Origin of the sequence: Faecalibacterium prausnitzii (assembly GCF_049532945.1) — a bacterium.
GTDB lineage: Bacteria > Bacillota > Clostridia > Oscillospirales > Ruminococcaceae > Faecalibacterium > Faecalibacterium prausnitzii_N.
The window spans coordinates 2,111,771-2,164,584 of the sequence record NZ_CP186691.1 but is presented as its reverse complement, the minus strand read 5'-3'; the positions used below and the strand labels follow the sequence as shown (position 1 = coordinate 2,164,584).

General features: G+C 55.8%; 70 protein-coding genes, 2 tRNA genes, 1 pseudogene and 1 other annotated feature (1 of these 74 cut by a window edge). Of the genes and pseudogenes, 7 read left to right on the top strand and 66 right to left on the bottom strand.

Annotated elements, in window-relative coordinates:
• The 28 genes from ACNQFG_RS10785 to ACNQFG_RS10650 all read right to left on the bottom strand — a co-directional run.
• On the bottom strand, positions 1 to 658 hold the 5' portion of the coding sequence (locus ACNQFG_RS10785; protein WP_423406585.1) for a DUF5906 domain-containing protein. Its footprint begins 3,326 nt before the window's first position; the window shows 658 of its 3,984 coding nt (coding positions 1-658); its start codon is at positions 656 to 658; its stop codon lies beyond the left edge, outside the window.
• Between the two features lie 35 nt (positions 659 to 693).
• Entirely contained in the window at positions 694 to 984 is a 291-nt protein-coding gene (locus tag ACNQFG_RS10780; protein ID WP_423404901.1) for a hypothetical protein, read from the bottom strand.
• Positions 985 to 1,140: 156 nt separating this feature from the next.
• Positions 1,141 to 1,692 carry a hypothetical protein gene (locus ACNQFG_RS10775; RefSeq protein ID WP_118552948.1) on the bottom strand — a complete coding sequence of 184 codons (552 nt, stop codon included), beginning with the start codon at positions 1,690 to 1,692 and terminating at the stop codon, positions 1,141 to 1,143.
• Positions 1,689 to 2,222 carry a hypothetical protein gene (locus ACNQFG_RS10770; RefSeq protein ID WP_423404900.1) on the bottom strand — a complete coding sequence of 178 codons (534 nt, stop codon included), beginning with the start codon at positions 2,220 to 2,222 and terminating at the stop codon, positions 1,689 to 1,691. The genes ACNQFG_RS10775 and ACNQFG_RS10770 overlap by 4 nt, the downstream gene beginning before the upstream one ends.
• The gene (locus tag ACNQFG_RS10765) at positions 2,203 to 2,370 is read right to left on the bottom strand and encodes a histidine kinase (RefSeq protein ID WP_118552946.1); all 168 of its coding nucleotides are present in this window, start codon (positions 2,368 to 2,370) and stop codon (positions 2,203 to 2,205) included. Before ACNQFG_RS10765 ends, ACNQFG_RS10770 begins: the two co-directional genes overlap by 20 nt.
• Before the next feature lie 122 nt (positions 2,371 to 2,492).
• Entirely contained in the window at positions 2,493 to 3,479 is a 987-nt protein-coding gene (locus tag ACNQFG_RS10760) for a DUF6353 family protein (protein ID WP_423404899.1), read from the bottom strand.
• A gap of 18 nt (positions 3,480 to 3,497) precedes the next feature.
• Positions 3,498 to 4,112 carry a hypothetical protein gene (locus tag ACNQFG_RS10755; protein WP_423404898.1) on the bottom strand — a complete coding sequence of 205 codons (615 nt, stop codon included), beginning with the start codon at positions 4,110 to 4,112 and terminating at the stop codon, positions 3,498 to 3,500.
• A gap of 70 nt (positions 4,113 to 4,182) precedes the next feature.
• Positions 4,183 to 4,515: a hypothetical protein gene (locus tag ACNQFG_RS10750; RefSeq protein WP_423404897.1), complete on the bottom strand. Its 333-nt coding sequence runs from the start codon at positions 4,513 to 4,515 to the stop codon at positions 4,183 to 4,185.
• 98 nt (positions 4,516 to 4,613) lie between these two features.
• On the bottom strand, positions 4,614 to 5,396 hold the full coding sequence (locus ACNQFG_RS10745) for a DUF6353 family protein (protein ID WP_423404896.1): 783 nt from the start codon (positions 5,394 to 5,396) through the stop codon (positions 4,614 to 4,616).
• Positions 5,397 to 5,459: 63 nt separating this feature from the next.
• The gene (locus ACNQFG_RS10740) at positions 5,460 to 5,684 is read right to left on the bottom strand and encodes a hypothetical protein (protein WP_423404895.1); all 225 of its coding nucleotides are present in this window, start codon (positions 5,682 to 5,684) and stop codon (positions 5,460 to 5,462) included.
• Between the two features lie 67 nt (positions 5,685 to 5,751).
• The gene (locus ACNQFG_RS10735; RefSeq protein WP_423404894.1) at positions 5,752 to 5,916 is read right to left on the bottom strand and encodes a hypothetical protein; all 165 of its coding nucleotides are present in this window, start codon (positions 5,914 to 5,916) and stop codon (positions 5,752 to 5,754) included.
• A gap of 2 nt (positions 5,917 to 5,918) precedes the next feature.
• Positions 5,919 to 6,737, bottom strand: a complete 819-nt coding sequence (locus ACNQFG_RS10730; protein WP_423404893.1) for a DUF6353 family protein — start codon at positions 6,735 to 6,737, stop codon at positions 5,919 to 5,921.
• A gap of 14 nt (positions 6,738 to 6,751) precedes the next feature.
• On the bottom strand, positions 6,752 to 6,964 hold the full coding sequence (locus tag ACNQFG_RS10725; protein ID WP_423404892.1) for a hypothetical protein: 213 nt from the start codon (positions 6,962 to 6,964) through the stop codon (positions 6,752 to 6,754).
• A gap of 66 nt (positions 6,965 to 7,030) precedes the next feature.
• Positions 7,031 to 7,258: a hypothetical protein gene (locus ACNQFG_RS10720; RefSeq protein ID WP_423404891.1), complete on the bottom strand. Its 228-nt coding sequence runs from the start codon at positions 7,256 to 7,258 to the stop codon at positions 7,031 to 7,033.
• A 67-nt stretch (positions 7,259 to 7,325) separates the two neighbouring features.
• Positions 7,326 to 7,553: a CTP synthase gene (locus tag ACNQFG_RS10715; protein WP_423404890.1), complete on the bottom strand. Its 228-nt coding sequence runs from the start codon at positions 7,551 to 7,553 to the stop codon at positions 7,326 to 7,328.
• A 30-nt stretch (positions 7,554 to 7,583) separates the two neighbouring features.
• Positions 7,584 to 7,653, bottom strand: a tRNA-OTHER gene (locus ACNQFG_RS10710).
• Between the two features lie 53 nt (positions 7,654 to 7,706).
• Positions 7,707 to 7,892, bottom strand: coding sequence for a hypothetical protein (locus ACNQFG_RS10705; RefSeq protein WP_223381374.1), 186 nt, complete (start codon positions 7,890 to 7,892; stop codon positions 7,707 to 7,709).
• 392 nt (positions 7,893 to 8,284) lie between these two features.
• Entirely contained in the window at positions 8,285 to 8,575 is a 291-nt protein-coding gene (locus ACNQFG_RS10700; RefSeq protein WP_423404889.1) for a hypothetical protein, read from the bottom strand.
• A 119-nt stretch (positions 8,576 to 8,694) separates the two neighbouring features.
• Positions 8,695 to 8,952 (bottom strand): DUF2442 domain-containing protein, encoded by a 258-nt coding sequence (locus tag ACNQFG_RS10695; protein ID WP_423404888.1) that lies wholly within the window; start codon positions 8,950 to 8,952, stop codon positions 8,695 to 8,697.
• Positions 8,953 to 8,967: 15 nt separating this feature from the next.
• Complete coding sequence (locus tag ACNQFG_RS10690) at positions 8,968 to 9,234, bottom strand: DUF4160 domain-containing protein (protein WP_423404887.1); 267 nt, start codon at positions 9,232 to 9,234, stop codon at positions 8,968 to 8,970.
• 74 nt (positions 9,235 to 9,308) lie between these two features.
• Positions 9,309 to 9,551 (bottom strand): hypothetical protein, encoded by a 243-nt coding sequence (locus ACNQFG_RS10685; protein ID WP_423404886.1) that lies wholly within the window; start codon positions 9,549 to 9,551, stop codon positions 9,309 to 9,311.
• Positions 9,552 to 9,724: 173 nt separating this feature from the next.
• Complete coding sequence (locus ACNQFG_RS10680) at positions 9,725 to 10,129, bottom strand: hypothetical protein (RefSeq protein WP_118552934.1); 405 nt, start codon at positions 10,127 to 10,129, stop codon at positions 9,725 to 9,727.
• Positions 10,130 to 10,168: 39 nt separating this feature from the next.
• Positions 10,169 to 10,420 carry a hypothetical protein gene (locus tag ACNQFG_RS10675; protein ID WP_223381366.1) on the bottom strand — a complete coding sequence of 84 codons (252 nt, stop codon included), beginning with the start codon at positions 10,418 to 10,420 and terminating at the stop codon, positions 10,169 to 10,171.
• A gap of 95 nt (positions 10,421 to 10,515) precedes the next feature.
• Complete coding sequence (locus ACNQFG_RS10670; protein WP_423404885.1) at positions 10,516 to 10,746, bottom strand: hypothetical protein; 231 nt, start codon at positions 10,744 to 10,746, stop codon at positions 10,516 to 10,518.
• Positions 10,747 to 10,902: 156 nt separating this feature from the next.
• Positions 10,903 to 11,049, bottom strand: coding sequence for a hypothetical protein (locus ACNQFG_RS10665; protein WP_423404884.1), 147 nt, complete (start codon positions 11,047 to 11,049; stop codon positions 10,903 to 10,905).
• 304 nt (positions 11,050 to 11,353) lie between these two features.
• Positions 11,354 to 11,650, bottom strand: a complete 297-nt coding sequence (locus tag ACNQFG_RS10660) for a hypothetical protein (RefSeq protein WP_423404883.1) — start codon at positions 11,648 to 11,650, stop codon at positions 11,354 to 11,356.
• Between the two features lie 69 nt (positions 11,651 to 11,719).
• The gene (locus ACNQFG_RS10655; protein WP_118552930.1) at positions 11,720 to 12,133 is read right to left on the bottom strand and encodes a hypothetical protein; all 414 of its coding nucleotides are present in this window, start codon (positions 12,131 to 12,133) and stop codon (positions 11,720 to 11,722) included.
• Entirely contained in the window at positions 12,130 to 12,378 is a 249-nt protein-coding gene (locus ACNQFG_RS10650; RefSeq protein ID WP_118552929.1) for a hypothetical protein, read from the bottom strand. The genes ACNQFG_RS10655 and ACNQFG_RS10650 overlap by 4 nt, the downstream gene beginning before the upstream one ends.
• A gap of 238 nt (positions 12,379 to 12,616) precedes the next feature.
• On the opposite strand from ACNQFG_RS10650, the gene ACNQFG_RS10645 reads away from it, so the two are divergent.
• On the top strand, positions 12,617 to 13,834 hold the full coding sequence (locus ACNQFG_RS10645) for a tyrosine-type recombinase/integrase (protein WP_423404882.1): 1,218 nt from the start codon (positions 12,617 to 12,619) through the stop codon (positions 13,832 to 13,834).
• Positions 13,835 to 14,016: 182 nt separating this feature from the next.
• Here the strand turns inward: ACNQFG_RS10645 and recO are convergent, their stop codons facing one another.
• The 10 genes from recO to queA form a co-directional block, all read right to left on the bottom strand.
• Entirely contained in the window at positions 14,017 to 14,763 is a 747-nt protein-coding gene (recO, locus tag ACNQFG_RS10640) for a DNA repair protein RecO (RefSeq protein ID WP_423404881.1), read from the bottom strand.
• A 213-nt stretch (positions 14,764 to 14,976) separates the two neighbouring features.
• A complete protein-coding gene (era, locus tag ACNQFG_RS10635; RefSeq protein WP_423404880.1) occupies positions 14,977 to 15,897 on the bottom strand; it encodes a GTPase Era in 921 nt (306 codons plus the stop codon).
• Positions 15,898 to 15,948: 51 nt separating this feature from the next.
• Positions 15,949 to 16,440: an rRNA maturation RNase YbeY gene (gene ybeY, locus ACNQFG_RS10630; RefSeq protein WP_423404879.1), complete on the bottom strand. Its 492-nt coding sequence runs from the start codon at positions 16,438 to 16,440 to the stop codon at positions 15,949 to 15,951.
• A 53-nt stretch (positions 16,441 to 16,493) separates the two neighbouring features.
• Positions 16,494 to 17,456 carry a PhoH family protein gene (locus ACNQFG_RS10625; RefSeq protein ID WP_423404878.1) on the bottom strand — a complete coding sequence of 321 codons (963 nt, stop codon included), beginning with the start codon at positions 17,454 to 17,456 and terminating at the stop codon, positions 16,494 to 16,496.
• 347 nt (positions 17,457 to 17,803) lie between these two features.
• Positions 17,804 to 17,879: transfer RNA gene (locus ACNQFG_RS10620), tRNA-Thr, on the bottom strand.
• A gap of 83 nt (positions 17,880 to 17,962) precedes the next feature.
• Entirely contained in the window at positions 17,963 to 18,733 is a 771-nt protein-coding gene (locus ACNQFG_RS10615; RefSeq protein WP_423404877.1) for a hypothetical protein, read from the bottom strand.
• 36 nt (positions 18,734 to 18,769) lie between these two features.
• Positions 18,770 to 19,156 carry a TIGR04086 family membrane protein gene (locus tag ACNQFG_RS10610; RefSeq protein WP_097792248.1) on the bottom strand — a complete coding sequence of 129 codons (387 nt, stop codon included), beginning with the start codon at positions 19,154 to 19,156 and terminating at the stop codon, positions 18,770 to 18,772.
• A gap of 64 nt (positions 19,157 to 19,220) precedes the next feature.
• Positions 19,221 to 19,535, bottom strand: a complete 315-nt coding sequence (gene yajC, locus ACNQFG_RS10605; protein ID WP_423404876.1) for a preprotein translocase subunit YajC — start codon at positions 19,533 to 19,535, stop codon at positions 19,221 to 19,223.
• 82 nt (positions 19,536 to 19,617) lie between these two features.
• The gene (tgt, locus tag ACNQFG_RS10600; protein ID WP_423404875.1) at positions 19,618 to 20,769 is read right to left on the bottom strand and encodes a tRNA guanosine(34) transglycosylase Tgt; all 1,152 of its coding nucleotides are present in this window, start codon (positions 20,767 to 20,769) and stop codon (positions 19,618 to 19,620) included.
• A 97-nt stretch (positions 20,770 to 20,866) separates the two neighbouring features.
• Positions 20,867 to 21,895, bottom strand: coding sequence for a tRNA preQ1(34) S-adenosylmethionine ribosyltransferase-isomerase QueA (gene queA, locus ACNQFG_RS10595; protein WP_005942082.1), 1,029 nt, complete (start codon positions 21,893 to 21,895; stop codon positions 20,867 to 20,869).
• A gap of 170 nt (positions 21,896 to 22,065) precedes the next feature.
• Between queA and asd the strand changes: the two genes are divergently transcribed.
• The 4 genes from asd (at position 22,066) to ACNQFG_RS10575 (ending at position 25,438) form a co-directional block, all read left to right on the top strand.
• On the top strand, positions 22,066 to 23,148 hold the full coding sequence (gene asd / locus ACNQFG_RS10590) for an aspartate-semialdehyde dehydrogenase (RefSeq protein ID WP_294647437.1): 1,083 nt from the start codon (positions 22,066 to 22,068) through the stop codon (positions 23,146 to 23,148).
• Between the two features lie 41 nt (positions 23,149 to 23,189).
• Entirely contained in the window at positions 23,190 to 24,080 is an 891-nt protein-coding gene (gene dapA, locus ACNQFG_RS10585) for a 4-hydroxy-tetrahydrodipicolinate synthase (protein ID WP_423404874.1), read from the top strand.
• An 85-nt stretch (positions 24,081 to 24,165) separates the two neighbouring features.
• Positions 24,166 to 24,924: a 4-hydroxy-tetrahydrodipicolinate reductase gene (gene dapB, locus ACNQFG_RS10580; RefSeq protein WP_423404873.1), complete on the top strand. Its 759-nt coding sequence runs from the start codon at positions 24,166 to 24,168 to the stop codon at positions 24,922 to 24,924.
• A gap of 46 nt (positions 24,925 to 24,970) precedes the next feature.
• A complete protein-coding gene (locus tag ACNQFG_RS10575; protein ID WP_423404872.1) occupies positions 24,971 to 25,438 on the top strand; it encodes an ACT domain-containing protein in 468 nt (155 codons plus the stop codon).
• Between the two features lie 118 nt (positions 25,439 to 25,556).
• Here the strand turns inward: ACNQFG_RS10575 and tyrS are convergent, their stop codons facing one another.
• The 14 genes and pseudogenes from tyrS to ACNQFG_RS10505 all read right to left on the bottom strand — a co-directional run bounded on the left by tyrS (position 25,557) and on the right by ACNQFG_RS10505 (position 38,684).
• A complete protein-coding gene (gene tyrS / locus ACNQFG_RS10570) occupies positions 25,557 to 26,777 on the bottom strand; it encodes a tyrosine--tRNA ligase (protein ID WP_423404871.1) in 1,221 nt (406 codons plus the stop codon).
• A gap of 64 nt (positions 26,778 to 26,841) precedes the next feature.
• Positions 26,842 to 27,098: a binding site (T-box leader), on the bottom strand.
• Positions 27,099 to 27,132: 34 nt separating this feature from the next.
• Positions 27,133 to 28,809 (bottom strand): DNA repair protein RecN, encoded by a 1,677-nt coding sequence (gene recN, locus ACNQFG_RS10565; RefSeq protein WP_423404870.1) that lies wholly within the window; start codon positions 28,807 to 28,809, stop codon positions 27,133 to 27,135.
• A gap of 16 nt (positions 28,810 to 28,825) precedes the next feature.
• A complete protein-coding gene (locus tag ACNQFG_RS10560) occupies positions 28,826 to 29,311 on the bottom strand; it encodes an arginine repressor (RefSeq protein ID WP_097792258.1) in 486 nt (161 codons plus the stop codon).
• Positions 29,312 to 29,335: 24 nt separating this feature from the next.
• Positions 29,336 to 30,187, bottom strand: coding sequence for an NAD(+)/NADH kinase (locus tag ACNQFG_RS10555; protein WP_423404869.1), 852 nt, complete (start codon positions 30,185 to 30,187; stop codon positions 29,336 to 29,338).
• 22 nt (positions 30,188 to 30,209) lie between these two features.
• On the bottom strand, positions 30,210 to 31,013 hold the full coding sequence (locus ACNQFG_RS10550; RefSeq protein ID WP_423404868.1) for a TlyA family RNA methyltransferase: 804 nt from the start codon (positions 31,011 to 31,013) through the stop codon (positions 30,210 to 30,212).
• Positions 31,010 to 32,892, bottom strand: a pseudogene (gene dxs / locus ACNQFG_RS10545) (1-deoxy-D-xylulose-5-phosphate synthase). Before dxs ends, ACNQFG_RS10550 begins: the two are co-directional and overlap by 4 nt.
• 56 nt (positions 32,893 to 32,948) lie before the next feature.
• Complete coding sequence (locus ACNQFG_RS10540) at positions 32,949 to 33,419, bottom strand: divergent PAP2 family protein (RefSeq protein WP_423404867.1); 471 nt, start codon at positions 33,417 to 33,419, stop codon at positions 32,949 to 32,951.
• A gap of 26 nt (positions 33,420 to 33,445) precedes the next feature.
• Positions 33,446 to 34,327: a polyprenyl synthetase family protein gene (locus ACNQFG_RS10535; RefSeq protein ID WP_423404866.1), complete on the bottom strand. Its 882-nt coding sequence runs from the start codon at positions 34,325 to 34,327 to the stop codon at positions 33,446 to 33,448.
• 13 nt (positions 34,328 to 34,340) lie between these two features.
• Positions 34,341 to 34,562: an exodeoxyribonuclease VII small subunit gene (gene xseB / locus ACNQFG_RS10530; RefSeq protein WP_223381341.1), complete on the bottom strand. Its 222-nt coding sequence runs from the start codon at positions 34,560 to 34,562 to the stop codon at positions 34,341 to 34,343.
• Positions 34,540 to 35,763, bottom strand: a complete 1,224-nt coding sequence (xseA, locus tag ACNQFG_RS10525) for an exodeoxyribonuclease VII large subunit (protein WP_423404865.1) — start codon at positions 35,761 to 35,763, stop codon at positions 34,540 to 34,542. Before xseA ends, xseB begins: the two co-directional genes overlap by 23 nt.
• Positions 35,751 to 36,692 (bottom strand): glycoprotease, encoded by a 942-nt coding sequence (locus ACNQFG_RS10520; protein WP_423404864.1) that lies wholly within the window; start codon positions 36,690 to 36,692, stop codon positions 35,751 to 35,753. Before ACNQFG_RS10520 ends, xseA begins: the two co-directional genes overlap by 13 nt.
• Positions 36,689 to 37,132, bottom strand: coding sequence for a transcription antitermination factor NusB (gene nusB / locus ACNQFG_RS10515; protein ID WP_097792265.1), 444 nt, complete (start codon positions 37,130 to 37,132; stop codon positions 36,689 to 36,691). Before nusB ends, ACNQFG_RS10520 begins: the two co-directional genes overlap by 4 nt.
• A 15-nt stretch (positions 37,133 to 37,147) precedes the next feature.
• A complete protein-coding gene (locus ACNQFG_RS10510) occupies positions 37,148 to 37,513 on the bottom strand; it encodes an Asp23/Gls24 family envelope stress response protein (RefSeq protein WP_423404863.1) in 366 nt (121 codons plus the stop codon).
• 97 nt (positions 37,514 to 37,610) lie between these two features.
• The gene (locus ACNQFG_RS10505; protein WP_423404862.1) at positions 37,611 to 38,684 is read right to left on the bottom strand and encodes a hypothetical protein; all 1,074 of its coding nucleotides are present in this window, start codon (positions 38,682 to 38,684) and stop codon (positions 37,611 to 37,613) included.
• A 75-nt stretch (positions 38,685 to 38,759) separates the two neighbouring features.
• On the opposite strand from ACNQFG_RS10505, the gene ACNQFG_RS10500 reads away from it, so the two are divergent.
• Positions 38,760 to 39,056, top strand: a complete 297-nt coding sequence (locus tag ACNQFG_RS10500; protein WP_423404861.1) for a YabP/YqfC family sporulation protein — start codon at positions 38,760 to 38,762, stop codon at positions 39,054 to 39,056.
• A 12-nt stretch (positions 39,057 to 39,068) separates the two neighbouring features.
• A complete protein-coding gene (locus ACNQFG_RS10495; protein WP_423404860.1) occupies positions 39,069 to 40,217 on the top strand; it encodes a sporulation protein YqfD in 1,149 nt (382 codons plus the stop codon).
• A 41-nt stretch (positions 40,218 to 40,258) separates the two neighbouring features.
• Here ACNQFG_RS10495 and ACNQFG_RS10490 read toward each other — a convergent pair whose 3' ends face one another.
• From ACNQFG_RS10490 to ACNQFG_RS10425, 14 genes are all read right to left on the bottom strand, one after another.
• Complete coding sequence (locus tag ACNQFG_RS10490; protein ID WP_112143577.1) at positions 40,259 to 40,633, bottom strand: tetratricopeptide repeat protein; 375 nt, start codon at positions 40,631 to 40,633, stop codon at positions 40,259 to 40,261.
• Positions 40,620 to 41,537 (bottom strand): Hsp33 family molecular chaperone HslO, encoded by a 918-nt coding sequence (gene hslO / locus ACNQFG_RS10485; RefSeq protein WP_423404859.1) that lies wholly within the window; start codon positions 41,535 to 41,537, stop codon positions 40,620 to 40,622. The genes ACNQFG_RS10490 and hslO overlap by 14 nt, the downstream gene beginning before the upstream one ends.
• Before the next feature lie 4 nt (positions 41,538 to 41,541).
• On the bottom strand, positions 41,542 to 42,291 hold the full coding sequence (locus tag ACNQFG_RS10480) for a class I SAM-dependent DNA methyltransferase (protein ID WP_005940360.1): 750 nt from the start codon (positions 42,289 to 42,291) through the stop codon (positions 41,542 to 41,544).
• A 3-nt stretch (positions 42,292 to 42,294) separates the two neighbouring features.
• Positions 42,295 to 42,897, bottom strand: a complete 603-nt coding sequence (yihA, locus tag ACNQFG_RS10475) for a ribosome biogenesis GTP-binding protein YihA/YsxC (protein ID WP_423404858.1) — start codon at positions 42,895 to 42,897, stop codon at positions 42,295 to 42,297.
• 15 nt (positions 42,898 to 42,912) lie between these two features.
• The gene (gene lon, locus ACNQFG_RS10470) at positions 42,913 to 45,369 is read right to left on the bottom strand and encodes an endopeptidase La (protein WP_423404857.1); all 2,457 of its coding nucleotides are present in this window, start codon (positions 45,367 to 45,369) and stop codon (positions 42,913 to 42,915) included.
• 12 nt (positions 45,370 to 45,381) lie between these two features.
• Complete coding sequence (locus tag ACNQFG_RS10465) at positions 45,382 to 45,918, bottom strand: Gx transporter family protein (RefSeq protein WP_423404856.1); 537 nt, start codon at positions 45,916 to 45,918, stop codon at positions 45,382 to 45,384.
• 21 nt (positions 45,919 to 45,939) lie between these two features.
• Positions 45,940 to 47,832 (bottom strand): ABC-F family ATP-binding cassette domain-containing protein, encoded by a 1,893-nt coding sequence (locus ACNQFG_RS10460; protein ID WP_423404855.1) that lies wholly within the window; start codon positions 47,830 to 47,832, stop codon positions 45,940 to 45,942.
• A 49-nt stretch (positions 47,833 to 47,881) separates the two neighbouring features.
• A complete protein-coding gene (locus tag ACNQFG_RS10455; RefSeq protein ID WP_423404854.1) occupies positions 47,882 to 48,622 on the bottom strand; it encodes a YjjG family noncanonical pyrimidine nucleotidase in 741 nt (246 codons plus the stop codon).
• Positions 48,623 to 48,762: 140 nt separating this feature from the next.
• Positions 48,763 to 48,984: a hypothetical protein gene (locus ACNQFG_RS10450; RefSeq protein ID WP_423404853.1), complete on the bottom strand. Its 222-nt coding sequence runs from the start codon at positions 48,982 to 48,984 to the stop codon at positions 48,763 to 48,765.
• A gap of 48 nt (positions 48,985 to 49,032) precedes the next feature.
• Complete coding sequence (locus ACNQFG_RS10445; protein ID WP_423404852.1) at positions 49,033 to 49,845, bottom strand: InlB B-repeat-containing protein; 813 nt, start codon at positions 49,843 to 49,845, stop codon at positions 49,033 to 49,035.
• Positions 49,846 to 49,886: 41 nt separating this feature from the next.
• The gene (locus ACNQFG_RS10440; protein ID WP_423404851.1) at positions 49,887 to 50,876 is read right to left on the bottom strand and encodes a GDSL-type esterase/lipase family protein; all 990 of its coding nucleotides are present in this window, start codon (positions 50,874 to 50,876) and stop codon (positions 49,887 to 49,889) included.
• Positions 50,877 to 50,946: 70 nt separating this feature from the next.
• On the bottom strand, positions 50,947 to 51,594 hold the full coding sequence (locus ACNQFG_RS10435) for an HAD-IA family hydrolase (protein WP_423404850.1): 648 nt from the start codon (positions 51,592 to 51,594) through the stop codon (positions 50,947 to 50,949).
• A 171-nt stretch (positions 51,595 to 51,765) separates the two neighbouring features.
• The gene (locus ACNQFG_RS10430) at positions 51,766 to 52,092 is read right to left on the bottom strand and encodes a hypothetical protein (protein WP_423404849.1); all 327 of its coding nucleotides are present in this window, start codon (positions 52,090 to 52,092) and stop codon (positions 51,766 to 51,768) included.
• A 62-nt stretch (positions 52,093 to 52,154) separates the two neighbouring features.
• Entirely contained in the window at positions 52,155 to 52,472 is a 318-nt protein-coding gene (locus ACNQFG_RS10425) for a YerC/YecD family TrpR-related protein (RefSeq protein WP_423404848.1), read from the bottom strand.
• Between the last annotated feature and the right edge of the window lie 342 nt (positions 52,473 to 52,814).

Genomic DNA, 52,814 nt, shown 5'->3' with positions numbered 1-52,814 from the left:
GTGCAAACGCATTTGAAGATGATCCCAGCGCCTTCGAGTCGAAGGTGCCGCAGTACCCCTCGAACAGCTTCTCTACGATGTTCAACACCGTAGATTTGCCGCTGCCGGGCGGACCGTACAGCACAAGGAACTTCTGGATCTTTTTCGAGTCGCCATTGACGATGGCACCAATGGCCCATTCGATCTTTTGGCGCTCTTCCGGAGAATATAACGTGCCCACGAGCTCGTCGTAGGCGCTGATGCTCCCCTTTTCCAACGGATACGGCAGACGCTTGGACGCATAGCTGTCCTTTTTGACCGGGGTGTTTGCAAATATCAATGTGTCGTCGAGGGTGTGATAGTTGTCCCGCATCTGCCGCTGGCAGTATCGGTGCCAGTTGTCGATCATGCCGGACTCCGCATCCCACATATGGAGCACCCGATAGCTGTCGTTGAGCAGCTGCTTGTGCTCCTGCACATAAATATCAAGCTCCCGGTCGATCAGCTGCAGCGCATCCTGCTCCTCCGTGCTCCATAAACCGCGCTCTTCCAACCAGATCGCATAGAAATCAGAACCCCGAATCATCAAATCTTTGGATTTCTTGATGATGAATTTCGGGTAAATTTCGATCGTATTGCGTTTTCCCATCCGCGTTGCGATCATCAGGAAATCAATCATTGGCAACTGACTTCCTCCTTTCTACGAGGTCTGTGTCAGACTTCTTTTTTGTCGATGCTGGCATTACCGTCGCAGCACTCGTCATTCGTCGGCCGCTGCTCTTCAAAGAGACGCGTCTCAGCGTTCCGTGCGCGCTCCTCTGCTTCCTTGCGCTTCTTTTCACTCTCCCCCAGCATCGTGCAGGCCTTCATGCTGAGCCATGCCAGCCCGATGATGACCAGATTCTTGCGCATGCACTTGCCGTTCAGGCGGCGGATGGTGTGGTTGGCCACCTCCAGCGCAGCCTTGCTGTTGCTCAGGTCGATCAAAATATCAGTCAGTTCCATTGTCAATTTTCCTCCAGTAATTCGGGTCAGCCAGAATCAGCCGACCAATGTTATTCTCGTCTCGACACGCCGTGATTCGCAGCATCACATGGGAATCGTCGAGTATCTTCTCAACGAATCCTTCCATAGGGATGCAGATTTTTGATTCATATGTCATCAAAACTCGTTCTCATTCAGATATGCCATCAGCTGATACCAAATATCAATCTGGCGCATATCTTCGGTCGGATGGGAAAGTGTAAAGAGTCCGCCTGCACCGTTCGGCTGGTAGTCTCTACTGTCGAATCGGTCCAGAATAAATTCAGCCCGATCCTCGCTGAAGCGGCTGTCGTCCATCGCAGCAAGGCCCAGGCTGACCACCATGTTCCAGAACCACTGGCCCACGCGGTTGCCAGCCGTCACATCTTCCATGATGTGTTCCTCCACACGGAGCGCGAGGCCCACCATCATTTCCAGCATACTGCATGGCTCACCGCCGAATGCCGCATCGATCTTCGCATACGGAATATCATTCTCCGTTGCAAATCGGTAACGCAGGTTGCTTCCATCCGTTGCCCGGCAGACGTCCATCTCGCATGCCGGGATGAATCTGCGGTTGTAGAGGAACATCAGCAGCCGGTGAAACGACAGGTTTCGCGGCTCCCATTCCCCGCAGACAATCTTATAGAGCCAGTCATAATACTGCTCTGTCAGCTTCGAAAAAGTCATTCATCTTCCTCCGATAAGACGTTTGCCCAGCACTGCTGAGCCTGAAGGATCTCATAGTCCTTGTGATAGTTGTTGTTCCGCACATGGATCATGCTCGGCGCAAACTCACCAATGTGCTTCAGCGCCTCCGTACCGATGAGCGTCGGAATATCATCCTCGTCCACCGATTTCGATTCGCCATCGAAAACCAGTGCGCCGTCCGCGTAATAGGTCAGGAAACTCGTCTCGTAATCATCGTTTTCGCCAAAGTGGTCCGGCTCGATAATCTCGATTGGCTCACAGGTGGCAATGGCTTCCGGGTCCGACTCGGTGCGGTACTTCCCGGCCAGCTGCTCAAAGCTCTTCTGCGTCGCCTTTTCTTCGATCGTCTGGTCCATCTCAGCCTCTTTCTGCTGGTAGTGCTCGCGGACATCCTCGATCTGATGGTCAGCGTACTCCTGATACTTTTTCAGGAGCATCCTGTGCATAAAGTAGGCGCCGCCCACAAAGCCCGCTGCAAATATCAACACGTCACGAATGGTCTTGTTCATCGTCTTCTCCTTTGATGCTCATCATGGTAAAAGCCAAACCGCCAAAGAAAAGGGAGACACTCATCAGAATGCCTCCCACGACATGGCGCTTGCGTTTGGTATCGGTCAGATAGTCCAGAAACAGAAACATATTTTCCAAACTGTCCATAACACCCTCACTCCGAAAGAACCGCCAGACCGGATACGAAACAGACTCCGGCCATGGCAGCAAAAACGTAAGAAAGTCTTTTCACGAATCTGGTCATAGCGTATTCCTCCAAAATATCAGTCTCAGATCTTGTCGATGATCGGGCCGTCGCAGTTGAACCGCAGCATCACCGAGCGTTCACCGCCGCTGATGAAGCTGTTCAGAGCGTCGTCGCCCTCCACGTAGCTGGTGACGCCAAAATCCACATGGTTCTGCCGGGTCGGATCGTTCGGGTCATAGATCCAGCCCACGATCTGGCCTTCGGGCGTCTTCATGGTCACACCGCCGTGGGTGCCGATGCTGCTCAGAACGTCGTTCAAGAACAGATGCCCCTGCGTGCGCAGACGCTTGTTCGCAGCCTGCTCCATCAGGAACAGGTAATTCCGGTTCAGCATATTGTCCGGCTGCCAGGTGTCCACCGTCTCGTCAAAGATGCAGGTGTAGGGGCTGGTGTGTGCCATGGCGACGTCCTTGTACTCCTTGATGGCCTCCTCAACGCCCTGCTCGTTGGTGTTCTTGCTCTCGATCTCCACGGCTTTGATGTTGTGCTCCAGTTCCTCCTGCACACGGCTGCCAAAGCGGTCTCCCACGCGGGTCTTGTATTCGCTGAATGCCTGATCCAGCGCGATATAAGCCGCCGTCAGGCTTGCATTTCGCTTGCTCATAATGTGGTGCGAGCCGAACATGCAGCCCAGCGAAGCTGCACCAAGGCCGACCGCAGGCGCGTAGACCTTGGCCAACTTCAGGCCGGTCTGGATGTATGCCGTGGTGATGTCCTTCTTGAACTCCTTCTCGGTGTAGCTCTCGCCTTCGTCCAGCTGGAGCTCACCGTTTTTGATCTGGTCTTTCGCGGCGTGAATGCTCTCTACCGCTGCATTGTGTTCAGCGAGAATATCCTGCGCCTTGATGGTCGCCTTGCAGGCCAGAACCGTCGCAGTTACGCCGCCGATGGCAGCGCCCGCGATCATGATGGTCGGGCTCGCCTTCTTCAGCTTATAGCCGTACTTGGATGCCGTGCGGGTCACAGTGGCCATGATCTCGTCTTTTTTGATGCTTTTCAGGAACTTCATAAATATCAATCCTTTCTATCAGTGCAGCGGTACGGGCTTCGGCAGAACCAGACGGAAGCCGCCCGGAATCCCCTTGATGTATGCCTGATCCAGCATATACCAGCCGTAGTTGTAGTCTGTCGGTTCGTTGGAAACGCCCATCAGGTCCCACAGGTCGCCCACGGTCACCTGCTTGTAGTCGCGGAGGGCGTTGTACATCTGGTTCAAAAGATCATCCACATCGCCACGGCGTTCGAAGTCGAGGTTCTGCAAACTCCGGCGCATCGGCGGGTTCGGATTCCCCGGCCGTCCGTTCTGACTGCCCGAATAATAGCGGTCATAACTGTTCCGCTGGGATGCAGAGCCGGAATATCCACCCGAACTCCCGCGGGAGCGGTCTTCGCCCCAGAGTGCAATGCTGATCGCCGAGTTGAAGATGCTCCACAGGCCGTTTTTGACCATCGGGACCAGATACTCCATCACGATGCGGTCTTTCACCGTTTTGAGGTCTTCCGCCAGAAAATCATTTGCGATCTTCTGAATGTCGTTCTGTTCCTTGACGGTCACCTTACCCTTGACAACCTTCTCAAACTTTTTCTTCGGCTGCTCCGGCTTCTGGCCAATGCTGGACTTCGGCATATCTACTTGTGCCATAGTCTACCCCTTTCAAAAATAAAAAAAGTAAGAGCCTACGATTTCTCGTAAGCTCTCGCTTCATTAAACATTACTTTTCCTCAGAAGTTTCCTCGATGTCCTCATCAACGGTTTCCTCTTCAGGAACTTCTTCCGTGATCACCAGTGGATTGCGCAGATGGATCTTCTTCTTTGCCTTCTTCGGCTTCTGCTCATCCTTTGCCTCCTTCTTGGCCTTGTGCTTCTTGTGCAGACCGTACAATACGGCTGCGCCAACGCCCACAGCGCCAACAATGAGTCCAAAGTTCGAACCAGAATTCGAAGACTGCTCCGTGTTGATTATCTCAACGCTCTCCTCCGGAACGACCTCAACAGAAGTCTCGTTCTCCATAGTAGTCTCGTTCATGTTCTTCATTTCGTCCATTTTTGTTACCTCTCTTTTATTAAAGTTCATAATGTCGGAGTATTACCTCCATAAAGGAAGATGAATTTTTCGCGTCTGGCCGCGGGATGTCGAAAATATCAATACCCCAGCCACTTCGGCGGCGTCGCATAATCGAGCACCAGACAGGGCATCCCGTCCTCATCCAGCTTCGAAGCATAGAACGTCTCGATCTCCAGCGTCGTTTCGGTATCCCAGCCGAGCAGATCTCCGTTCCGGTTGTGCTCCATGCCCAGATAGTCGAACAGGTCGTTTTCGGTCACCCGGAAGTCACTGAGCAGCTGCTTGTTTGCACCGTTCAGGGCGCGTTCCAGTGCGTTCTTGCTCGTCCAGATATAATTCCCGGACAAGCTCTCCCAGCATTTGACCCGCTGGTCATAGGAAATATCATCCTTTTTCAGCCCTTTGGCCACCGGAATATGCTCCGGCTCCGGGCATTTTGCCATTTTCTCAAGGCTCACTGCTTCTCGGATCTCCTGCTCTTTTTCCTTACCAATGGTCTCCACGACCTTGTCCTGGTAGGTCTTCAGCGCAGATTCCGACAGTGTGCAAGCCGCTGCCAGTGCTGCATTCCGGCGTTCATCCACATGGATGGCCCCAATGGTGCATGCAGCGCTCAGGCCCATGCTCACCGCCGTCGGAATATAAACCGGGCCTGCTGTCTTGATGATGGTCTTTGCATCGAGCTTTTCGACACCCAGTTCCTTCTTTTTCTCATCCAGCAGGATCATGGCCTTCGGGGTGGCCGTCACTGCAAAATAAACGGACGTGATGCCGCCGGTAATGGCCAGTCCGCCCAGGATCTTGGATGCGTTCCGGCTCACGCTTCTCCGCGCAGCCTTTGCAAATGTTTTCAGGTTCATGTTCGTACCTCCGTAAAATATAAAAAGAAAGAGCCTACGATTTCTCGTAAGCTCTCGCCTTTTTCAGATGTGTCCATTCTGCTTCAAATTCTCGAAGCGGATTTCTGTTTCACGCTGATCATCACGCTCCAGTTGAATCCGGTAACGGATATATTCGTACAGTCTGGTCGGCTGCTTCTTCAGATAGTGATACAGCCCTGTAAAGCCGTATCCCACTGAACGTACAACTGCCTTCAGTACGCGTACCATTGCCTTGTCCATCTTTGCATAATAGTCATGATCGTACATAAATATCAATCTCCTTTATTTGTCAGTTTGGATTTCTCTTCCATAAGGGAGACTGTATTTTTCGCGTTTACAAGTTCTTTTTCGCAAGCTGACGGCGCACTTCTTCCTGCACCATGTCTTGCAGTTCCTCTTCGCTGCGCTGGTCCTCGATAAGGTCATGCCCGAAGCCCAGAATAGCACTTGCAGCCATCATTGCCACGGATGCCACCTTCCACCAGTTGATCTTATTCATATTCATTCTCCTTTTTTCTCGCAGTAATCCGCATAGGGATCATAGTTGGTATAATTCTCGATGGGCGGCTGGAATGCATCCACGTAGTAGACTTCAAGGCCGTCGTCTGTTGTCTGCTTGTAATACCGGAAGTCGATCCAGTAATATTCCCATTCATTTGCCAGATAATCCATCGACCAACCAGTTGTGTCCCCTTCCGGCAGATAATCCAGTCCGAGGTAATTATAAAGGCTGTTCATGGATGCCTCGCCATCCAATGCAAAGTCGCGGTTCATATGGTAGAACGCATCTGTCAATTCCACCTCTGTGGCATGGAAATATCTTTTTGAGATAGGCTCGTAGCAGAGCAGTTTTTCCTCTGCCATCTTGTCACGAACTTCAGGCAGCTTTTCTTCGCTGATCTGCTCCTGAATTTCTGCTTCTTTTTCCAGCCCGATGTTCTCAATCACCTTCTGCCGGTAGGTCTGATACGTCCTTCCCAGCGCCATGTAGGCCGCAGTCAGGCTTGCAATCTGCTTTTTGTTCAGCGCATTGGAGCTCAGAATACACGCAATGGTGCCGCCGCCCAGAATTGCAGCCGGGACGTATGCTTTCCAGCATATCAGAGCGATTTGTTTCTTTGTCGGTGGCTCCTCCACAATGCCCTGCTCATCTTCGTTGTATTTTCGCAGCGCTTCATCCACTTCGAGCAGATGCTTTGCCTTCGTGGTTGCCCGCCCGGTCTCGATGGCCGTCGCCACGACGCCCACGGACGCCGCCACTGCCAGAATAGTCCCGCCATGCTTGCGCAAGAATCTCGCGCATGTTTTTGTCAGTTTCATTGTCTGACCTCCCATCACAAAATGATTTCACCGTAGAGAAGTTCATAAAGTCGATTGGATGCGGACAAATAGTTTTCGTAAATATCTGCGTCCGCACACATGCTCATGCAGTCCTCCGCGTTTTCCACCTTGGAATAGATCTGCTCAAGGCGTTCTTTGAGCGCCTGAAGTTCACTTTTCGTTGCCTGGTCCGTGCAGCTTTGAATAATGTCGTCCAGTGTTTTCATGATGTTCAACCTCCATTTTGAAAAAATAAAGAGCCTACGATTTCTCGTAAGCTCCATTTCGATTAGTTACTTTCTCTTCATTTTCTCCAAAAGTGCTTCCCTTGTCGAATCAAATACCTTCAGGTTGCGCTTGCAATACCTTTTGTGAAACGTATCGTCCAGTTCATGTGCCGCCTGCATGTGGCCGTATTCTACCAAATCGCCCCATGCGCACGCCATACTTACTGCGGCGAGTACGTCAATCACATAATAAGCTGCAACGCAACCCGCAATTGCTCCAATCAATTTCTTCATAGTTTTGTACCTCCAAAAATATAATTCTGAGACTAATCATCTCATAAAGCATCGAGAAATTTTCGCGTCACAGTATGTCGATACTCCTCAGAATATCCACAAGATCCTTCTTGCTCATCTCAGCGTCGATATCCAGATGCACGTGAACTTTTTTCTCGTTCTCGCTGTATCCGGCAGAAATATCATTGAGATCGACGTTCACGCCGTCATATCCCTGCTTACGGATCGCATTCCGAACCGCGTCCGAAATAAGCCCACGCAGAAATGCAGACCGGATGTGCATAATGTCCTCCATGATGTAGTACCTCCAAAAATATAAAAATGAAAAAGAGAATGGGCCTCGAACCCATAACCTCCACCCGAAAGTGGCGCTCTACCAATTGAGCTATCTCCTCCATAAAGGCATCTGAAATTTTCGCGTCTGAAAAAGATAAGAGGGCGTGATCTTTCAGATATTGTCCTCTTCCTGATTGCTCTCTTGCATCTCTTTCAATGCCTTCTTCTCGTTCCACTTTGCCCATGCTGCAAATGTGCCCAGGATTGCCAACGACAATCCCATGCCAACTCCGCAGCACTTAAAATAAGTACCCCAAGTCCAAGGTTTGTTCATAAAGTTCTTAATAGCTTTCATCATAGTTTTTCTCCTTTCAATGTAAGCCCTCTTACCTCCATAATAGAAGCTGAAATTTTCGCGTCTGAAAAAAGAAAGAGCCCATGTTTTCGCATCAGCTCTTCTCCGGGACGACCCAACTCAAGTTGTGTATAACCGGTCTATCGTGAAATATCAGTCTTTCGACGGCCGGAATGCCCGACACAACAACCATACAATAAGCGTTACAATTGCCATTGCTATTGCTGTCATGATCATCTGCCCAACCGTAATCGAATAATTCCAAATTTTCTTAAAAATAGATTCTTTCATATTACTTCTCCTTTTTTCTGGGCCTTTGTCCCATAAAGCACGGAGAATTTTTCGCGTTTGGACAAAAGAAAAGAGCCTACGATTTCTCGTAAGCTCTTGCCTTATCAAACGATATCTCTATCTCTCTGTTTTACCTTTACGCTTCCAATTGCGCCTACCAGTTTCAACAGTTCAAAATCACGCACCATACCTGCAAAGTCTATCATGTCAACTTCAGCTTCCCAGTTTGATCGCACTCCGTTAGGTCCTCCACAGGAACCAAGCCAATGCATCTTTCGGTCAATTTCCTCCCGATTCATTTTGCTGTTCCGATGGATTACCTCCTTCAGAATGCTCCCACTGTTGCTTCCGCCAGCAATAGCCTTTACAACGATCGTCATTTTGTGTCTCAGCATAATAGTTTCTCCTTTCATGTAAACACAGAAATTCTCGTTTCCATAATAGGAGCTGAATTTTTCGCGTTATGGCAAAAAGAAAAGAGCCTACGATTTCTCGTAAGCTCTTTCGCAAAATATCAAGCTGTTCTCTTTATTTCGATGCTATTCTCATATAGCTCGTGGGGTGCGACATCCTGACCTTCTGGCCATTCGATACCGCTTCCGTCAGGCAATAGTTCCACTCTGTTGAAATATCCATCATTTTGTAGCATGCTGTACCAAGAACCTGTAGCATAGGGAGCAACATCGAACAGTCTTACTTCTCCGGTTTCATAGTACAGTCGTAATTTCATCTGAGCAATCGGCTCAACTTTTGTCAGTCTTGGTTGCAGCATCTAAAATCACGCTCCTTACTTCAGGGGATCAATGCGGAAAAACTGTTCGCCGTTGCTCAACAGCTTCCAGTTCGCCGCTAGATCGTCTTTATGGATCTCCATCCATGCATCCAAGAGTTTCATCTGACTGCGCGGGATCTTTCCTTCGAGAACAGTTCCGTCCAATGCAACAACAACTTCTTGCCCAGAATACTCAGCGTGGATGTGCGGCATATTATGTTTACCACCCATTTCTCGATACATCCGGACAATAATTCCGTAGAACATACATAATACAGGCATCCTAAAACACCTCCCTATCTTATTATACCAAATGGGACTATAAAAATAAAGAGCCTACGATTCTTTACATGTGCTCAAATCAAACTCCTGTCAAATACAGTCTCCCACCGTTCCCGCTTGATGGGCTTCATTCGCAATGCCCACATGATCTGGCGTACGGTCACGGTCGGATATTCTCCATTTTGATTTCTGCGCCCGGCATGGCTGTCGAAATATTCTCTGAATCCCCGCCGCAGATAGATCTTGTCGGTCAGCCATGGGTCGATGGCACTCCAGTAGGTCGATTTTGTCTTCTCGTTGAATCGCTGCTGGATCACACATAGCCCCCTCGCACCTTCCTTGTAAAGGGTACACACACGATACACCGGATGATTGCACCGGTAAACGCTCCCGTAATAACTCGTCCATTCATTGGGCGGCACTTCATGATATCGCATAAAAAATAAAGAGAGCCTGCGACTTTCGTCACAGACCCTCCTCGGTTCCTCCTTTACCTTCTGTCTGTAAAGCCTCTCTTGATCTCGTGTAAACCTTCACGCATTGCTCCGGAAAGCTGCGTCACACCGCCAGCCTCGCAGATCGACCAGTATACGGTCATCCCAATCGTGCCGACAAACGTCAATGCCTGCATCCCCAACTTTGCGATCTCAAGGTGACGCGCCTTCGCAGCCTTCTCCTGATCATTGATGACTTCCTGCTCTTTTCGCCTCTCGTCATCCGTTTTCAGGTTTTGGTCGCTCTCCTGCGCCTCGCCCTTGAGCTGCATGTCGTACAGCTTCAGTGCCGTGTTTGCCGCCGAATTGTACTCGTCCGTACCCGGTTCCAGGTCTTTGAGTTTCGCCAGCGATTGCTTCGCCGCTTCCATCAGCAATTCTTTGTTTTCGTAAGATTCCATTGATTTTCTCCTTTACAAAGTAAATTAGAGTTTCCTCCATTAAGCAGAATGTTTTTCTCGCGCCGAGATGCTCCGGACGTTCAACAGCACATGGTCCCGTCCCCGGATGTCATCCGGCGTCGTGTCCAGGTCCAGAAACATGTAATTCGGTGCGTCCTCGTCTCCCGGTGCGATCACAAGGTCTCCAACATCGTTCTGGCTCTCGCTCAGCTGGAAACCGATGGCCACGCCGATCAGAAGCCCCATCCCAAAGATCAGGACAGCAAAGATCATACCAAGTTCAGCGTTCATTTTGAAATCTCCTTTGTACCACTATACCTGTGTTTACGGTCGTCTGCGTGATGAAAAAATAAAAGAGCCTACGATTTCTCGTAAGCTCTCACGCCTTAGATGTCTTTGCGAATCATAAAGAGTTCGCCATTCGATACAATTACTCGAACCATTCCACGGCAGCGGATACGGTCGATCGCAACATTGTAAGCTGCTCGTGCTGCCTCACTCGTAGCGTAGTCATGTTCCACAAACATCACTTTGCTCCGGCTTTCGATAAACACGCGCAGTTTGTCCGTCGCATCGACATATCCTCTGTCGTACTTTCTCTTATTCGTCTTGCTCATAATATCAATCTCCTTTCGAATTCCGGAAGACATCTCTTCCATAAAAGAAACCGATTTTTTCGCGTTATTTCGCAACATTCTATGCTAGGTTAGAAAAATTCTATGTAAAAAGAAAAGAGCGTATGTTTCCATACGCCCGTTTTCCGGTAGAATCCATCAGCGGATACCACACCGAACATCATTCAGCATGAGGAGTTCTTCTCCTTCGTTCCAGCCAGCATACGGGTCGCTCATCGACTCGTCAAATGCCTTCAGGATCGAATTCATCATTTCCTCAAAACCATTCACAATATTCTTCAGCATAGTAGTTTCCTCCTATAATTGGTTTATTTCTTCCATAATAGGAGCTGAATTTTTCGCGCCTGCGTAAAAAATAAGAGCCTGTGTTTCCACAAGCTCCAATTTGATCAGTGCTTCTTCTTTGTTCTGCTTTTCACCTCGTTTGTCTTTGCTCCGATCAGCTTTGCCAGCCTGACCAGAATCACAACGATCAAAATCCAGATAATCAAGTTAAACATTTTTCATACCACCTTTCTCATAAAGGCGGCTGTATTTTTCGCGTCCAGATAAAAAGAAAGAGCCGCAGATTTCTCCACGGCTCTCGCCTTTAGCAAACGATGTAGTTCGTCGGTTTGGTTACATGCTCGATGATTCCTGCTTTCTTCAGCAGCTCAAAGTCTCGTGCAATGCCGCGCAGGTCATAGTTTTCGAGCCTGAGCTGATACTCGCATTTCTTATGATCCTTATCACCACAGCTTCCCAGCTTGTTCACCAGCGAATTGATGATTCGCGGATCAACATCGCAGTTTCTGCGGATGATTTCTTCCATAAGTGTGCTACGATCAGTCATATCGTCAACACCCTTCACGTCAATGTACATAACGGTCTTTTTTGCCTCAAACATAATAAAATCTCCTTTACATAATCAAATTTTCGTGAACTTTCGTCCATAAAGGAGCCTGAATTTTTCGCGTCATCCGCGTTCTTTGCTGAGAAGCCAGAAAAAATAACGGTAATATTCGTAGTACAGTTCCCTACAGCAGGGGCACCCATTTGCCCGCAGCGCATCGTAGCCAAGTCCCTCCGTGACCCCTCTTAATAAGTACGGCCCGACCGCTGAATCGAATTGCCGCATGCACCCTTCCAGAATATCAATATGGCTTGAGTAATAGACTCGTGCAAGCGCCTGGCGCTCCGTCTGGCTTTCCGGAGGGTCACCTTTGAGGATTCCCGAAATATCGCTGGGTGAAAGCTGCCATCCGTCGATGTAGTTGAGTGCTTTTTTCCAGTCATCGTACTGGCGGCAGAAGTGCTTGAGCTCGTAGTACCGTTCTGCCGGAATATAATAGGGGTTTTTCTTCGAAAGTTTGGCCCGTTCTCCTTTCATTTCTCGCCCCTCCATTCGTAGCCGGTCTGTTCGTAGAGGAGCTTCGGCGAAATATAATAGCTGATCCGACCATACTTCGAGTCCATCTGCCGGACGTCTGTCACAGTGTGCCCGTTCCGTGTTGCCTGGCCGATCGGCAGCCAGCCTGCAATGATTCCAGCTCGCACCCATGCAGGGTCTCGTCCATAGACCCTCGCAGCCACACGCACCGGCACAGACCCCAATTTTAATTTCGCTTTGTCCATTTTACATTACTCCTTTTTACTTATTCTAAGAGCATTTTTCTGCATCTTAGGTTCAAAAGGATATTACCTGACAAAGTGGTCGTCTGCGTGATGTATTTTTTCCTTTTTGCCCTCAAAGGATTGACAATGAAATATTCATCGTTTAACCTAGAATAGCTTTTCAAAAATAAAAAGCCCGATTTTTTTCGAGCTTTCCATTTTGATTTGCGGTATTCTATAAAATTGTAAGGAGGTACCTATGTTAAAACCATGCCCCGAATGTCACAAGAAGGTGAGCGACCAGGCCGTTGCATGCCCTCACTGTGGATACCCGCTAAAAGCACGACAAAAACCGGTGTATGCAAAAACATCACAAAAGCATATGCGGCTTCCAAATGGATTTGGCCAGATCACAGAGATTCAAAATGCGCGTCTTAGGCGTCCATTTCGTGTAATGGTCACCGTCGGAAAATCGCCAGAAGGCCGTCCAATTGTCAAGCCGCTTCAGCCAGTAGCCTATTTTGCAACTTATAATGAAGCGTATCAAGCACTTGTCGAATATCATAGAAATCCGTTCGATCTTTCCAATCTTGTCACGATGGATGAACTATACGCGCATTGGTATGAGGAACGAACAAGAAACGCTTCTCCACAGGCCCTCCGGCAATATAATTCCGTTTGGGCATACGCCGAAGAACTTCACGCCATGCCAATTCGAAGTGTCCGTGCCTGCGATCTCAAGAAGGTCATCATGACAGCCCATCGAACAATTCATGGAAAAGAACGTGCAGCATCTAACAATACGCGAAGCAAGATGAAATCAACATTCGACCAGCTGTTTGATTATGCAATGGCAAACGAGCTGGTAGATAAAAACTGTGCGCGGACGTTTTCGCTCAATATCGAGGCACCAGTCGTCCACAAAGAACACCTTACCTATACAGATGAAGAAATAGACCTTCTGTGGAAAAATATTGATCTTCCATTTGTCGACATTGTGCTGATTCAATGCTATTCGGGATGGCGGCCACAAGAACTTCTGAATCTGAAAACATGTAATGTTGATCTCGAAAAGAAGAGTTTTCAAGGTGGGATGAAAACAAAGGATGGCAAAAACCGCATTGTTCCGATTCACTCTCGGATTTATCCGCTTGTTGAAAAACGCTATCTTGAATCGGTAAACGACAACAGTGAATATCTCATCACGCAGCACTTTCGCAACACAACAAGGGTAATCCAGATGAACTACGATACCTACCTGACCGGGCTGCAAGCGATTGTGAAAGAACTTGGTTTGAATCCGGAACATCGTCCTCACGATGCACGTGTAAGATTTGTCACCGCTGCCAAGAAAGCTAAAGTAGATGAATACGCAATCAAGATCCTAGTTGGGCATCATATTCAGGATATCACCGAAAAGACATATACAAAACGTGACCTTGATTGGATGCGCGACGAAATCGAAAAAATCAATTAAAAATCCATATTGGGTTCATTCTAGCGACACGACTCCAGAAATAGAATTACTGTACGAATTACTTCATTTTCACGGCCTTTTATTGAGCCTTTTTTCGAAAAATAAAACGTAGTTAAAACGTTTTTGATTTGCATCGACTTCGAGCAGTTTCCATAGTAATGATCCCTTTAGAATTTGTTCGGTCAGGGCAGAACGGATTTCAGAAATGAATAGCTCTTCAGCGGCTTGTCGAGGTGGGTCAGCGCGTATTGCTCTGCCACCGCCGACAGCTTGGCCAGACTGCCGACCGAGATCTTGAATGCAAATATTTTTTTGTCGTCCACAAGGCAGATGTGCCGCAGCGCATACAGCGCACCGGCGTCCAAGTTGCACGGCTTCCCTGCCTTCTGCGCACAATCCGGGCAGAGCAGATAGCCCTCCTGCGGGTCGAGATAAAACGACGCATCGTCATACTTTCCGCACACGTTGCAGCAGGCAAGCTGCGGCATAAAGCCGCACTCGCTCATGGTGCGCAGCTCAAACACGGCCTTGATGACGCGCAGATCCGCTTTCTGGCGGCTGATCATGTACAGGCAGTTGAGCAGCAGCCGAAGCTCCTTGCCCGCTTCGGTGCCGGTCGGCGAGAGCGAGACCGCCATCTCATCCAGATACATGGCAAGCCCCATCCCCTCGATGGAGGAAGAAACTCCGTGGAAAATGGTGTTGACCGAAGCCTCCCGGACCGTGTACATATTCCGCCCCGGAACAAGGACAAATTCCGAGTAGCAAAAAAGCCCGCAGGCGCTGAATAATTTACTCTTCAGCCGCAGGCTGTTCGGCGCCGAAGCCGAGATCACACCAAGCTCCGGTGTCAGGATGGTCAGGATCCGGTCAGCCTCTTTGTACCGGGTCTCCCGCAGGACGAGCCCCATCGTTACGATCGTATCCATCAGTATCTTCTCCTGCCGGAACAGCAGGCTGTTCCGCGTTCTGCTGCCTGTAATCCAGGTAGCGGAGGATGTTTCCGGTGCAGGCAAATGCCTGCCAGCGTGCGTCAGCGTCCATAGGCCTCCCCTTTCTGCGCGGCAGATGCCGCCCATGATAGTGTTGCCTTTATCCTAGCGCACCACCCGTGGAAAATCTGTCCGAATCGCGGCGCAGGCTCAGCGATTGTTCGAGTTCTGCTTGAAGCCAAAGTTGTTCAGCAGGAACTCGTTATCGCGCCAATCGGATTTTACCTTTACCCAGCACTGCAGATTGACGCGGCAGCCCAAAAACTCTTCGCAGTCTGCACGGGCAGCACTGGCAATTTTTTTCAGCATTGCGCCGCCTTTTCCAATGACCATGCCCTTGTGGCTTTCGCGCTCGCAGTAGATATTTACATCAATATCGATCAGGTCGGTGCCCGGGCGCTCTTTGAAGCGCTCCACCACAACAGCAATGCCATGGGGGATCTCGTCGCGCATGAACAGCAGGGCCTTTTCACGGATGACCTCCGCCACAAGCTCCTTTTCCGGCATATCCGTGTAGGCATCATCATCAAAATAATGCGGGCCTTCCACAGCATAGCGGCTCAAAGCATCGAACAGCACTTCGCAGCCGTCGTCGGCGCGGACGCTGACGGTATAGATGGCATCAAAGACACCGAGCGCCTTCAGCTCTTCTTTGCGGGCTTCCAGATCAGCAGGCTCCTTGACAAGGTCGGTCTTGTTGATGACTGCAATTGCCGGGCCGCCGCTGCTGCGCAGCATATCCACCAGCACCATTTCCGATTCATTCAGTGCGCCGTAAGGCTCAAACAGCATCATGGAAACATCCACATCTGCAATGGAATCGCTGGCAGTCTTATCCATCCGTTTACCCAGTTTGTTGCGTGCCTTGTGCACACCGGGTGTATCCAGCAGCACATACTGCAGCGGCCCGCGGGTGATCACGCCGGTAATGCGGGTACGGGTGGTCTGCGGCTTGGAAGTGACGATGGCTACCTTTTCGCCAACCAGAAGGTTGGTCAGACTGGATTTGCCTACATTGGGACGGCCAATGACAGCCACAAAAACGGAAGAAGTATCATAATGCTGCTGCATTGGGGCTGCGTTTTTCAAAATAGAACTCCTATCCCTTCCAAGGCTTCTGTGTTATTCCGTGTAGCTGACCGTGCGGGGCAGACCGAGCTGGGTCAGCACGGCCTCTTCCTTCTCACGCATCCGCATGGCTTCCAGACCGCCATTTTCGTGGTCGTAGCCCAGCAGGTGCAGCATGGAGTGCACCGTCAGGAACGCCACCTCACGCTGCAGCGGATGGCCGTAGAGGTTTGCCTGCTCCTGTGCACGCTCCATACTGATGACGATGTCACCCAGCATTTTGCAGCCGTTGTTTTCATCGACATCGTACACGCCGTTTTCGCCCAGAGGGAAGCTCAGCACGTCGGTGGGCATGGGCTTATTGCGGTACTGGTTGTTCAGCTCAGCAATGGCGGCGTTATCCACAAAGGTCACGCTGATCTCTGCAGGAGCTTCAAAATGCTCATACTCCAGCACGGCATTACAGGCACGGCGGATGAGAATGCGCAGACCAGAAGGAACCTTGACGGCCTTCTGTGAATTGGTGATCAAAACTTTATTGGACATAAATCAGTCCACTCCTTTCTTTTTATGCTGCCTTTTTGAAAGCGTTATGGCTCTCAGCGCTTGGCGGGGTGCGCGGCGGCTTCGTATGCTTTGATGATCTCCTGAACCAGACGATGACGCACAACATCCTTTTCGGTAAAGTAGCATTGTGCGATGCCGTCCACATTTTTCAGGATCTGCAGCGCGTCCACAAGACCGCTGCGGGTGCGTTCCGGCAGATCGATCTGGGTCACATCACCGGTAACCACCACCTTGGAGCCGACACCCATACGTGTGAGGAACATTTTCATCTGCTCCGGTGTGGTGTTCTGTGCCTCGTCCAGAATGATAAAGGAATCATCCAGCGTGCGTCCGCGCATATAGGCAAGCGGTGCAACCTCAATGATCTGCTTTTCCACAAGGCGCTCGTAAGTTTCGGCACCCAGCATATCAAACAGGCCGTCATACAGCGGGCGCAGATAAGGGTCTACCTTCTGCTGCAGATCACCGGGCAGAAAGCCCAGTTTTTCACCTGCTTCCACTGCCGGGCGGGTGAGCACGATGCGCGAGACGTCTTTTGCCTTAAAAGCTTTGACGGCCATTGCGACAGCCAGATACGTTTTCCCCGTACCCGCCGGGCCAACGCCAAAGGTGATGGCATTGGTGCGGATGGCATTGAGATATTCCTTCTGGCCCAGTGTTTTGGGCCGGATCGGACGCCCCTTTACGGTGACAGTCACGAAATCCTCCGTCAGCTCTTTGACGCGCTTTTCCTCGCCGTCATGCGCAAGGCTCAAGCAATAGCGCACGGTCTGGTCTTCCAGCGGTGTATGATTCTCGATCAGAAGCAGCATTCCCTCAATGGCACGTGCCGCAGCGGCAACATTGGCGCTTTCACCCGACAGGCGAAGCATTGTGCCCCGGCAGACCGCCGTAACAGAAAATTCGTTCTCCAGCAGACGGATGTTCCGGTCGCAGTTGCCAAAAACAGCTGCGGCGACCTCTACACTATCCAGTTCGATGCTCTTTTCAGCCATACGGCTCCTCCCGAAATCTCAATAGAATTCCATGCTTATTGTACCACCAAAATCTCGAGAAGAAAACTGTGAAAATTGCACAAAATTTTAGCGAAGGAATCTATCGGGCAAAAACTGCCCTCAAATTAGTAAAAGCAGAGCAGCTTTTGCCACTCTGCTTCTTTGGACAGGAAAGTTTCTAACATGCAACAGTTTTACCGCATCCAGTAGCAATACTTCAGAACAATTTTGGAGAAACTCCAAAGACCATGTTGCAAAAAGTGTTACAAAAATTTTTTTCGGGCACTTTGTAAATAAGAAAAAGTCCTACGAATTTCGCAAAATCTAGCGATAATTCGTAGGATTTTTGGAGCTACTGACCTGATTCGAACAGGCGACCTGCTCATTACGAGTGAGCTGCTCTACCAGCTGAGCCACAGTAGCAGACCAATGTTCTGCAACGTGATGTATTCTATCATAAAAGCCGGTGAGTGTCAAGATGGGAATTTATTTTTTGCGCGAACTTCTTAAAATCCCTTCATCTGCCCGCACAGATACAGCATCCCCGTTGCGGCACCGCAGATGGGAAGCAGGAGAAACAATGTGCGGACGAACTGGCCGACCAGACTCCAGGCTCCGGCGGAGTAAAGCGACGTTCCGAAGGAGCAGCGCTGGATCTTTCCACTGACCTGCAGCGCCAGCGCGCCGAACAGACACAGACAGCCGGCGGCAAGCGCGGTCGGAAGCCCGGATGCGGCGGAATAGACCAACAGTGCCTTCCAGTTCAGGTTGGTCAGCAGCTGAAAGGACAGCATCCCTGCCCCGGCCCCATAGAGGATCAGAAAACAGAAAATGGGCAGCGAACCAATTGCGGACAGACCCAGCAGAAGCAAAACGGTCAGCGCCCCGGAGGCGGTCAGAAGTTCCGTCCGGAAAAGGCCCATTGCCTGAGCCGCCGTTTCCGCTACAAAGGAAGTCCGCCAGCAGCTGAGATAATAGTCGAGCGTTTCCAGCTCGCCGGCACTGCACAGAGCAGATAGAACACCCGCAAGAAAGGTCCCGAACAAATACGCACCCGCCAGCAGGATGCAGCTGTGATCGGCTCGCAGAGAGCGTTTCCGGGGCGTTTCCATCGGCTCCTGAACGGCCGGGACCGCTTGCGATGGTACTTCCGCCGGGAGCGGCTCGTTTGGTTCTGGAAGCGTAACGTTGGTCTTGAGCGGTGCGCTATCCGGCACAGACGATGCAGACAGCGGTTCCAAGGGTTCGGACGATTCCGGCTTCTGATAGACCCACATCTTTGAACTCCTCCTGTTTTGCGCTCTCGAATCGTTTCAGTGATGCCGCCGTTCGGTGCGCAGCATCCCGAAGATGCCGCCCAGACAGCCAAATAAAAACACCAGTGCAAACCGCACAAGCTGCATTTCTGCGGGTGCAAACCCGGCATAGAGACCAAACCCGGTCAGGAGCAGTACGAACATCGCCCCCTGGATGGCTCCACAGACCAGCCCACGGCTGCGCTGAAAAAATGCAGCCAGCCACCCGCTGAGCAGGCTGCCCGCGCAGACCGCAGCGCTTGCCATCGGCCAGGCCGCAGCCTGCGAAAGCCCATGCCGGACCATAAGATACGCCAGCCCTGCCATGCAGGCACCGGCAAACGCGCCGCCGATGCCGAACGCCAGCAGCGCCGCTCCTACGGAGATCTTCTTTTGTTCAGACATAAAAACGCGCCTCCCTGCACTACTGTATGCAGGAAGGCGCGTGAAAAAGTACCGGGTCTTGAAATTACTTTTTAGCGGGAGCGTTGTCCATGTTCAGCTTTTCAACAGCGGAAATTGCAGTCTTGGTGAAGCGGATCTTCACACGGTCAGCACCGGTCTCCAGAACAAAGGTGTCGTCCTTGATTGCAACAACACGGCCAATGACACCGCCAATGGTGGTGACCTGATCGCCGATCTCCAGGCTGCAGCGCATTGCGGCATCCTTCTTCTCCTGCTTCTTCTGGGGACGATAGATCATGAAGTACAGCAGAACCAGCATCAGAGCCAGTGTGAAGAACAGGCTGATGTAGCCTTCGGAAGTGGTAGTCAGAAATTGCATGGGGCAAAATCTCCTCTCAAAATTCAGATAAGCTTATTATAAACCCTTCTTCGGGCGGTTGCAAGGCCAAAGTGCGAAAAACTCAGATTCTTGTATCCAGGAGCTTCACATAGCGGTCATGGAAGGCGGTGAAGGTGCCTGCATCCAGCTCATCCCGGATGCGCTCCATCAGATGGTTATAGAACCACAGGTTGTGCATGACGGCAAGGCGCATTCCCAAAATCTCCTCCGCTTTGAACAGGTGGCGGATATAGGCGCGGGAATAGCTGCGGCAGACCGGACAGCCACAGGCAGGATCAATAGGGCGTTCATCGCGCTCATACTTTGCATTCTTGATGTTGATGATACCGCCCCAGGTGTTCAAGTGGCCGTGGCGTGCATTACGGCTGGGCATCACGCAGTCAAACAGATCCACGCCGCGGGAAACTGCCTCAATGATATTGCCGGGGGTGCCAACGCCCATCAGGTAGCGGATCTTATCCTTGGGCATGTGGGGCTCCACCTGACTGATCATTTCATACATCACCTCAGTGGGCTCGCCCACAGCCAGACCGCCGATGGCGTAACCGTCCAAGTCCAAATCGAGGTCTGCGATCTGCTTCATGTGCTCCACACGCAGATCGGCAAAGGTACAGCCCTGATTGATGCCAAACAGCAGCTGATCGGGATTCACGGAAATGCCCTCGTGCTTCAGGCGGGCCATTTCATCCTTGCAGCGCTTCAGCCAACGGGTCGTTCGTTCGCAGCTGGCCTTGGAATAATCGTGCTGTGCGGGGTTCTCTACGCATTCATCAAAGGCCATGGCGATGGTAGAACCAAGGTTTGCCTGGATCTGCATACTCTCTTCCGGGCCCATAAAGATGCGGTGGCCGTCCAGATGGGAGGCAAAGGTCACGCCCTCTTCGGTGATCTTGCGCAGCTTTGCCAGACTGAATACCTGAAATCCACCGCTGTCGGTCAGAATGGGGCCGTTCCAGCGGGTAAATTTGTGCAGACCGCCCATATCGGCTACCAGCTTGTCGCCGGGGCGAAGGTGAAGATGATAAGTATTGCACAACATCACCTGCGCACCGATCTCCTTAAGGTCATGGGCCGAAAGGCCACCCTTGATAGCACCGGCAGTAGCCACGTTCTGAAAAGCGGGCGTCTGCACCGTGCCGTGCACGGTCTTGAACTCGCCCCGCCGGGCGTCGTGTTCCTGCTTGAGCAGTTTGTAGGTCGTCAAAGAAGGCATAGTTTTTATTCCTTTCTGTGCACGGAAAACAGCCGTGCAATCTTCATGAAAAAGCCCGGGATCAGGCTCATCAACAACAGAATAGCGGGAAAAATAATCAAAGAATCAGCATCGCATCGCCAAAAGAGAAGAATCTATAACGTTCCTCCACAGCCACCTTATAGGCTGCCATGGTCTTCTCGTAGCCATACAGGGCCGACACCAGCATGATAAGGGTGCTTTCCGGCAGGTGGAAGTTGGTGATCAGGCCGTCGATGCAGTTGAACTTCACGCCTGGATACAGGAAGATAGAAGTGTTGCCGCTGCAGGCGCGAATCTCGCCGTACTTTGCGGCAACGGCTTCCAGCGTGCGGCAGCTGGTAGTGCCCACTGCGATCACACGGTGACCGGCAGCCTTGGTATCGCGGATCATCTGCGCGGTTTTTTCGTCGATGCAGTACCATTCGCTGTGCATTTTGTGATCCGCGATCTCGTCCTCCTGTACAGGGCGGAAGGTGCCCAGACCCACATGCAGGGTCACTTCAGCAATGTTCACGCCCTTGGCGCGGATGGTATCCATCAGTTCCGGGGTGAAGTGCAGGCCAGCCGTGGGCGCTGCGGCGCTGCCAAGCTCCTTGGCATAGACGGTCTGGTACTGGCTCTGATCCTCCAGCTGCTTGGTGATATAGGGCGGCAGAGGCATTTTGCCAAATTCGTCCAGCTTTTCATAAAGGGTCTCGGTATCGTAATAGAATGTAACGTACTTGTTGCCGTCCTCCATGGTCTCGTCCACCACGGCGGTCAGGCTGCCGTCACCAAAGCTCACCTTCGTGCCGGGCTGCATCCGCTTGCCAGGCTTTGCAAGGCACTCCCACTGGTCGCCTTTGACCTGACGCAGCAAAAGCAGCTCACACACAGCACCGGTGGGCTGCTTGACGCCCACGATGCGGGCAGGCAGGACCTTGGAATTGTTTACCACCAGCAGGTCGCCCGGCTCTAAAAATTCCGGTAGATCGTGGAAGATCTTGTGCTGGATGCTGTCGTCTTTCTGGCTCAGCACCATCAGCCGTGCAGAGTCTCTGGGGTCAGCCGGCTCCTGTGCAATGAGTTCTTTGGGTAAATCATACCAAAAATCTTTTTTTAACATAGCGTGCAATTTGCCTTTCCGATGATTGACACGGACACCGTATCAATGATATCATAAAATCTGTATAAACAGTATCTATTATATTGCATCGCTGTCCGGTTTGCAAGCCGTGAATCTATGTAATAGAAATATTTATTGAGTTCGCTTTCACGAAAGGAAAGGTGCTGGAAATGGAAAAACAGTATAAAGTGGGTATCGTAGGTGCGACTGGTATGGTCGGTCAGCGTTTTGTGACGCTGCTGGAAAATCACCCCTGGTTCAAGCTGACCGTTCTGGCTGCATCCGGCCGCAGCGCCGGCAAGACCTATGAGGAAGCTGTCGGTCCCCGCTGGGCCATGACCTCCCCCATGCCGGAAAGTGTCAAGAAGATGGTAGTTTTGGATGCATCCAAGGTGGAAGAGGTTGCTTCTCAGGTGGATTTTATCTTCTGTGCAGTCAACATGCCCAAGGATGAGATCAAGGCTCTGGAAGAGGCCTATGCAAAGGCTGAGTGCCCGGTGGTGTCCAACAACAGTGCAAACCGCTTTACCCCGGATGTGCCCATGGTGGTGCCCGAGATCAACGCCGACCACATCGAGATCATCCCCGCACAGCGCAAGCGTCTGGGCACCAAGCGCGGCTTTATTGCCGTCAAGTCCAACTGCAGCCTGCAGAGCTATGTTCCCGCCCTGCACCCGTTGATGAAGGACTTCGGCGTCAGCAAGGCTTTGGTGTGCACCTATCAGGCCATTTCCGGTGCAGGTAAGACCTTTGACCGTATGCCCGAGATCGTGGACAACGTGATCCCCTACATCGGCGGCGAGGAAGAAAAGAGCGAGCGCGAGCCGCTCAAGCTGTGGGGCCACATTGAGGGCGACCACATCGTCAACGCCGAGAAGCCCACCATCACTGCACAGTGCTTCCGCGTGCCTGTCTCCGACGGCCACACCGCTGCCGTGTTTGTAAGCTTTGAGAAGAAGCCCACCAAGGAGCAGATTTTGGAGGCATGGGCAAACTTCCGCGGCCCCGCACAGGAGCTTGACCTGCCCAGCGCACCCAAGCAGTTCCTGCATTACTTCACCGAGCCGGATCGTCCGCAGCCCAAGCTGGACCGAAACACCGAGAACGGCATGGCTGTGTGCATCGGCCGCCTGCGCGAGGACACCCTGTTTGATTACAAGTTCGCCTGCATGAGCCACAATACTCTGCGCGGTGCCGCCGGCGGCGGTGTTCTGCTGGCCGAGCTGCTGGCCGCAAAGGGCTATTTCGACTAAGTATATTTTGCGCAAAAGCGCATACAAAGGAGTTTTAGGCTATGAAGAATCCTGTCTTTACCGGCGCGGGTGTTGCCATTATCACCCCGATGTACGAGGACGGAAGCATCAACTTTGACGAGCTGGGCCGCATTATTGAGGATCAGATCGCGCACCATACCGATGCCATCATCATCTGCGGCACCACCGGCGAGTGCTCTACTATGACCGATGAGGAGCAGCTTGCCGCCATCAAGTATACGGTGGATGTTGTCAACCACCGCGTGCCCGTCATTGCAGGCGCTGGCTCCAACGATACCGACCACGGCTGCGCACTGGCCGCAAAGTCTGCCGAATGCGGCGCAGACGCTCTGCTGATGGTGACTCCCTACTACAACAAGACCTCTCAGGCTGGTCTGGTGGCTCACTTCACCGCCATGGCTGAGGCTGGCGGCATCCCGGTGATCATGTACAACGTGCCTTCCCGCACCGGCCTGAACATTGCCCCGGAGACTGCTCTGGAACTGAGCAAGCATCCTCTGATCAACGGCATCAAGGAAGCTTCCGGCAACATCTCTCAGGTAGCCAAGATCGCACAGCTGTGCGGCGACGAGCTGAACATTTATTCCGGCAACGACGATCAGGTGGTTCCCCTGCTGGCTCTGGGCGGCAAGGGCGTGATTAGCGTCGTGTCCAATGTCAAGCCGGAGCTGGTGCACAACTGCTGCAAGGCCTGGTTCGACGGCGACACCCGGAAGGCCTGCCAGCTGCAGCTGGAAATGCTGCCGCTGGCAGATGCTTTGTTCTGTGAAGTGAACCCCATTCCGGTGAAGTACGCCATGAATGTGCTGGGCTGGAACGCCGGTGCCTGCCGCCTGCCTCTGGTGGAGCCCAGCGACGCGCACAAGGAGAAGATCGAACAGGCGCTTGCCGCAGAAGGCCTCCTGAAATAACAACAGAACAACGCACAAATGCCCGGTGGAACGTTCTTCCGGGCATTTGGCCTTTTCGGAAAATCAAAGAACGAGGTAAGATCAAATGACGGATATTGTGATTCAGGGCATCGGCGGCCGCATGGGCCATGTGCTGTGTGATATGATCGCACAGCGCGAGGACTGCCGCGTGATTGCAGGCATCGACCTGAAGGATGGCGAACAGAACGGCATCCCTGTGTATGACAGCCTGGAAAAGCTGGACGGCAAGGGCGATGTGATCATCGATTTCAGCTCTCCGGCCGCTGTGGAAAAGGCTCTGCCCTACTGTGAAGCTCACAAACTGCCCATCGTGGTGTGCACCACCGGCCTTTCGGAAGAGCTGCAGCTCAAGGTGGTGCAGCTATCCCGCACGGTGCCGGTGTTCAAGAGCGCTAATATGTCCATGGGCATCAATGTGCTGTCGGAACTGTGCAAGCGCGCTTCGGCTATTCTGGGTGTGAACTACGATGTTGAGATCGTGGAGCAGCACCACCACAACAAGCTGGATGCACCCAGCGGCACCGCTCTGATGCTGGCCGATGCCATCAATGAGCAAAACAATGGCGAATATCATTATGTTTACGACCGTTCTTCTGTCCGCCAGAAGCGCGACCCGAAGGAAATTGGTATCAGTTCCGTGCGCGGCGGCAGCATCGTGGGTGATCACGAAGTGCTGTTCTGCGGCCCGGATGAAGTGATCACCCTCAAGCACACCGCTTACTCCCGCAATATTTTTGCAAACGGCGCTGTGAATGCAGCAGTTTACCTTGCAAAAAAGGAGCCGGGCCTGTACAATATGGGTGATATGATCGCAGAAATGTGATCCTGCCGGATCTTGCAGCCCGTATGGGCAGAATGGAGTGTTTACTATGTACGGAGTATCGAAGATCAATATTGAGCCGAGCCTCATGATGATCAGTGTGCAGGATGTAGAGTTCAAGGGCAACAGCCTCGCACGTTACCTGCAGATCTTTGCAGATAACGGTGTGGTCGTAGATATGATCAGCCAGAGTGCACCCCATGGCACCACCATCGATTTCAGCTTTACCGCTTCCAGCAGTGATCTTCCGCTGGTGATGAAGGCTATTTCCGTTGCAAATCTGGACAAGGATGCCAAGGCTTCCCCGCTGATCAGCGTGGGTTATTCCAAGCTGAACCTGTTTGGTGAAGAAATGGTCACCAGCTGCGGCGTAGCTGCCCGTGCACTGAATTCTCTGGCAATGGCCGGCATTGAAGTACTGCTTATCACCACCAGCGATCTGGATATTTCCCTGCTGGTTCGCGCAGAAAACGAAGATGCTGCCTATGATGTGCTGAAGAAGGCATTCGATCTGTAAAAAAGCCCGATCGATCCCGGAATATTTCAACGTGCAACAAGAGCCGCCTGCTTCTCGGTTTTGAGAAGCGGGCGGCTCTTAATGTTATGGGTGGTTTGCTGTGTTTTGCAAAAGCGCTTTACAGAGTGACCTTGTGGTAGATCTTCTTGCCCTTCTTGATCACAATACCCTTTGCCAGCTGCTCAGCAGTGAAGCCAACGGTGGGAGCGGCTACCTTCTCGCCATCCACCAGAACACCGCCCTGCACGACCAGACGGCGTGCCTCGCCGTTGGATGCTGCCAGACCAGCCTTGACCATCAGGGTCAGGATGCCGATGGAGCCATCGGTCAGGTCGGCCTCGGTCAGCTGAGTAGAAGGCATGTGCTCGGTATCGATTGCGCTGCCGCTGAACAGTGCGCGGGCAGCATTCTGGGCCTTTTCGGCCTCTTCTTTGCCATGGACCATGCTGGTCAGCTCGTAAGCCAGAATTTCCTTAGCTTCGTTCAGGCGCTGATCCTTCCATGTGCTCATCTCGTCGATCTGCTCCAGCGGCAGGAAGGTGAGCATACGGATGCACTTCATCACATCGGCATCGCCCACATTGCGCCAGTACTGGTAAAACTCGAATGGACTGGTCTTGTTGGGATCCAGCCAGACGGCATTGCCGGCGGTCTTGCCCATCTTCTTGCCCTGAGAGTCGGTCAGCAGGGTGATGGTCATAGCATAAGCGTCCTTGCCCAGCTTGCGGCGGATCAGCTCGGTGCCGCCCAGCATGTTGCTCCACTGGTCGTCGCCGCCGAACTGCATATTGCAGCCGTAGTGCTGGAACATGTAGTAGAAGTCGTAGCTCTGCATGATCATGTAGTTGAACTCGAGGAAGGACAGGCCCTTCTCCATGCGCTGCTCGTAGCACTTTGCGCGCAGCATGTTGTTCACGGAGAAGCAGGCACCCACATCACGCAGCAGTTCCACGTAGTTCAGGTTCAGCAGCCAGTCTGCATTGTTCAGCATCAGTGCCTTGCCCTCAGAGAAGTCGATGAACTTTTCCATCTGCTTTTTGAAGCATGCGGCATTGTGGGCGATATCCTCTTTGGTCAGCATCTTGCGCATGTCGGTACGGCCGGAGGGGTCGCCGATCATGGTAGTGCCGCCGCCGATCAGGGCAATAGGCTTGTTGCCTGCCATCTGCAGGCGCTTCATCAGGGTCAGGGCCATAAAGTGGCCTGCGGTCAGGCTGTCGGCAGTGCAGTCAAAGCCGATGTAAAAGGTTGCCTTGCCATTGTTGATCAGGTCGATGATCTCTTCATCGGTGATCTGAGCCACCAGGCCGCGGGCCTTGAGTTCTTCGTACAGAGTCATGATTTTTTCCTCCTGTTTGTGGGCAGAGGGAAAAATAAAACACCCCCTGCCAAAAATGAATTTGGCAGAGGGCGAGAAAATTCGCGGTACCACCTCTGTTTGCCGCTTCCTCACAGAAACGACCTCACGAGTGCACACCCCAGAGTAGAGAGACACTCCTGCGTTTGTAACGCTCGCACGCGGCACGGCCTACTAGAGAGTTCTCTCATTCGGCTTACAGCTCCGGGAGGTATTTCCCCTGCTGCTCTGCGGCCCCTTACACCAACCGGGGTTTCTCTGGACAGAACACTTCAAGGTACTTGTTCCCTTCATCGCCTTTCAACAAAAGCCAGTGTAGCACAATTCCAGAAACTTGTCAATCACGAGTTTCGCTCTCGGCAAGGCCCAGCATTTCGCGGGCATTGGCACGCGAAAGCTCGGTAACGTGGTCGCCGGAGATCAGCCGGGCCAGTGCTTCCACCCTGCCCTCCTCATCCAACGGATGGATCTCGGTATAGGTGCGGTCATTGGCTACATTTTTCTGAATCAGCAGATGGCAGTCGGCTAGAGCGGCGATCTGTGCCGTATGCGTGATACAGAGGATCTGATGATCCTGCGCGCTCTGCTTGAGCACCTCGCCGATGCGGCTGGCCGCCTTGCCAGAAACACCGCTGTCGATCTCATCATAGATCACGGTAGGCACGGCATCCTTATCAGCCATTGCATTTTTGATGGCCAGCGTGATGCGGCTCAGCTCGCCGCCGGAAGCAATTTTTGCAAGGGGTTTGGGCGCCTCACCGGGGTTTGTGGAAATGTAGAACTCGATGCTGTCCTGCCCATGGCTTGCCAGCGGGCCGCGGGTATGGCGCAGTGTCATGCGCACGCCCGGCATGTTCAGAAAATCCAGCGTGCCGGAAATACGCTTGTTCAGCTCTTCAAAAGCGCGCAGGCGCGTCTGGGTCAGGACCTCGGCCTTGTCCCGCGCCAGAACATACAGACGGTGTTTTTCCGCCTGCAGATGTTCGGCCCGCTCCTGCGAAAACTGGATGCGGTCCAGCTCCTCCCGCGCGGCCTTTCCAAAGGCGATGATGTCTTCTACCGTATCACCATATTTGCGCTTGAGCTTGTAGATCAGATCCAGACGCTGCTCAATCTCGTCCAGCTCCGCATCGTTGGTATCATATCCGTCCAGCCGCCCGATGAGGTCCGCCGAGACGTCTTTGGCCGTATAATAGAGATCGAGCAGCTGCCCGGCGGCATCCGAAAGCGTGTTGTCCACCTGCGCCGTTGCGTCGATTGCGTTGGAGGCTTCACCCAGCAGGTCCACTGCGCCGGGCGTCTCATCATCGCCGGAAAGAAGCGCATAGCACTGAGAGATCCGCTCCCGGATGGTGGAGGCGTTCGCCAGCACCTTGCGGCGGGCGTTCAGCGTCTCCTCCTCGCCTTCGGTCAGGGCGGCATCCTCGATCTCCTGCACCTGATAGCTCAACAGATCGATTCTGCGCTGCTTTTCGGCTTCGTCGGTGATCATGGCATCCAGCTCTTTTTTGACCTTGATGAGCTCCCGGTAAACGGTATAATACGCCTGAAATGCGGCACCATTCTGCGCATAGGCATCCAAAATCCCCTCGTGATGGGCCGGGTTCAGAAGGCCCACAGAGTCGTGCTGACCGTTGATATTGATAAGTCCTCCGCACAGCTCCCGCAGAACCGCAGCCGTTGCAGGCATTCCGTTGATGCGGCAGGTGCTTTTGCCCTCGGCTGTGATCTCGCGGCTGAGCATCAGTGCATCCGAGCGCTCGTAGCCCGCCTTCTCAAGGCTGTCCAGCACCGTACCGGGCACCTCCTCAAAGGCTGCACGGATCACCGCCTTGGAGGCCCCTGTGCGCACAAGGTCTTTGGACGTCCGGTTGCCGAGAATGGCATTGATGGAATCGATCAGGATCGACTTGCCGGCACCAGTCTCACCGGTGAGGACGTTCAGACCCTTTTCAAAATGCACGTTGGCTTTCTGGATCACAGCAACATTTTCAATTTGCAGGCTGCTCAGCATGGTAATTTCTCCCGCATTATTTCTGTCCGATGTGGTGGGTCAGCTCCGAGCAGATCGTTTTTGCATCACGCTCCGACCGTGCAACGATCAGGAAGGTATCATCGCCGGACAAGGTTCCGACAACATTTTTCCATTTCAGGGCGTCAAACACTTCACAGGCGGCATTCGCCATGCCGGAGTAGCATTTGACCAGAACGACGTGTCCGGCAAAATCCACCCCCAGAACAGACTCGTGGAAGATCGTCTCAAAACGGCCCTGGATCTTCGGGTTCAGCGCCTCGTTGTGGCTGGAAACATACCGGTAGCCGGTGCTCGTGGCCGCTTTGACCAGGCTGAGCTCCCGGATATCGCGGGAGATCGTGGCCTGTGTGGCATCGAATCCCTCATTTCGCAGGTGGTCGAGCAGGGACTCCTGACGGCTGATCGGATGCTCCTGGATCAGCCGCAGGATCGTCTGCTGACGCTCCCGCTTGCTTTTGGCATCGCCTCGGCTGCTGGCCATATCGGTTCCCCTTTCTGTCAAAACTTACCGTCTGCCGCGCAGTTTCTGGTCAATGGCCTGGAACTGATCTGCTTTTCCGAAGGTGATGAGCTGCACGATCTGGTCGCTCAGCCGCACTTCGGCGGTGGCACCGGCATGCAGAGAATAGCCTGCCGCACCATCGCAGCTGACGAAGACTTCCTCGTCCGCGACCTGACCGACGCAGATGTTGATCTTGCGCTCCTGCGCAAACACCATGGCCGGGCTGGCCAGACTGTGCGGGCAGATAGGCGTTACAACAACGCCCTTCGTCTGGGAATCCAGGATCGGCCCGCCCGCCGCCAGCGAATACGCTGTGGAGCCGGTGGGCGTTGCAACGATCACACCGTCCCCACGGTAGTGCTCTACTAAAATATCATCGCAGTAAATGCTGAAATCGATCGCCTGCTGCAGGCGGCCCTTTGTGACCACCACGTCATTCAGGGCGTGGCCCTCCCAGCCATCGTGGCCAAGAACGCGGACATACAGCAGCATCCGGTTGTCCAGCAGATAATCTCCCCGCGCAACGGCAGAGAGCTTCTGTTCCATCTCGTTGATCTCACAGGTGGCCAGAAAGCCGCAGCGCCCCAGGTTGATGCCGAGGATGGGCTTCCGGTATTCCAGCGAGAGGTTGGCCTCGTGCAGGATGGTGCCATCCCCGCCGATGGTTAGGATGACATCCGTTTTTTCGAGGCATTCCTCCTGCGGCAGATACTCCACGCCCATCGTGTCGCATTCGGCCTTGAGGTCGGTCTGCATCAGCACCCTGGCACCGTGGGTCAGCAGGATCTGCGCGGCCCGCTGCGAGATGCCGTAGGCCATCGCTTTACCGGGGTTGGGTGAAATATAAACAGTCACACCCAGCACCTTCTTTCTGCTCTCAGTGGTCCAGCGTCGAATGGCTGGCTTCCACGACCTGTTTTGCCACGCTGTCGTCCAGCACGGAAGGTTCACCGCTCTTCTGCACGAACATCAGGTATTCAATGTTGCCTTCCGGGCCTTTGACGGGGCTGAAATCCAGCCCGCGCACGGCGAAGCCGTTGGCCGCTGCGTAGCCCATGGCATTGTGCAGCACTTCACGGTGGGTAGCAGGGTCGCGCACCACACCGTTCTTGCCAACCTTTTCGCGTCCAGCTTCAAACTGCGGCTTGACCAGACAAACGCCCATGGCATCCGGCGTTGTGATTGCCTGTGCCACCGGGAAAATATGGTGCAGCGAGATAAACGAGACATCCACACTGAAAAATTCAATGGGTTCGCCCAGCTGGTCGGGGGTGACGCTGCGGATGTTCGTGCGCTCCATGTTCACTACGCGCTCGTCTGTGCGCAGACTCCATGCAAGCTGTCCATAGCCGACATCCACCGCATAGACCTTGACGGCACCGTTCTGCAGCATACAATCCGTAAAGCCGCCGGTAGATGCTCCAATGTCCATGCAGACCTTGCCATTGGGTGTAAGCGGGAAACACTTCATAGCTTTTTCCAGCTTCAGGCCGCCGCGGCTGACATAGCCAATGTCGTGCCCGCGCACTTCCACCTTGGCATCTTCCTTGATCATCTCTCCGGCCTTGTCCACCTTTTGCTCATTGACAAAAACGATGCCGGACATGATCAGCGCCTTTGCGCGCTCACGGCTCTGTGTCAGACCATGCTGAACAAGATATTGGTCCAATCGGATTTTCAAGATGCAGTTTCTCCTTTCCTGTGCTCACGGACTGCCTGCGCCAGATGGGCGGCGTCCAGACCGGTCGCCTCCTTGATCTGCGGGACGGTCGCGTGGGGCAGACGAACGTTTTCAACGGCCCGGTGGATGTAAGTTCCCTTCCAGCCTGCCTGATACAGTGCGGCTTCGAGGTGCTCGCCGATGCCGCCGCAGGCGACACACTCTTCGGCAAACAAAACGACCGGATAACGACGGATTTCATCAATGAGATCATCTGTAAAGGGGAACACCTTTACAAGCTTATAAACATCGCAGGGCAGGTTTCCCTCCCCCAGAAGCTGAGCTGCCTGGAGCACATCCTCCACTTCGTCGGCGTAGCTGACCAGTGCAACCTGCGCGCCGGGTGCCGTGTGCATCCGGTCGTACGCTTTGCCCGAACAGCCGTAAGCCGCCAGCACCGCGCTTTCGCCGCCGCGCGGATAGCGGATGGCGCGGGGGCCTTTTTGATCTTTGCCCAGCAGAATCGGCAGCCAGTGCCGCAGCTCTGCATAGTTCGACGGCGAATAGATGGGGATGCCGACTTGGCTCAGGAAAGCCGGGTCAAAGATGCCCTGATGGGTCTCACCATCGGCCGGGACAAAACCGGCACGGTCGATGGCGAAGACGACATTCTCATTGAGCAGATTGACGTCGTGGATGATCTGGTCATAGGAGCGCTGTAAAAAGGTGGAATAAATGCAGACCACCGGCAGCATCCCCTGGCTGGCAAGACCGGCGGCAAAAGTCACTGCATGCTGCTCGGCCATGCCCACATCAAAGAACCGCTCCGGGTGCGTGTGTGCAAAGAATTGCAGACCGGTGCCGTACTTCATCGCTGCCGTGATGGCGCAGATGGTTTTGTCCGCTGCTCCCTCCTGATTCAGCAGGTTGCCGAATACGGTCGAGAACGACTCCTTCGGGGCGACCTCCGGGTCCGGGATGCTGTCGATGAGGTCGAACTTCGAGACCCCATGGAAGTTGCCGGGGTTGCTCTCGGCGGGCGCGTAACCCTTGCCCTTTTTCGTGACGACATGCAGGAAGTGCGGGCCGGGCTGCTTATGGATGCTGCGCAGAATCCGCTCAACTTCCTGTTCATTGTTGCCGTCAAAGGGGCCGTAGTAATGGAAGCCCATATCCTCGAACATGGTAGAGTGGTACATGGCGCGGCGCACCATGGCCTTGCTGTTCTGGATGGTCACCTTGAGCGGTGTGCCAACCACAGGCACGTGGTCCAGAAAGCTGCGCACGTTCTCCTTGGCATCGAAGTAGCGGTTGGTGGTGCGCAGACGCTTGAGGTAGCGGGACAGCGCACCGACATTTTTAGAAATGGACATCTTGTTGTCGTTCAGAACGACGAGCAGATTGTCCAGGCTGCCGATGTTGTTCATGCCCTCGTAGACCATGCCGCCGGTAAAGGCACCATCGCCGATGAGCACGATCACCTGCCCCGGCTCCCCCGCAGCTTTTTGGCCCACGCCATGCCGATCGCAAGCGAAAGCGCCGTGTTTCCGTGCCCGGCAATGAATGCATCGTGTTCACTCTCGTTTGGGTTCGGGAAACCGGACAGGCCATCGAGCTGGCGGAGCTTTGCAAAGCCCTCGCGGCGGCCGGTCAGTAGCTTGTGCGTATAACACTGGTGGCCCACATCGAACACGATCTCGTCCTGCGGGGTCGCAAAGACGCGGTGCAGCGCTACCGTCAGCTCCACAGCCCCCAGGTTGGAGGCCAGATGGCCACCGGTCTTGGATACGTTTTCCAATAAAAATTCGCGGATGTCCGCACAAAGCTGCTCGACCTGCTGGCCGGAGAGCTTTTTGAGATCGCTGGGCTGCGAGATTTTTTCCAGCAAAGGCGAATTCATAGATTCACGTCCTTCTCACAATTTGGAATCGGCGGGACTGCCCGCCAGAAATCGACTCAGAGCGCCATCGGGTACAGCGCCCCGACCACGCAGCCGACCACAAAACCGGCCAGGACCTGCAGCGGCGTGTGGCCGACCATTTCCTTCAAGTGCATATTCTGGAGGAAGGGGGCGTTCTTTTCCGTCACATCGATCCACTGATCGATCATCTGGTTCAGGACCTTGGCCTGCTCGCCAGTCTCGCGGCGGACACCCATGGCGTCGTGCATCGTGATGATGGCGACGACTGCGGCCACCGCAAAGATTGCCGAGCTGAAGCCCTCGCTCCGGGCCGTGGCGATGACCATGGCACAGACCGTTGCGCTGTGGGCACTGGGCATACCGCCATCACCCCACATGCGTTCCAACTGGAACTTGCCCAGCAGGATAAAATTGATGAGGGTCTTCAATACCTGCGCGACGAACCACGCCAGAAGCGCCACCGTCAGGATCGGATTCAGGTTCAAAACATCGCGGATCAGTTGCATGTTATGCTCTCTTTCTTTTTGTTTGTTCAGCTGCGGCGGACCAGCAGTTCCCTGGCAAGCTGCTCCAGGAAGGCGCTCTTTTCGCCAAATTCTGCGCGCAGAGACGCGCAGGTCTGCTCGTTCAGCCTGCGGGCCAGCTCCATCGCACCCTCGGTGCCGTAGAGGGTGACGAAGGTGGTCTTGCCGTTCTCGCTGTCGCTGCCAATGGGCTTGCCCAGCTGTTCCGGTGTGCTGGTAACATCCAGTACATCGTCCACGATCTGGAACACCAGACCGATGCCGTAGGCGTAGCCCTCCAGCTCCCGGCACTGGGTCTCGTTGGCCTGCGCAGCGGCAGCGCCCATCTGGACGGCTGCGTTGATGAGCGCGCCGGTCTTGTTGCGGTGGATGAGGCGCAGCTGCTCTTCGGTCGCAGCCAGAGCCTCATATTTCAGATCCAGTTCCTGCCCATAGACCATGCCGCGGCTGCCTGCACCGGCTCCCAGCGCCCTGGCCGCCCGCACATTGACGATGGCAGGGGCTTCGACGTTGGCGATGACATCAAACGCCTCGGTCAGCAGCACATCACCGGCCAGCATGGCAGTTGCTTCGCTAAACGCCTTGTGGCAGGAAGGACGGCCGCGGCGCAGATCATCATTGTCCATGCAGGGCAGGTCATCGTGAATGAGCGAATAGCAGTGCAGCATCTCCACGGCTGCGGCAAACTGGTCGGCAGCGGCGGCATCGCCGTTCAGCATATCGCAGACGGCCAGCACCAGCACGGCACGGATGCGCTTTCCGCCGCCCATCAGGCTGTAGCGTGCCGCACGGCAGACGTCCGACTCTTCGGGCAGATAGGTGTTGCAGGCAGTCTCCAGCGCAGCATTGACCCGCACCAGATACTCCTGATACTGCTTTGCGTAATCCATTGATAGATCCTCCTTAGTTGTCTGCTTCCGGCTGCGGGGCGGCGGTGCGCTTGGCGTCGATCTCGTCCAGCTGCAGCGAAGCCTTTTCCAACGTTGCGCGGCAGTAATCGGTCAGGGATGCGGCCTCCGCATAGAGCTTGACCGATTCCGCCAGCGTCGTTTCCGGCTGCTGCATCTGGTCAAGGATGCCTTCCAGCCGGTCCATTCCTTCTTCAAAGCTCTTGGGTGCTCTCATTGGGTCCCTCCACGGCATCCACGGTACAATGGATGCGGTTCACTGCGCCGCAGAGCGTCATCTTCTGCCCTTCGCGAAGGGCATCCGGCGCACAGATGCGGCCTTTTTCGTCCTGCACGAGCGCATAGCCCCGCGCGAGGACGCCATACGGGTTCAGCGTTGCAGCCAGCGCAGCCGCATGGCGCAGACGCAGCCCGGCGTCCTGCTGCTTTTCCCGCGCGGCCGTTTGCAGCTGCCCGGAAACTGCCTCCAACTGCTGCTGGCGGCCTGCAAGCTGCGCCTGCATGTTCTGCCGGGAAAGCGGCTGTACCGTTTCATCCAGCCTATTATAGCATAAACTCAGCCTGTTTTGGATAGAAATGTGAATATTTTCTTCCAAATTGCATAATTTTCGTGAAAATTCGGCCCGGTCGGGCACGGCAAGCTCTGCCGCCGCCGATGGGGTCGGGGCGCGCTGGTCTGCCACAAAATCCAGAATGGTATAGTCGATCTCGTGGCCGATTGCGCTGATCAGTGGTTTTTTGCAGCGGTATGCAGCCCGGGCGATCATCTCTGCGTTAAAGACCCACAGGTCTTCCCGGCTGCCGCCTCCGCGTGCAACGATGATCTCGTCCACCTGACCGGACTCGTCCAGCCGGTCGATAGCTGCGGCGATCTCGTCAGCCGCTTCAAATCCCTGCACACTGACCGGGCAGAGCAGCAGCCGCACAGCGGGCCACCGCCGCCCGATGACGTTCCGGATGTCCTGCAGGGCAGCTCCCGTCTTGCTGGTGACAAGGCCGATGCACTTCGGGAACCGGGGCAGTGGCTTTTTGCGTTCGGCGGCAAACAGACCCTCCCGGTCGAGTTTCGCTTTCAGCTGCTCAAAGGCGAGCTGCGCCGACCCGATGCCGTCCGGGAACATGTCGTTGACGTAGACCTGGAACGCACCGTCTCGTTCGTACAGGGTGGCGCGGCAGCGGACGATGACCTTCATCCCCTCTTCGGGGCGGAAACCGAGCCGCCGCGCGTCCGACCGGAACATTACCGCTTTGACGCTGCTCGTCTCGTCCCGCAGAGAAAAATAGCAGTGCCCGCTGCGCGCATTCTGTACAAAATTTGCGATCTCGCCGCGCAGGGCAAGGTCGAACAGGAGGTCGTTGGCATCCAGCAGGGTCTTGACGTATTGGTTCAGCGCCGAGACGGAGATCACTTCAGCCATAATCCGGCCTCCCGCGCTGCCAGGATCGAAACACCGATGGCATTATCGCTGGAATACTGTCCCGGCACAAAGTAGACCTGCGGCAGACGTTTCTGCACCCATGCACGGATGATATCGCTGCTCATCACTCCGCCAGCACATACCACCGGCAGGCCGGGGTATTCCTTCTGCGCCGCCTTCGTCATCCGGACGACGGTATCGGCCACGCAGAGCAGGCAGTATTTGCAGACGTACTCCGGGCTTTTTCCGGCTTGCAGCAGCGCATTGCACTGATTTTCTAGGCCGGAAAGACTGCACGTCATCCCTTTGACGCTGGACTTTGGCCGGATGGGCTCTTCGCACAGCGCTGCCAGGCGGGAGACCTCGGCACCTGCCGGGAACGGAAAGCCCAGCTTGACGCCCACGCGGTCCACGGCCTGCCCGGCGTAGAGATCACTGCTGGTGCCCAGCGTCGTGATCTGCCTGACCTCGTCGCAGAGCAGCAGGTCGGTGGTGCCGCCGGAAATGTGGAAGAGCAGCACCTTCTGGCGGAACAGCTCCTCCCCTTTGGCGGCGAACAGAGCAGCGGCGGCATGCCCCTGCTGATGGGTCGTGTGGACGAGTGGGATGCCCCGCGCTCTGGCAAAAGCCGTGGCTGCACTGACGCCCGCCAGGAAGCAGGGCATGTAGCTTCCCTCCACGGGGCGGGGCTTTTGCGATACGCCCACAGCATCGATCTGCGTCAGGTCGAACTCCCGGCTCAGTTCCTCCAGCATTTCAGGCAGAGCGGTGGTGTGGTGGAACAGTGCATCGCTTTGCCGCAGGCCCAGCTGGCCCGCTTTTACCGGCAAAAAGCGCTTCTTTGCGCAAACAACCTCTCCAGCTGTATCAAACACTGCCAGAGAGGTTGCATAGTTGCTTGTATCAATGCCAAGCGTATAACGGCTCACGGCTCTTCGGACGCTGCATCTTCGGCAGTGTCCAGACCCTGCTCCCGCGCGACGGTGCCCAGCAGACCGTTCACGAACTGGTAATCTTCGTCCGCACCATACTTTTTCGTCAGTTCCACCGCCTCGTTGATGACGACGCCGACCTTTTTCTCGTCACCGTACAGCATCTCTGCCAGAGCCAGGCGCAGCACCGTCAGGCTCACACGGGGCAGACGGGACATGGTCCAGTTGCGCAGATGGCTGCTGATGAGGTCGTCCACCTCAGCGGAATGGTCATAGTAAGCGTTCAGCAACCGCTTGCCGAACACATCCACGGGATGCTCTTCATCCTCGGTGTTGTTGAGCAGAGCCTCCCGCAGGGGCACGTCACCAAAGGTCTGCGAAAATGCCAGCAAAAATGCATTTTCGCGTGCTTCTCTACGGGGCAAAATATTTTCCATAATGTTCCTCTCACCTTATTCCTGTTCTTCGGCGGCAACACCCGCAATGACCAGATTGACGCGGCTCACAGTGACATTGGTCATGTTCTGCACAGCGTTCTTCACGTTTTCCTGCACCTTTTCGGCCACGGCCGGGATGCGCGCACCAAAAGCGACCACCAGATTCAGGGTCAGCTCTGCGGTGCCGTCCCGCATTTCCACGGTAACGGCCGGCTGGATGCTGGCGGCTTCCAGCAAGTCCTTCACTTTTTTGTTCTGCTTGCCGCAGGAAACCTCGGACACACCGTCCACTTCCAGTGCAGCGCAGCGCGCGATCTTGCCAATGACCTCGGTGGAAATCTGCAGGGTCCCGCCGTTAAGATCCATATTCTGTAAATCCATTCTATGGTCCTCCATCTGAAATGAGCGTTCACTCATTCTTTTTATTTCCATCTTTGCAGGGAGCGTTCCCTGCCATTGAATGCTTACACTTATTATATCACCTTTCAGCCCGATTCACAACTGTTTCTTTTGGTTCCGGGTCTGGCTTTTGCAAAAGGCGGGTCAGCTGGCAGACGGCAAGGCAGCACACAAAGAACACCAGCAGTAGGCAGTCCGGCGGCAGACGGCGCATCGGGACCACCTGCGGCGGCAGGGTGCTGAAGACGCTCTGCTCCCCCTGCGGCAAAAGCAGCCAAAACAGCCCCACCGAAAGCGGTAGGTGGAGCAGCCGCCCCGCAAGCAGGGGCCGCAGGGTCATTTCGGGCGGGCAGAGCGCACGGACCTGCAGCAGGACCGAAAGCCCCTGCACACTGAGGGCGGCGCAGCAGAGCAGACTGCCCCACGGCCCGGTGCGGGCGGCAAGGTCGCAGCCGGAGCAGACTTCCAACAGCATGGCGCACACGGTGCCCACGGCAGGCGGGAACACAGCGCCCACCCCCGCCGCCAGCATCCGGAAGAAGAGCACGAAGCCGCAGAGCTTCAGATACGCCATGGTCGCATGCGTGAGAAGGTCGGTCAGCTGCGGCGGCGGGGCTTCGGGCGGCGGAGCGGTGCACGGGGCCGACTGCTCTGCCCTCGAAAGCCGGTTCAGCAGCGCAGCCGTAAGATACCCGGCACTCAGCTGCGCCAGAAACAGCAGGATGCCAAGCTCTGTGCTGTGGAGCAGCGTCTGCCCGACTGTCAGGACCACGAACGACGGCCCGGAACAGACGCAGGCGGGCAGGAGCGCATCCGCCTGGCGCGGGGTGAGTTGCCCGGTGCGGACGGCCTGTGCCGCCGCGTTTGCTGCCGGGGCAAAGCCGCCGAACAGACCGATGAGCAGGACCCGCGCCGCACAGGGAGCCTGCACCCCGATGCACCACGCCGCGGGCCGGAGCGGGATGGCCAACAGGTCGCCCGCCGGGCACTGGACCAGCAGCGACGACACCACCAGAAACGGAAAAAGCGACAGCAGCAGTGGCCCGGCGCAGAGGGCCAGACCCTCCCGAAGCGCCTGCCCGCAGGCCTGCGGCACCGCAAACGGCAGTGCGCCCGCCAGAACCGCCAGCAAAAACAGACTGAACTGATACATACGCAACCCCTCCACTTCCATATATATGGAACAGGGGGCGTTGCCTTGCACAGCAGGTATGGGGAGGGAGCGGGCGTGAAACAACAGCGGAGCGGGCGACTTTCCCTGCGCGAATGGCTCTGGCGGATGTTCCGCCAGCCGCCGCGCGGGTTTTACGGTCAGCCGTCGGTCTACCGCAGCGGCGACCGGATGGAGATCGAGCAGTTCCGGCGCATCCTGACCTACGATGAAGAAAAGCTCTGTCTGGAATTCCGGCGGGGGCGGTTCACGATCTACGGAGATGAACTGCACATCGAAACGCTGGCCGCGCACCGCATCACTTTGCGGGGGTGCATTCTGCGCACCGAATTTGACGGCGATGGCGGGCATTAGGAGGAAGAGACGATGGATGTACGGCTGCTCTGGGCGGGGGTGTGGTTCACAGCGCAAAACGGCGATGCCGAAAGCCTGCTCTCCGAAGCGGCACGGACGGGCCTGCATCTCTCAGCGGTCTCCCCTGCGCCCGGCGGCTTTTCGGGCCGGTGCGCGGCCTGGCAGTACCGGAGCCTTGCGGCACTAGCCCGAAAGCGGCGGGTACGGCTGCGCATTCAGACCCGCACCGGGCTGTACTTCCGGCTGCGGCCCTTTCTGCGGCGGCGCGGGCTGTGGGTGGGTGTTTTGCTGTTCGTTCCCCTGCTGGTCTGGTCGCAGGATCTTGTCTGGGCCGTGGATGCAGCCAGCCTGACCACCGGGCAGCGAGCGCGGGCCGAGGTGATCCTGCGGGAGCAGGTGCAGCTGATGCCCGGAAGCGCTGTCACGCAGGAAAAACTGGCCGCAGGCGAATACGCTCTTTTGCAGAGCGGCGAGTTTTCCTGGGCGAGCCTGAACTTTCTGGACGGGCGGCTCGTGGTGGAAGCAGCTGCCGCAAAGCCGGTGCCCGACATCGCCGCTGGAAAGGCAGACGGCGTCTTTGCCAAAGCGGCCGGAACAGTGATCCGCACCAACCTTGTCAGCGGGACGATGCTTGCTGCACCGGGACAGGCTGTGGAGGCCGGGCAATTGCTCATTGGGACCTCCCGCACCGAGCGGGACGGAACGCCGATCTATGAGTCTGCCGCCGGTGCGGTCTTTGCGCAATTCGACTGGGAAAGCACACAGGAAGAACCGTTGCAAATTACTGCAAAGCGGCTGACAGGAAAGCACTTTTCAAAACGGGTGATCTCAACAAATGGGCAGCGCATTTCACTTCCATCATGGAAGCCTTTTTCAGAAGAAACTGCACTTGTGACGACACGGCACATCCAACCGGATATTCTTGGGTTTGGCCTTCCCTTTTCGGTGGAAGAGACGACGTATTCCGAACAAACAGAGCAGGAGATTCCATACACCGAAGAGCAGGCGCTCGCGCTTGCAAAGCTGCACAGTTTGCAGGCACTTTTCAACGCCTATCCGGACGCCGCGTTTGTGGCACAAAAAGAGGACATTTCCGTCGAAAACAACAGTCTCTATTACCGGGTCGTTTATACCATCGTTGCCAATATCTGCGCAGAGTAAACAGCGGCAGAGAGCAAGAAACTCTCTGCCGCTGTTTCATACTATTTTAATTTTTCCAACGCATCCGTCTGTTGCTGCGCTGCCGCTTTATGATACCACACATTTGCAATTTCCAAATCTTTTGGAACAATGATTCCATTTTCATAGAACCACCCCAGATTGAATTGTGCATCGCGGTCACCATGCTGCGCGGCACGTTCCGTCCAATAAAATGCCTGTGTGAGATTTTTTTGAACCCCATAACCTTCCAGATAGAAATATCCCACTTGACATTCCGCCAGAGGATATCCCTTTTCTGCAAGTTTCAAATGTCCTGCAAAACACAATTCATATCGCTTTGTGTTCCAATACTGTTCAATCAACGCATTACATTCGTCAAGTTCTTTACAAGGAGCATAGTAATCAGACACTTTCATTTTCCTCAGTCGGCACGGGCGTTTTGTGCTTATCTACAGCCTTTTGGACCAGCTCGTTGAGGTCGTACTGGTACTTGCTGTGGCAGAAGTGGCACACCACCTCGCAGGCGGGGTCCTCGTCACGGAGCTTTTCCAGCTCCTTTTTGCCGAGGCTGAACAGCATCTCCTTGGTGCGCTCGGCGCTGCAGTCGCACTGGTAGTGCACATCGCGCTCGTCCAGCACGTTGGGGTCAAAACCCGCCAGCGCCAGCTGCATCATGTCCTCGGGGGTCTTGCCCTCGTGCAGCAGGGTGGTGACGGACGGCATGGCCGCGATGTTCTTTTCCAGCTGATCGATCTCCGCATCGGTGGCACCGGGCAGCAGCTGGATGAGATAGCCGCCTGCGCAGGCGATGGTCAGATCTTTATCGACCAGAACCCCCAGTGCACAGACGGTGGGCACCTGCTCGCTGTAGGCGTAGTAGGCGGTCAGGTCCTCGGCGATCTCGCCGGAGACCAGCGGCACCTGCCCCACCGTCGGCTCCTTCTGCAGGCGGTTATCCCGGATGACGGTGAGCACACCGTCTTTGCCCACAGCGCCGCCCACATCCAGGTGGCCGTTCTGCTTTGCGGGCAGCTCCACCAAGGGGTGATCGATGCAGCCCTTCACGTTGCCGGTGCCGTCGGTGCAGGCAATGACCACGCCCGCCGGGCCGCCGCCGGACACACGCAGGGTGATCTGGTCACGGTCGTCCTTGAGCATGGAGCCCATCAGGGCCGCGCCGGTGAGCAGACGGCCCAGTGCCGCGCTGCAGGTGGCGCTGGTGGTGTGCAGCTTTTCGGCCTTGCGGACGATCTGGGTGGAATCCACGCCGCAGAACACGACCCCGCCGTTCTCCGACAGGCCGCGGATCAGATTTGCCATAAAGTTATCCCTCCAATTGTGTATACTGCTTGACTGCGCAGAAGAAATAGCGCTGGCTGTCCTCGGTCAGCGGGCCGAAGGTCTCGCCGTCGCAGACGCTTTCCAGCGCAAAGCCGTGCTTTTCCAGCGCGGTGCGGATGGTGTCAAGGTCATAGGTGTACTCGCAGAACTGCTCGTGGAAGTGCTCGCCGGTCTCGTGGTAGTCGATGTCCACGGTGATCTCCACGCGGCGGTTGGCGGCATCGTAGTGGTTGCGCCACACACAGGCGGCATCCTCTTCCTCAAAGGTGAACGCGTTGTCGCCCAGCACGTTTCGGTGCTTGTAGGGCGTGTTCATATCGAACAGGAACACCCCGCCCTTTTCCATAAAGAAGCCCGCGTTGGCAATGGCGGTGTCCAGGTCCGGGATGTGGTTGAAGGTGTCAAAGGTGGACACCGCGCCCCGGATGGTGCCGTACAGATCGAGCTTGAGCAGGTCCTGCCGGAGCAGCAGCAGCCTGCCGGAAAGGCCCAGCTGTTCGGCCTTATCGCGCACAACGCAGAGCATCTCCTCGGACTGGTCAATGCCGATCATATCATAGCCCGCCTGCGTGAGCATCAACGTCAGCTCACCGGTGCCGCAGCCAAGGTCGGCAAGGATGCCGTCGTGGATGCCGTGCTCCTTGAGCTTTGCATGGATGTGGGCATACAGGGCATCGTAATCGGCCTCGCCGTTGAATTCATCGTAGAAATAGGCAAATTCGTTGTAGGCCATGGTTTACTCCGCTTCCTGTTCCCCCCCGGCCACAGCGGCATTGAGCACCGCCTGCAGCTCCGGGATGCCGTAGCCGTTCTCGCCGCTGGTCAGCACCACCTTTTGGCAGCCATAGGGGCGGCAGAGGTTTTCAAAGTCTTCCAGCGTCTTGGCCAGCTGGCTCTTTTTGAGCTTGTCGGCCTTGGTCAGGGCCACCACGTAGGGGATCTGGTGATAGTGCAGGTAGCGCAGCATCTGCTCATCATCGGCGCTGGGGGCGTGGCGGCAGTCCAGCAGCTGCACCAGCAGGGTGTGGTGGCGGGGTGCTTCAAAGTAGCTGTTGATGAGGTCGTCCCAGCGCTCACGGTCGGCGTTGCTCACCTTGGCGTAGCCGTAGCCGGGCAGGTCCACAAAGTAGCAGTCGTCCACCGAATAAAAATTGATGGTGGCCGTTTTGCCCGGCGTACTGGACACGCGGGCAAGGTTTTTGCGGCTGCACAGCTTATTGATGAGGCTGGATTTGCCCACGTTGGACCGCCCCGAAAAGCTCAGCTCCGGGCGGTCGCTCTCGGGCAGCTGGCTGGAAATGCCGTAGCTGGCAATGAAATCAGCTTTGTTGTAATTCATAGCTGCACTCCTTTTTCAGCAGACGGCACCCGGCTTGGGCTGCTCGGTCGTCTGCGGGATGGCCGCAGCGTCCGCAGGCTTCTTGGCTTTTTTGCCGGGGTGCGAGTGGCGGGCGGAAACGGTCTTGGGTTTGAGCAGCGCGGCGTTGAGCACCTGCGCCAGGTTGGACATGGGCAGGAACTGGATGTTCTTCTTCACCTCGTCGTCCACCTCATACAGGTCGGGTTCGTTGTCCTTGGGGATGAGCACCGTTTTCATGCCCTCGCGGTAGGCCGCCATGCTCTTTTCCCGCAGGCCGCCGATGGGCAGCACGTTGCCGTGCAGGGTGATCTCGCCGGTCATGGCCACATCACCGCGCACCGGGATGCCGGACAGGCAGGACACCAGCGCCGTGGTCAGGGTGACACCGGCAGAAGGGCCGTCCTTGGGCACTGCGCCCTCCGGGGCGTGGATGTGCAGGTCGCACTTCTTGAGCTTTTCCGGGTCGATGCCGTACTCGGCGGCGTGCACGCGCACCCACGTAACGGCCAGCTGAGCGCTCTCCTTCATCACGTCGCCCAGCGAACCGGTGACGGTGATCTTGCCGCTGCCGTTGTCCATCACCTGCACCTCGATGGGCAGGGTCTCGCCGCCCACGCTGGTCCATGCCAGACCGTTGGCGATGCCCACCGCGTTGGTGCGGTTGAGGAAGTCGGGCTTGACAAAGCGGGGGCCAAGCAGCTGTTCCAGCATGGTGCCGGTAACGGAGACGCTTTCCACCTCGCCTGCGGCGATCTTGCGGGCGCACTTGCGCAGCGCGCTGGTGATGGTGCGTTCCAGATTGCGCACACCGGCCTCGCGGGTGTAGCCGTCGATGATGCCGTACAGCGCGCTCTGGCTCAGCGTGACCTTGCCGGTCAGGCCGCAGGCCTTGAGCTGCTTGGGCAGCAGATGCTTGCGGGCAATGTTGTATTTTTCCACGCGGGTGTAGCTGGGCAGCTCGATCACGTCCATGCGGTCACGCAGGGGGCCGGGGATGCTGCCCAGATCGTTGGCCGTGGTGATAAAGAGCACATGGCTCAAATCGAACGGGATATCGATGAAATGATCGTTGAAGGTGCTGTTCTGCTCCGGGTCCAGCGCTTCCAGCAGGGCTGCGGCCGGATCGCCGCGGAAGTCGCCTGCCAGCTTGTCGATCTCGTCCAGCAGCATGAGGGGGTTCGCGCTCTTGGCAGAGATCATGGCAGTGATGATCTTGCCGGGCATCGCGCCGATGTAGGTGCGGCGGTGGCCGCGGATCTCGGCTTCATCCCGCACGCCGCCAAGGCTGATGCGCACATACTTGCGGCCCAGACTTTCGGCGATGGAGCGTGCAATACTGGTCTTGCCCACGCCCGGAGGGCCTACAAGGCAGATGATCTGTGCCTTCACGTCCGGTGCCAGCTTGCGCACGGCCAGCGTTTCCAGAATGCGGTCCTTCACCTTTTTCAGGCCGTAGTGGTCGCGGTCCAGAATCTGCTGTGCGCGGCTGATATCAAGGTCGTCCACCGTAAAGGTGTTCCACGGCAGGTCAAGGCAGGTGTCCAGATAGGTGCGGATGACCGTTGCCTCCTGATTGGAGCCCTGCATCTTGGCAAGGCGATCCACTTCCTTGAGCAGCTTCTTCTCCCGCTCGGCGTCGAGGTGCAGGGCCGTGATCCTGCGGCGGTACTCGTCGGCCTCGGCGTGGGTGTCGTCGCCCTCGCCCAGCTCGTCGCTGATGATGTGCAGCTGTTCGTGCAGGTAGTAATCGCGCTGGTTCTTGTCCATGGCTTCATCGACCTTCTGCGCGATCTCCTTGTCGATCTCCAGCATCCGGCGCTCGCGGTGCATCCGCTCTACGAGCAGGCGCAGACGGCCCAGAAGCGTTCCCTCTTCCAGCACGGCCTGCTTATCCTCAAAGCGGAACAGGAGGTTGGCCGGGATATACTCGCAGAGAAACGCCGGATCGTTGTTGGAGTTGACCGCGAACACCACATCCTTGCCGATGCGGGGGTTCAGGCTCAGCAGCTCATCAAAGCTCTTCTTCACGTTGCGGAGCAGCGCGTCGGCCTCGGCCTCTTCATCAGGCTTGACGGGGCGCACCGGCGTGGGACGGACCGAAGCCAACAGGAAGCTGCCGTCGGTGTCCATCTCGGTGAGCCGGGCACGGTATTTGCCCTCCACCAGGATGCGGACGAGGTCGTCCGACACCCGCATGACCTGCTTGACCTCGGCCACCACGCCGTAATTGTACAGGCCGTCGGCACCGGGGTCGTCAGCCTTCATATCCTTTTGTGCGATCAGGAAAACGTTGGAGTGATTGCTGACCGCCCACTCCACGGCGGCAATGCTCTTTTCGCGGCCCACCTCAAAATGAAGCAGGTTGTTGGGAAAGACGACAAGCCCCCGCAGAGCGATGGCGGGCAGATGGAGGATATTCCGCTCCACCCGGACCGTGACTTTTTCAGACATATGCAAAACCTCTTATTTTTCTTTTATATTGTAGCCCAGGCGGCCCAGAGCCGGCAGCAGCGCCCGGAGCGTGATGGACGTCAGTGCGCCCATCACGAGGCCGAGCACCAGCATCACCGGCGCATAATAGAGGGAGACCGCCGAGGATAAGATCACACTGGCACCCAGCAGCTGGCCGATGTTGTGGGCCAGTGCGCCGCACACGGAAAGGATGAACCAGGTGGGCCGCACCGGTGCGTGGTAATACAGCACCCACATCACCAGCAGGGACAAAAGGCCGCCGCACAGCGAGAGAAGGCCCGCCGTGAAGCCGGACACCAGAAACACGAACAGTGCCTTGAGCACGTCCAGCACCAGCGCCTGCCTTGGCCCCATGAAAAACAGCGCGTACATCACCACGATGTTGGCAAGGCCCAGCTTCATGCCCGGCAAAAGGCCCGGGATGGTGAGCGTGCCCTCAATGAACGAAAGTGCCATGGCCAGCGCAAACAGCAGGCCGGAAAGGGCGATGCTGTGGGTCTTGGAATCGTTGCGGCGGTGGTTCGGCATGAAAGGGCCTCCTTCGGGTGATCATTCTTCGGTGCTGCTCTGCTCGTACTGCTCCTGTTCCTCCATGGCCTTTTCCCACGCGGCAAACAGCTCTTCCTGATGGAAGCGCAGGTCGCTCAGCTCGTCGCTCTTCTGCCGCAGCAGGTCGGGGTCGTTGTACACCTCCGGGGAGTTGATCTCGTTGTCCAGCTCTACTTCGCGTGCACCGCAGGCTTCCATCTCGTCCTCGCAGGCCTTGATCTTGGCCCGCAGCTCTGCGCGGCGGCGGCGCTGCTCCCTGCCGTAGCCGGTCTTGGCCGGTTCGGCGGCCTTCTGCACGGCAGGGGCCGGGGCGCTGCGGCCCATCAGGGCATCGTAGCTGGGGTAGAGGGTGGCCTTGCCGTCCTCAAGGTAGAGGATGGGGCAGGCCAGACTGTTCATCAGGTGGCGGTCATGGGTGACCAGCAGCAGCGTGCCGGTGTAGGCCATGAGGGCCTCGGTAAGGTTCTCGCGGGTGTAGATGTCCAGATGGTTGGTGGGCTCGTCCAGAAACAGCAGGTTGGGCCGTTCCAGCACGATCTCCGCAAAGCGCAGGCGGGCCAGCTCGCCGCCGGAAAGCGCCTCGCAGGGCTTGAACACCGTCTCGCCCCGGAAGCCCAGCTTTGCCAGATGGCTGCGCACCTCCAGCTCGGTCATGCGGGGGTACTTGTTCCAGATCACATCGATGACCCGGCCCTGCCCCAGACGGTTCTGCTGCTGGGCAAAGATGCTGGGCCGTGCGCCGGTGCCCAGCCGCACCATGCCGCCGGAGGGGCGGCGCTTGCCGTCCAGCACCTGCATCAGGGTGGACTTGCCCGCGCCGTTGGGGCCTGCGATCACCAGCCGCTGGCCGCGGCACACCGTGTAGGTAAAGGGTTCCAGCAGGGTGCGCTCCCCTATTTTGATGGTCAGGTTCTTGAGCAGCACCAGTTCGTTCCACGGTTCTACGTCATATTCAAACCGGAACTTGAGCTGGTTGGTCTCGTCCTTGGGCGCTTCGGTGATTTCCAGCTTTTCCAGCTGCTTGCGGCGGCTCTGGGCCATTTTGGTGGTGGAGGCGCGCACAAGGTTGCGGTCCACATAGTCCTGCAGCTTTTCGGCCAGTGCCACATCTGCATCGTGCTGCTTCTGGCGCAGGGCATCGGCGGCTTCCTTCTGGGGCAGGTAGGCCGAGAAGTTGCCCTTGTAGGTGGTCATGGTCTGGAAGGAGACCTCCCAGATCTTCGTACACACGTTATCGAGGAAGTAGCGGTCGTGGCTGACCACCAGCACCGCACCGGAATAGCTTTTGAGGTAGTTTTCCAGCCATTCCATGGTGGCAAAGTCCAGGTGGTTGGTGGGCTCGTCCAGAATGAGCACGTCCGGCTTTTCCAGCAGCAGCTTTGCCAGCCGCAGCCTCGTCAGCTCGCCGCCGGAGAGCACCGCAATGTTCTTCTGCCATGTATCCTGCGCAAAGCCCATGCCGGACAGCACCTTTTTGATGTTGACGTCCATATTGTATCCATCGGCTGCGTCGATGATGTTCTGCAGTGCATCGTGCTGCTCCAGCAGAGAGGCATCCTCCGGCGAAGCCGCCATCCGGCGCTCCAGGATCTGCATCTGGGCCATGGCATCCAGCACAGGGGCAAAGGTGGAGCGCATCTCGCCGTAGAGATCCAGCGTGGCATCCAGCTTTGCGTTCTGTTCCAGATAGCCCAGCGTCACGCCGTGGGTCACGCTGAACTCACCTTCGTAGTCCTGGTACTCGCCGGTCAAAATCTTGAGCAGGGTGGTCTTGCCCGCGCCGTTCTGGCCCACGATGCCAATGCGGTCCTCCCGCTCGACACTGGCGGTCACATCGTGCAGCACGATCTTTTCGCCAAAGCTCTTGCCTAGTTTTTCCAAATGTATCAGCATTGTTGTTCATCCAATCTTTTTGTTCCCACTTGCCGCACAGCGCAGGAGCTTAGAGCTGATGGCGGCGGTTCTTCAGGCCCACATTGGCCAGCTCTTCCTGCTCCATCACCAGCGGGTACAGCTCTTTCAGGTCTGCGATCTCGTAGGTGGGCACCACCTTGCCGGGGTTCTCGGCGTGGCTGGGGTTATACCAGCAGGTGTCAAGGCCCGCATTCACGCCGCCCTGAATGTCGCTGCTCAGGCCGTCGCCCACCACCAGCACATGCTCGCGGTTCTCCACCCCCAGCGAACGGAGCGCAGTGTCAAAGATCTTGCGGTTTGGCTTTTCGCTGTCGAGTTTTTCGGAGACGAAGACCTCCTCGACGAACTCCTTCAGGCCGGACTCGGCCACGCGGCGGGACTGCACCCGGTCGAAGCCGTTGGTCACAACGGCCAGCGTTGCCACCTCGGCCAGCTCCTTCATCACGTCCAGCACATTGGGCGCGGCGAGGTCCGGGTGGGTGGAGAGCTGGTCGAGATAATATTGATTCATCTCGGCACCGCTGCCTGCGGCATTCACGGCCTTGAGGAAGCGGGTGAACCGCTCCGCCATGAGCTTTTCCCGCTTGATCTGGCCTTTTTCCAGCTGCCGCCACAGCTCCGAGTTGATGGTGCGGTAGGTCTGCACCGTTTCTGCGTCCGGCTCAATGCCGTAGTTCACCAGCGTTTCGGCCAGTGCCTTGCTTTCGGCTGCGTCAAAGTTCAGCAGGGTGTTGTCTGCATCGAACAGCACGCAATAATATTTTGCCATGGTTCAGTTTCCCCTCTCTTGTTGCATGTTCCGGGGAGCTTGTCCTCCCCGGCCGGAGCCGGTCTCTTCCGGATCGCCGGATTTTCCGGATCGTAAGAACAGCGAGAAGCCAGCCCCGCCCCGGCAGAGCTGGCTTCGCCTTATTCCTCGACTACTTCATACGTTTCATCGTCGGTTTGTTCCGGGGTGTTGTCCTCGCAGCGGGAAGCGGCGGAACAGGGCATTTCCGGGCATTTGGGCATCTCGGATTCCAAAACGCCATTGTCCACATTCTCCCAGTCCATCTCATACCAGTCCACACTGCCGTCGGTCACATTTTCCTCACCGGGAAGCCCCGGAACACGGATCTTCTCGCAGAACATCCACTCACGCTCCCTTCGGAACAGCCTATGCAGCGGAGTGGAAAAATGTCAGCGGCTTGCTGCGGCCTCGGTGTTCTCTGCGCTCGTCTCGCTGGAAGCGGGCAGATCGTTCTCTGCCTTGCTTTCCGAAGCTTCGGTCTTCGACTCGCTGTGGGAAGAAGCGCTTTCCTCTTTGGACTCACTCTGCGAAGGGCTGGCCGACTCTGCCTTGGACTCGGCTTTCGACTCGCTTATGGACGCCGATGCACTGGAAGCAGAGCTGGAGGAGTGCTCCGAGCTGCTGCCGGAGGTGCTGTGGGACGAGCTGGAGCTGCCGGAAGAAGCGGCTTCTTCTTTGGACGAAGCGGAAGAACCGGATGTACTGCCGGAGGAAGCTCCGGACGAAGACGAACTGCCCGAACTCGAAGAGCTGGAAGACGAACTGCTGCTCGACGTGCTCGAACTGGACGATTCACTGTTGACAGTCAAGGTCAGCGTGTTGCTCTTCACGGTGCAGTTGTTGTAGGTGACGACGGCGTAGATCTTATAGCTGCCGACGGCCATGGAGGAGACCGGAACGGTCACGGTCGTCTGGCCTGCAGCGGCCTTGACCTCTTCCCCGTTGGCGTACCAGCGGAGATTGTCGCTGCTGGCATACTTGCCGCCGAGCTTTGCCTTGAAGATATAGGAGCTGCCGAACAGGCCCTTTCCCTCGTTGGAGATCTCGACGGACACTGCGGCAAACACAGCCGTGACGTCAATGTTCTGCTGGAACTTGTCATCGGTGCGGGTGCGGGTGGTGACGCCGTCGCTCCACTTGACGAACACATAGCCCTCGGCGGGAACTGCCGTCACGCTGATGGTCTGGGACGCATCGGTCACGGTGTAGCTCAGGGAGGTCTTGTCAGACTCACCGCCGGAGGTCAGCGTACCGCCGCCCTTTTTTCGACCCGATAGTGCGCTTCATAGTGAACAGGCTCAGCGGTGGAACTGCTGGCGCTCTCGCTGGCAGACTCCGAGCTGGGAGCCTGGACCGCAGAACTGGGGTTGGAAACATACTCCAGTGTTCGGGTGGGGATGTTGGCGGTGTCCGGGCGGCGGTCGTCGGTCTGGTAAGCGTGGGTGCGCAGATAGCTCAGCGCTGCCTTGAGGCCTGCACTCTTCAGGTGGATGTCGCCGTTTGTGTAGTAGTCCGGCTTGCCGTAACCATCCTCCCCCTTGAGGATCTCGGCAGTGTTCAGAAACTTGAGGCCCAGCTGCTCGCACAGGTTGAGCAGTGCCATGTTCATATCGTCGATCCTGGCCTGATCCATGTGAGGGTAGGTCGAGTGATCCGCCGGGATGGGCGGGATGGTGTTGACGATGATATCGGTATAGGGATAGCTGGCCTGGATGGCCTGGACCAGAGCGGTATAATTCGCGATAAAGTCGGCCACTTCCATGCCGTTGTCGTTGGTGCCCAGCATGATGACCACGCGGCGGGGCTTCATTTTGGCCACGGCCTGCGCGATGGTGTAGGTGCTGCTGTCCTTTTTAAAGGTAACGATGCCCTCGTTCAGGGCGGCATGGGTGCCAATGCCCTCCTTGGCGCAGAACTGCTGCAGGCTGATCAGGCCGTTGGCGTACAGGCGCACCGTGTTGGAATCGCCGATGAAGAGGGTCTCGTCCTGGTAGGACTGCCCCGCATCGGCCGTTTCTGCCAGCAGAGAAGCCGATGAATTGTCGATCTGATAGTGCTCTGCCAGATCTTCGCCACCCGCGGGCGTTTCCGAGGAGACGGAGTCTGCATCGGGTACATTCGGGGCGTCCACCTTACCCCGCCTGAGCAGGGTCAGAGTGATGCCGATGGTCAGCAGCGCCGCCAGCGCACACACAACGCAGACCAGAACAGCCTGCCGCTGCAAAGGAGTCATAGATTGCTTGTCCGATTGTGTCCTACGATTCATAATGATTCACCATTTTTATTCTCAATCAGCGATCCGGTCAGGCGTTCACAAGGGCGTCCGCGAGGGCGGCGCAGCTTTCGGCCAGCAGCACCGGGTGGAAGGGTTCCAGCTCTTCCCTGCTGCCGTAGCCGTACAGCGCACCGGCGGCATCCAGCCCGCAGTCCGCAGCGCCACGCATGTCGTCGTTGCGGTCGCCCACCATCAGCACCCGTTTGCCCTTGACGCATGGCTGCTCCAGCACGTAGCGGACGACCTCGGTCTTGGTGTCGCGGCTCTCGTCCATGGACGCGCCGCCGATAAAATCGAAGTATGGGGCAAGACCCTGCTCTTTGAGAATGGGCGTAACGACCTGCGTGGGCTTGGAGGTAGCGGTGCACAGCACAAGGCCCGCGTCCTTCAGGCGCTGCAGCATCTCTGCTGCGCCGGGGTAGGCGGCGCACTCGTGGCTGCCCTTGACGGCGTAGCTGGCACGGTAGAGCCCGGCGGCTTCCTCGACCTTGGCTGGGTCGGTGAAGTGCTCTGCGAACGTCTTGCGCAGCGGCGGGCCAAGGTAGCGGCGCAGGTCCACACCGGTGATATCTACGTTCATCTTGCGGAAGACCTCTTCCAGTGTATTCAGGATGCCGGGTGCGGAATCAATGAGCGTTCCGTCCACGTCGAATAAGATCACGTCATAGTGCTGCAAGGTTCATTTCCTCTCTTTCACACATATACAGTGTATAGTATAGCACAGTTTTCTGTATTCAGCAATTCCGCACAAAACGTTTTTTCATCTTTTGGCTAGATTGTTCATAGAATAGCCACAAACACAAAAAGCCTGCCCGGCAAAGTGCGGGCAGGCAGGGGCAACCGCTGGTTATTGCGCGGTGGTGGTGTTTTCCGTCGAGGGGTAATAGAGGTTGTTGGAGACGAACTCCAGCTTATCCTTGAGCACCAGCTCCAGGTTTGCCACGGCGTGCACCATGTTGGTGGCCGAATCGTTTACTTCCAGCAGCTTGCACAGGTCGACTTCCTTCATGGCCATCGCGGTCTTCATCTTCCGGCTCTCGGCGCACAGGATGTGGCTCAGGGCAGACTCCTGCAGCGCAATGCTCTCCAGCAGGTCGATGACGGCCTGATTGAGGGTGACGCGGGGCAGTGCGGGGCATTCCAGCGTGGGCGTGCAGTTGGTTTCCGTGATCATAAATCGGGTCATCCTTTCTTATATAAGGTATGCCCCATTGTATGTCCGGGCCGCTGCCTGTGTCACTCGGCGGAATCGGCTGCTTCCTTCGCAGAGACTTTTTCGATGACGTCGCGGTAGCCGCCGGAGCCGTACTGGATGCAGCGGTTGATGCGGCTGATGGTGGCCGTGCTGATCTCCACTGCCTTCACGATCTGATCGTAGGTTCTGCCGTCCAGCAGCATCTTTGCCGCTTCCAGCCGCTGCGCCATATCCGAGATCTCCTTTACAGTGCACAGGTCTTCAAAGAAGTTGTAGCACTCCTCCCGCGTTTCCAGACTGAGGATGGCATCAAACAGTGCGTCCGTGGTCGGGTTCTTTCTGGGGTTTTTCTCAGCCATAGCGGCCTCCTTTGCGGCAAGCGCCGGATATTTGGAAGATTTTATGATTTTGTATTATCACTTTAGCACATCAAAGTGTGAAAGTCAAGTCTTTTCGCAACGTGAGTGATTTTCACATTTTAGTGTGCACAGTTTTCTTCTCTTCACGCATGAACAAAAATCACCTAAAAATTTTTACCAGCATTTTTCCCGAATTGGCACATCCTCCTAACTTGCCCAAAATATATTGACAAATTATGAAATCGGGACTAAAGTATACACAATCATTCGGCAAATGCGATGAACAGGACACGACCTTTTCCCACACTTGCTCCCAGAGAGCTGTCGGTTTTGGTGTAAGAC

Bases quoted from the DNA above. Each gene is read 5' to 3' on its own strand.
- ACNQFG_RS10780 (WP_423404901.1), bottom strand. From the start codon at position 984: ATGGAACTGACTGATATTTTGATCGACCTGAGCAACAGCAAGGCTGCG.
- ACNQFG_RS10775 (WP_118552948.1), bottom strand. From the start codon at position 1,692: ATGACTTTTTCGAAGCTGACAGAGCAGTATTATGACTGGCTCTATAAG.
- ACNQFG_RS10770 (WP_423404900.1), bottom strand. From the start codon at position 2,222: ATGAACAAGACCATTCGTGACGTGTTGATATTTGCAGCGGGCTTTGTG.
- ACNQFG_RS10765 (WP_118552946.1), bottom strand. From the start codon at position 2,370: ATGGACAGTTTGGAAAATATGTTTCTGTTTCTGGACTATCTGACCGAT.
- ACNQFG_RS10760 (WP_423404899.1), bottom strand. From the start codon at position 3,479: ATGAAGTTCCTGAAAAGCATCAAAAAAGACGAGATCATGGCCACTGTG.
- ACNQFG_RS10755 (WP_423404898.1), bottom strand. From the start codon at position 4,112: ATGGCACAAGTAGATATGCCGAAGTCCAGCATTGGCCAGAAGCCGGAG.
- ACNQFG_RS10750 (WP_423404897.1), bottom strand. From the start codon at position 4,515: ATGGACGAAATGAAGAACATGAACGAGACTACTATGGAGAACGAGACT.
- ACNQFG_RS10745 (WP_423404896.1), bottom strand. From the start codon at position 5,396: ATGAACCTGAAAACATTTGCAAAGGCTGCGCGGAGAAGCGTGAGCCGG.
- ACNQFG_RS10740 (WP_423404895.1), bottom strand. From the start codon at position 5,684: ATGTACGATCATGACTATTATGCAAAGATGGACAAGGCAATGGTACGC.
- ACNQFG_RS10735 (WP_423404894.1), bottom strand. From the start codon at position 5,916: ATGAATAAGATCAACTGGTGGAAGGTGGCATCCGTGGCAATGATGGCT.
- ACNQFG_RS10730 (WP_423404893.1), bottom strand. From the start codon at position 6,737: ATGAAACTGACAAAAACATGCGCGAGATTCTTGCGCAAGCATGGCGGG.
- ACNQFG_RS10725 (WP_423404892.1), bottom strand. From the start codon at position 6,964: ATGAAAACACTGGACGACATTATTCAAAGCTGCACGGACCAGGCAACG.
- ACNQFG_RS10720 (WP_423404891.1), bottom strand. From the start codon at position 7,258: ATGAAGAAATTGATTGGAGCAATTGCGGGTTGCGTTGCAGCTTATTAT.
- ACNQFG_RS10715 (WP_423404890.1), bottom strand. From the start codon at position 7,553: ATGGAGGACATTATGCACATCCGGTCTGCATTTCTGCGTGGGCTTATT.
- ACNQFG_RS10705 (WP_223381374.1), bottom strand. From the start codon at position 7,892: ATGATGAAAGCTATTAAGAACTTTATGAACAAACCTTGGACTTGGGGT.
- ACNQFG_RS10700 (WP_423404889.1), bottom strand. From the start codon at position 8,575: ATGCTGAGACACAAAATGACGATCGTTGTAAAGGCTATTGCTGGCGGA.
- ACNQFG_RS10695 (WP_423404888.1), bottom strand. From the start codon at position 8,952: ATGCTGCAACCAAGACTGACAAAAGTTGAGCCGATTGCTCAGATGAAA.
- ACNQFG_RS10690 (WP_423404887.1), bottom strand. From the start codon at position 9,234: ATGCCTGTATTATGTATGTTCTACGGAATTATTGTCCGGATGTATCGA.
- ACNQFG_RS10680 (WP_118552934.1), bottom strand. From the start codon at position 10,129: ATGGAATCTTACGAAAACAAAGAATTGCTGATGGAAGCGGCGAAGCAA.
- ACNQFG_RS10675 (WP_223381366.1), bottom strand. From the start codon at position 10,420: ATGAACGCTGAACTTGGTATGATCTTTGCTGTCCTGATCTTTGGGATG.
- ACNQFG_RS10670 (WP_423404885.1), bottom strand. From the start codon at position 10,746: ATGAGCAAGACGAATAAGAGAAAGTACGACAGAGGATATGTCGATGCG.
- ACNQFG_RS10665 (WP_423404884.1), bottom strand. From the start codon at position 11,049: ATGCTGAAGAATATTGTGAATGGTTTTGAGGAAATGATGAATTCGATC.
- ACNQFG_RS10660 (WP_423404883.1), bottom strand. From the start codon at position 11,650: ATGTTTGAGGCAAAAAAGACCGTTATGTACATTGACGTGAAGGGTGTT.
- ACNQFG_RS10655 (WP_118552930.1), bottom strand. From the start codon at position 12,133: ATGAAAGGAGAACGGGCCAAACTTTCGAAGAAAAACCCCTATTATATT.
- ACNQFG_RS10650 (WP_118552929.1), bottom strand. From the start codon at position 12,378: ATGGACAAAGCGAAATTAAAATTGGGGTCTGTGCCGGTGCGTGTGGCT.
- ACNQFG_RS10645 (WP_423404882.1), top strand. From the start codon at position 12,617: ATGTTAAAACCATGCCCCGAATGTCACAAGAAGGTGAGCGACCAGGCC.
- recO (WP_423404881.1), bottom strand. From the start codon at position 14,763: ATGGATACGATCGTAACGATGGGGCTCGTCCTGCGGGAGACCCGGTAC.
- era (WP_423404880.1), bottom strand. From the start codon at position 15,897: ATGCAGCAGCATTATGATACTTCTTCCGTTTTTGTGGCTGTCATTGGC.
- ybeY (WP_423404879.1), bottom strand. From the start codon at position 16,440: ATGTCCAATAAAGTTTTGATCACCAATTCACAGAAGGCCGTCAAGGTT.
- ACNQFG_RS10625 (WP_423404878.1), bottom strand. From the start codon at position 17,456: ATGGCTGAAAAGAGCATCGAACTGGATAGTGTAGAGGTCGCCGCAGCT.
- ACNQFG_RS10615 (WP_423404877.1), bottom strand. From the start codon at position 18,733: ATGTGGGTCTATCAGAAGCCGGAATCGTCCGAACCCTTGGAACCGCTG.
- ACNQFG_RS10610 (WP_097792248.1), bottom strand. From the start codon at position 19,156: ATGTCTGAACAAAAGAAGATCTCCGTAGGAGCGGCGCTGCTGGCGTTC.
- yajC (WP_423404876.1), bottom strand. From the start codon at position 19,535: ATGCAATTTCTGACTACCACTTCCGAAGGCTACATCAGCCTGTTCTTC.
- tgt (WP_423404875.1), bottom strand. From the start codon at position 20,769: ATGCCTTCTTTGACGACCTACAAACTGCTCAAGCAGGAACACGACGCC.
- queA (WP_005942082.1), bottom strand. From the start codon at position 21,895: ATGTTAAAAAAAGATTTTTGGTATGATTTACCCAAAGAACTCATTGCA.
- asd (WP_294647437.1), top strand. From the start codon at position 22,066: ATGGAAAAACAGTATAAAGTGGGTATCGTAGGTGCGACTGGTATGGTC.
- dapA (WP_423404874.1), top strand. From the start codon at position 23,190: ATGAAGAATCCTGTCTTTACCGGCGCGGGTGTTGCCATTATCACCCCG.
- dapB (WP_423404873.1), top strand. From the start codon at position 24,166: ATGACGGATATTGTGATTCAGGGCATCGGCGGCCGCATGGGCCATGTG.
- ACNQFG_RS10575 (WP_423404872.1), top strand. From the start codon at position 24,971: ATGTACGGAGTATCGAAGATCAATATTGAGCCGAGCCTCATGATGATC.
- tyrS (WP_423404871.1), bottom strand. From the start codon at position 26,777: ATGACTCTGTACGAAGAACTCAAGGCCCGCGGCCTGGTGGCTCAGATC.
- recN (WP_423404870.1), bottom strand. From the start codon at position 28,809: ATGCTGAGCAGCCTGCAAATTGAAAATGTTGCTGTGATCCAGAAAGCC.
- ACNQFG_RS10560 (WP_097792258.1), bottom strand. From the start codon at position 29,311: ATGGCCAGCAGCCGAGGCGATGCCAAAAGCAAGCGGGAGCGTCAGCAG.
- ACNQFG_RS10540 (WP_423404867.1), bottom strand. From the start codon at position 33,419: ATGCAACTGATCCGCGATGTTTTGAACCTGAATCCGATCCTGACGGTG.
- ACNQFG_RS10535 (WP_423404866.1), bottom strand. From the start codon at position 34,327: ATGGATTACGCAAAGCAGTATCAGGAGTATCTGGTGCGGGTCAATGCT.
- xseB (WP_223381341.1), bottom strand. From the start codon at position 34,562: ATGAGAGCACCCAAGAGCTTTGAAGAAGGAATGGACCGGCTGGAAGGC.
- xseA (WP_423404865.1), bottom strand. From the start codon at position 35,763: ATGGCTGAAGTGATCTCCGTCTCGGCGCTGAACCAATACGTCAAGACC.
- nusB (WP_097792265.1), bottom strand. From the start codon at position 37,132: ATGGAAAATATTTTGCCCCGTAGAGAAGCACGCGAAAATGCATTTTTG.
- ACNQFG_RS10510 (WP_423404863.1), bottom strand. From the start codon at position 37,513: ATGGATTTACAGAATATGGATCTTAACGGCGGGACCCTGCAGATTTCC.
- ACNQFG_RS10505 (WP_423404862.1), bottom strand. From the start codon at position 38,684: ATGTATCAGTTCAGTCTGTTTTTGCTGGCGGTTCTGGCGGGCGCACTG.
- ACNQFG_RS10495 (WP_423404860.1), top strand. From the start codon at position 39,069: ATGGATGTACGGCTGCTCTGGGCGGGGGTGTGGTTCACAGCGCAAAAC.
- ACNQFG_RS10490 (WP_112143577.1), bottom strand. From the start codon at position 40,633: ATGAAAGTGTCTGATTACTATGCTCCTTGTAAAGAACTTGACGAATGT.
- hslO (WP_423404859.1), bottom strand. From the start codon at position 41,537: ATGGCAAATCTGATCCGCGGCCTGTCGGAGAACGGCGGGGTCGTGTTC.
- ACNQFG_RS10480 (WP_005940360.1), bottom strand. From the start codon at position 42,291: ATGGCCTACAACGAATTTGCCTATTTCTACGATGAATTCAACGGCGAG.
- yihA (WP_423404858.1), bottom strand. From the start codon at position 42,897: ATGAATTACAACAAAGCTGATTTCATTGCCAGCTACGGCATTTCCAGC.
- lon (WP_423404857.1), bottom strand. From the start codon at position 45,369: ATGTCTGAAAAAGTCACGGTCCGGGTGGAGCGGAATATCCTCCATCTG.
- ACNQFG_RS10465 (WP_423404856.1), bottom strand. From the start codon at position 45,918: ATGCCGAACCACCGCCGCAACGATTCCAAGACCCACAGCATCGCCCTT.
- ACNQFG_RS10460 (WP_423404855.1), bottom strand. From the start codon at position 47,832: ATGCTGATACATTTGGAAAAACTAGGCAAGAGCTTTGGCGAAAAGATC.
- ACNQFG_RS10455 (WP_423404854.1), bottom strand. From the start codon at position 48,622: ATGGCAAAATATTATTGCGTGCTGTTCGATGCAGACAACACCCTGCTG.
- ACNQFG_RS10450 (WP_423404853.1), bottom strand. From the start codon at position 48,984: ATGTTCTGCGAGAAGATCCGTGTTCCGGGGCTTCCCGGTGAGGAAAAT.
- ACNQFG_RS10440 (WP_423404851.1), bottom strand. From the start codon at position 50,876: ATGACTCCTTTGCAGCGGCAGGCTGTTCTGGTCTGCGTTGTGTGTGCG.
- ACNQFG_RS10430 (WP_423404849.1), bottom strand. From the start codon at position 52,092: ATGATCACGGAAACCAACTGCACGCCCACGCTGGAATGCCCCGCACTG.
- ACNQFG_RS10425 (WP_423404848.1), bottom strand. From the start codon at position 52,472: ATGGCTGAGAAAAACCCCAGAAAGAACCCGACCACGGACGCACTGTTT.